Origin of the sequence: Treponema sp. Marseille-Q4132 (genome assembly GCF_014334835.1) — a bacterium.
In the GTDB taxonomy this organism is placed as follows: Bacteria; Spirochaetota; Spirochaetia; order Treponematales; family Treponemataceae; genus Treponema_D; species Treponema_D paredis.
Map to the genome: position 1 here is coordinate 807,398 of NZ_CP060591.1, position 57,242 is coordinate 864,639.

Here is a 57,242-nt window from a genome sequence, read left to right on the forward strand (position 1 = left end):
TCGAAAGGATACTCCGGGAATCTATCTGATGGTCTAAAAGTCGGATTTCCTATAGGATAAGCAGCTGTTTTCATCTTATATAATGCAACGTTACTGTCAGCGATCATATCTACAGTCCTAATTATATTTCAGAAATTGTATATAAATATTTTCCGGATTTTAGAGGCTGTATTATATCTTCTAGCATAACAAGTATTTTACATCCTTTGCCCATAGTCAACCGAATCTTTTCTTCTATATCTGCAATATCTTCCTTGTTTGGCTCAATATATCCGTTTGTAAGTTCAATATGAAGCTCTATGATTTCATAAGATTTCTGTATAACCTGAAATCTTTTCACCCATTTTTTACCATAAAACAAATGCGTAAAGTATTCCCCGTCAATTTTTTTTCCATCTTTTGTCTTAAAAATATGAACCGTTCTTCCTTTTACACTACGTAACAATGGGGTATTTCTGCCACATTTACATACAGTACTAGATTCCAATACTCCAACATCACCAATTTCATAGCGAATGAGTGGCATAGCATAGTTTAGTAAATTCGTTACCAAAATATTGCCGTCCTTACCTGCTGGAAACCTTTCGCCTTTTTCATTTGCTATTTCAACATAGTTTGTAAACATATTACAATGCAAGTGGTTATCAAAAGTGCAACCTATCGCTATGCCGTCAACCTCCCTAGATCCATATTGATTAATAACAGGACAATTAAATATTTTTTCTATATATAACTTCCACTCCGGATAAAGGGTCCCCGCACTTGTTATAATACACTTTGGAGAATATACCTCAACCTTATTATTATCAATGTACTGAGCTAACTCATACACAGATTGTACATATGCCCTGATTACTTTAGGCTTCCATCTATTAATCAGAGCAACACAATCCTCCATTCCCTTATCCGACAACAAAAAGCTATTTACAAATTTTGAACGTCGCACGAATTTATTTATAATCTTGGCTCGTATTCCGATAGTCCCTTTAATTATATCACGCTCAGAGCCCCATAAAACTAAAAACTTATCCCCTAATTCATATCCACCATAAGTCATAAAATATGTGTTTGCATCGTACAGCTTTAATCGTCTATCCCGATGAATTTCAACAGGTTCTCCTGTTGAACCTCCGGATGTATCAACATCAAAAGGGATGGGTTCATCAGTATACAAATTTGAGCCTTCTGTTCTTATTATTTTTTTTGTTAAAATAGGAAATTGAAGAATACCAGTTTCTATCGTTTCAGGCATAAGCATAATATGAAGTTGATCTTTTAACCTTTTATAATATGGGACATGTTCCATAGCATAAGTACAAAGCTTATATAATAAAAGATTTCTTTCCGAAATATTCGTAGAATAACTTCTAAAAGGTTTTGCGACACTTTCATTATAGATTCGCGACCATTCTTTTCTTCCACTAAATAATAAAGCCAAAGGAAATATAATCCGCTTTATAAGCATTTTCGGAATATCTATCATAATTTCCAAGTACCAGTTCTACAGATTTTTTTTATACCACTCTATCGCAGCTGCAATACCGCGTTCAAAACTCCAATCCGGGTTATACCCAAGCAGTCTCTTTGCCTTACTGATATCTGCATTGCTGTGTTTGATATCACCCGCACGGTCAGGACCAAATTTCGGTTCAACATTCACACCAAGCGACTTTGTAAGTCCATAGTAAATATCAATAAGGTATTCGCGACCGCCATAAGCAATATTAAACGCATTACCAGCGGCTTCATGTGGGGCAAGACACGCTTTTAAGTTTGCTTCTATAACATTTTCAATGTAAGTAAAATCGCGGCTCTGCTTTCCATCTCCATTAATTATCGGAGTTTCTCCGGCAAGCAACTGCTTTATAAACTTTGGTATTACTGCGGCATAAACTCCGTTCGGATCCTGGCGGCGACCAAAGACATTGAAGTAACGCAAACCATAGGTATCAAGACCGTAATGACGAGTGTACTGTTTCGCCCATTCCTCGTCAGCGCGTTTCGTAAGTGCATAAGGCGAAAGTAAATTTCCTTCACGTCCTTCTGTTTTGGGAAGATTAGGTTCATCACCATATACACTAGAACTTGAGGCATAAACAAACTTTTTTATACCATTTTGACCCGCCGCTTCCAGCATATTAAGAGTACCGGTGATATTATTTGCACAGTAAAAAAGCGGCATCTCTATTGAGCGAGGAACACTTCCCCATGCAGCCTGATTAAGTACAAAATCAACACCTTTACAGGCATTCATACAGGTATCAAAGTCTTTGATGTCCCCTTTTACAAACATGTAGTTCGGATTATCTTTGAACAGGTCTACATTTGCCTGTTTGCCAGTCGATAAATCATCAAGACAGCGAACTTTGTAACCAAGTTTTAAAATTACTTCACAAAGGTTAGAACCAATAAAACCGGCACCGCCTGTAACAAGGAACAATGTATTTTCTGGAAATCTTACCTCTGCATAGCCCATTCTCTAATTCTCCTACAATCTCCAATATACATAACCTGCATCTTCATATTCAAAACGATTAAGTAATCCTTTCAAATCAAGAAGAACTTTCTTTCCTTTTCCGAACAAAGAATCAATATCAGACATCTTTAATGTCTTAAATTCTTCATGGGCAACAGCAAGAATTACTGCATCCATATCTTGAATTGTATTCATGTTCACGAATTCAATTCCGTACAATCGTTTTGCTTCATCACTATCTGCCTGCGGATCAGCAATAACAGGAGTAATGCCGTATTCTTTTAGCTCATTTACAATGTCGATGATTTTTGTATTGCGGGTATCAGGACAATTTTCTTTGAATGTAAATCCAAGAATTGCAACCTTTGCATCACGAACATACTTATCAGAAGCAATCAGTTTCTTAACACAGCTCTCTACAACATATTTTCCCATATCATCATTTATACGACGACCCGAAAGAATAATCTGACTATGATATCCAAGCATCTCTGCCTTGTATGTAAGATAGTAAGGATCGACACCGATGCAATGACCACCAACAAGACCTGGCCGAAACGGCAAAAAGTTCCATTTTGTCTCAGCCGCTTCAAGTACGGACTTCGTATCAATTCCCATTTTATTGAAAATAATAGAAAGTTCGTTCATAAATGCTATGTTTATGTCACGCTGAGAATTCTCGATAACCTTTGCAGCCTCTGCAACCTTTATACTCTGAGCACGATACACCCCTGCATCTACAACAAGTTCGTATACCTTAGCAACAACATCAAGAGTTTCCTTGTCCATACCGGATACAATTTTTCTTATAGTTTCAAGACGATGCACCTTGTCACCGGGATTGATACGCTCGGGTGAATAAGCTATCTTAAAATCCGTTCCGCATTTCAAGCCGCTCTCACGTTCAAGAATTGGCACACAGATATCCTCAGTCACTCCCGGATAAACAGTAGACTCAAATACGACAACAGAACCTTTTGTAAGATTACGTCCAAGAATTGTACTTGCCCCTTCAACAGGAGAAAGATCTGGGGTATGGTCATCATTTACAGGAGTTGGAACAGCAACAATGTGAAATTTTGCCTCACGCAGTCTTGTTTCATCTACTGTAAACTGAACCTTTGTGTTTTTAATAACTTCATTGCCAACTTCTTTTGTGGGGTCAATACCTTTTTTATAAAGCTCGATTTTCTTTGCATTCAAATCGAAGCCTATTACATCAATTTTCTTTGCAAAGGCAATCGCTATCGGCATTCCTACATAACCAAGACCAACAAGAGCAAGTTTTTCCTGTCGATTGATAATTTTTTCATACAAATCTGTATACATTTATTTTTCTCCTGTTAATAAATAACTTATATGGTCGAATTTCGAGATAAATCTATGAAGAGATGTAAATCTTTCGAATTTTGTAAATAGAACTTGCCTTGTGATTTTATCTTGAACAGAACGTTTTTTCATTATAACTCTTCCTAAAACTTATTTCCATTTCAAATACCAAATACAAAAACTGCAATACCTACACCTTCCCCCTTTCCGGCGAATTTGCTTTTCCATACCAGCACAGTTTTCTCGCCATAGTTCCCAGAGTGTGTAGACATTGCGCTTATTTATGGGACAAGCTCCCTTCGTAAATAGTTTGCAATCAAATTGTCAGTATAATATAGCACAGTTAATTCTTATCGTCAATTTATTCAAAAGCTGATTTTGAAGCTGATTAAAAAACTATCCTAATTCTTCATATTTCAAATCAAATGTTAGTCCGTTATCCGTAAGAGAAGAACGCACTGTAATTCGTTTTTGCTTTTTATTTACTCTGAGAATGCTGCCTTCATATCCTACAAGCGGCCCTGCTATTGCTTTTATTTTTTGACCAGGAAGAAATTGAAGTTTTGAAACGCCTAAGACTTCGCCGTCATTTATCAGAAACCTCAATTCTTCTAATGCTGCTCCAATTATCTTGGTAGGATTCTGATTATCCCGCAAAATCCTGCAAAATCCTTTTATCGCACGAAGTTCAGTAAAAAAAGCTGCCGTCAATTCTTCAATTTCAAAAAATAAATATCCCGTGAAAAGAGTTCCCAGAAACCAACCCCGTCTTTCGGTATACATCTTTCTTTGAAAAAAATAAAAATGTACAGAAGGATATTTCTCTTTTAATATTTCAGTTGCTTTTTCCTTAAACTTTTTTTCTTCTCCTGTAAAAATCATTATACAGTAATATTCCATAATAAATTTCCAATACAGTGCGATATTTGGGAGCTTCTAAAAGCCTCATTTTTTAGAAGCGTTCCTTAGATGTATTTGCAATCAAATGTACGTCAATGGTCACAGACTCCATATACCTTCGAGTAATTAACTATCATTTTTTTCCGGTTATTATATCTCCATATTATTCTTTTTGTAAATATAGCGAAAGAAAACTATCAAAGCCATGTGACATTTTCTCGTGGGCAACGACTGAACATGCCAAAACATTCTTAGCAGAAACGACCTTTTCAAAAACTCACATGCAATTCACGAACGGCTCACCGCTTAATAAAAGCCGTATCTTTGTGATATACCTTTCCTATGCACGTGTTTTGGAAAAATGTCTGCAGCATAATTGATTATCGGGAAATCAGTTTAAAGATGCTTGCAACCCTTTCGGATGTGCCGTATTCGACGATTATAAACGGAAAGAAGAAAAAGCTGCAGCCGTCAATCAAAACGGCATCTAAAATCGCTTCGGCGTTGAACAAGTCGATCGAGTCTCTTATGTGCGATACGACACGGCTTCAAAGCGAATGCAGCGTTTTTAAATTAAAAAAATCATTCCGCAAAAACGATATCGCTCTCTATCGCAAATACGAAAGCATCATCGCTTATCTCGAAAAGCTTCCCGTCGGCACACGCGAATCGATTATCAATTTAATTTTAACCGTCGCCGGAAGAAATACCGACCCGGAAAGTGAATCTAAAAAATTGGCAACAAAAGAACATACTGCACACTATGTTACGGAAAACGATGATTAAAGGGAGAGAAAACGATCTCAAAAGACGCTTAGTTTTTCGACAGCCTGTCCAAAAATTGAATTTTTAAGAAAGTCCACTCCCTCTCAAATACCGGTGGAAAAATCACGGTTCGAAAATGCGGATTTCCCCCGTTCTCAACACACGCTATATGCAATAGTGCGAGTTGCCGCACCGCGCCTCTTGTTGTCCCGTTGCACACACTCACGGCAGCCGCCCTCATGCGGACAGTGGCACATTTACGCCGCCGCCCGCAATGGAACCGCCCCGCGCACCCGCTTCCGTCACTCAAACGAAAGTCCGTCCGCCCCCGGTTTCGCCGTCACTTTGATCGCAGTTCCGTCGGAAAATTTTCCCTCAAGCAGCTCTTTTGCAAGCGGATTTTCGACATACGTTTGAATCGCTCGCTTTACCGGCCGCGCGCCGAACGCGGGATCGTAGCCCTTATCGGCGAGGAAGGCTACGGCTTTGTCGTCGAACATGATTTTAATTCGTCTGTCGTCGAGCCTGTGCGATACGCGTTCGAGCTGATTTTTGACGATGCCGGAAATGCAGCTTTGGTCGAGACGTCCGAACATGACGATTTCATCGATGCGGTTTAAGAATTCGGGGCGGAACGTCGATTTAAGCAGTTCGCTCACTTTTATTCGCGCGTCGTGCATTTTTTCCGGCGTATCGGCGTCGAGGATCACGTCGCTTCCGAGGTTACTCGTCATGATGATGATCGTATTTTTAAAGTCGACGAGGCGTCCCTGTCCGTCGGTCAAGCGTCCGTCGTCGAGTACTTGAAGCAACACGTTGAATACGTCGGGATGCGCTTTTTCGATTTCGTCGAAAAGCACGACGCTGTACGGACGGCGGCGCACCGCTTCGGTAAGCTGTCCGCCTTCATCGTAACCGACATATCCCGGAGGAGCGCCGATCAGACGCGAAACGGAAAACTTTTCCATATATTCGCTCATGTCGATTCGCGTAAGCGATTTTTCATCGTTGAACAAAAAGTCCGCGAGTGTTTTCGCAAGTTCGGTTTTACCGACGCCGGTCGGACCGATAAACAAAAAGCTTCCGAGCGGACGATTCGGGTCGCTCAAGCCGGAGCGGTTTCTGCGGATCGCGTCCGAAACGACTTGCACCGCATCGTTCTGTCCGATAACGCGCTTATGCAGCACGGATTCGAGCTGCAAATATTTTTGCTTTTCGCTCGACAGCATCTTCGTAACGGGGATTCCCGTCCACTCACTGACGACGCGCGCGATGTCTTCTTCGGTCACTTCCTGCCGCAAGAGCGATTCGCGTCCGCCCTCTTTTTTGCTTCCGGCTTCCGCCGCAGCGGAAAGTTCCTTTTGCAATTCGGGAATAATGCTGTACTTCAATTCGGCGGCTTTCGCGAGGTTTCCTTCGCGCGTATATTTTTCTTCGTTGAAGCGCGCCTGTTCGAGTTTTTCTTTGACGTCGCGGCTCTTGTTGATATCGGCTTTTTCGTTTTGCCACTGCAGCTTCATCGCATCGCGTTTTACCGAAAGGTCGGCAAGCTCTTTTTCGAGTTTTGCAAGCCGCTCTTTCGACGCTTCGTCGTCTTCTTTTGCGAGCGACTGTTTTTCGATGGACAGCTGCATGATCTTCCGTTCGATTTGATCGAGCTCGGTCGGCTGGCTTTCGATTTCCATTTTGAGCCGGCTCATCGCTTCATCGACGAGGTCGATTGCTTTGTCGGGCATAAAACGGTTCGTGATATAGCGGTTGCTGAGGACAGCCGCCGCGACGAGCGCTTCGTCGTCGATCCGCACGCCGTGGTGAATTTCGTATTTTTCGCGCAGACCGCGAAGGATCGCGATCGTATCTTCGACCGACGGCTCCGAGCAATAGACAGGCTGAAAGCGCCTCTCGAGCGCCGCATCTTTTTCGATGTATTTCCGATATTCGTCGAGCGTCGTCGCTCCGATCGCGCGAAGCTCTCCGCGGGCGAGCACCGGTTTTAATAAATTCGAAGCGTCCATAGAACCTTCGGACGCGCCCGCACCGACGATCGTATGCAGCTCGTCGATAAAGAGTACGATCTGTCCTTGGCTTTTTTGCACTTCCGTGATGACGGCTTTGAGCCGCTCTTCGAATTCTCCGCGGAATTTCGCGCCTGCGACAAGAGAACCCAAATCGAGGGCGAGAAGTCGCTTGTTTTTCAAACTTTCGGGAACGTCGCCCGATGCGATACGGCGGGCAAGTCCTTCGACGATGGCGGTTTTTCCGACGCCGGGTTCGCCGATGAGTACGGGATTGTTTTTCGTGCGGCGGCAAAGCACTTGCATGACGCGCCTTATCTCTTCGTCGCGACCGATGACCGGATCGATTTTATCCTGACGCGCAAGAGAGGTCAAATCGCGGCAGAATTTTTCGAGCGAGCGCATCGAAGATTCGGGATCGTTGCCGGTTATCTGCTGATTGCCGCGAAGGGCTTTCAGCGCTTCCAAAATCGCTTTACGGTCGATACCGTGCTTTCTCAGCATATTGCCCGTACGACCGTCCGATTCGCTCATCGCAAGGAAAATATGTTCGGTCGAAAGGTATTCGTCGTGCATATCTGCCATAGCTTTTTCGGCCTTTGCAAGCGTTTTTTGCGCTTCGGATGAAAGCGACATCTGCACGTTGCCCCTCACCGTCGGGTAAGAAGCGAGCATTGCGTCGTTTTCCCGAAGCAGCGTTTCGACAGGCACGCCGATACGCTCGACAAGGGGCGGAACGATACCGTCCTTTTGCTTTAAAAGCGCGTCGAGTATATGTTCGAGTCCTATTTCACTGTGATCTTTTTGCTGAGCAAGAGCGCTCGCCTGCTGCAGCGCGTCCTGCGTTTTAAGTGTAAAATGTTCGTAATCCATGCTTTAAACATACTCACGAATTGCGAATAAAGCAAGAATTTATTTATCTACGGCAATGGCAACGAAAACTATATTTGCTAAAAAACAATGCTTACGTAAAAAATCGGCTGCACTCCCTGCAGCAGCCCTGCCGTTTGCACAGGGAACTTCGCGCTCATTGCAAGTGCCGCGGCAGACGTAATCGAAATCGCACTGCAAGTTGACTGCGATCTAGGCATCGAACTTCGTGTTAGTCATTATACAGCGAGTTTAAGTTCAGTAATGACTTTCGACATATTTACGTAATCTTCATCATCATGCAAAAGAGCAATGTTATTCTCAATCGCAGTTTCTGCAATAAGCAAATCTATTGTACTGCGGATTGTAATGCCTTTTCTTCGGCATCTAAAATTCAATTGGGCGGCATTTTCAAATGATTGTACGCCAAGTTTAAGCGAATACAAGGGGATATATTTCAAATAAGATTTTAAGGTTGAAAATTCTTTTTCATCTTTTGAACCTTGTAAAATTTCCTAATAAATAAACTCATTAATACAGAAAGGCTCTTCACTTTGTATCAAATTATCGAAAATTTTTATTCCTTTAGTTTCTCTTCCCTTGAAATAATTTATAAAAACCGAAGTGTTCACAAGAATCATTATACACTCCGCATAGCTTTGTAGTCATAATTATCTGAAAATTGAATTTTACCTTTTAAGTCTACCAAAGATTTCTTTTTTGTTTTTTCCGGATAATCAAACGATTCCATATATGAAATGACCATTTGAGCCTTTTCATCATCAAGAAGCGTAAAATAATCCATCGCTTTTTCTTTCAATGCAGTCGAGACCATAAAGACCTCCATTTTCAATAAATCATATTTATTATAGCATGATTTATTGAAAAAAACAGTTGTTTTATTGCAATGCTGATATACTTATCAGCCCCATCAGCTTTGTAATAGAAGACGGCAAGGTTCAGATTTCGCCTTCTTCGGCTTGCCCGAATTCACAAAGCGCAAAAGCGACGTGTGCGTCTTCGATGATTTCGAGGCTTTTGCCGATACGGCGGTACAATTTGATTTCTCCCGTTCCGCTTCCGCCCGAAAGCAATTTCATCACTTTTCGGTTTCCTTCGGGAAGTTCGATATTGCGTACAAAGAGCTTCGACGTGTGACACACGATATCGATATCGATAACCCATTTTTTCGTATCGGCGCTCACCGACCAATGCAGCCGCTCGCCTTCTTCGTCGGCGGGCATTTCGGTGCAGTCCCACAAAATTTTTTCCGACGCACCTCTTTTTTTCGCTTCAAGCGCAATGTCCGTATCTTCGAGTTCGAGCGCGAGGGAGAGACTGCTTTCAAAAATTCCCTGCACGGTAAAGCTTGAATTGAACAATGCCTTTCCGCTGATTCGGCTCGTCAAATTCGACGACGAAATATGAAAATAAGGAGCCGGAAACGTACGGAGAAAATGAGCGTCGATATAGCCGTAGGATTTTTTCGGAAGCACGCTGTATTCGCGGCCGTCGAGCGTAATGCTTCCCGAAAATGCAGCACGCACTCCTGCGGGAATCCATTGCTCCGTGCTTCTTTTATAACCTGCTGAAAATTGTTTTTGAATTTCACAGCGCAGCTCCCATGAAACCTCTCCCGCATCGCAAAAGTATTCGGGGTGAGATGCACGCTCTTTTGCCGTACATGAAAGAGAGCCGGAAAGTCTCCCGTCGTCGAAAGAACAGTTTCCGACGGTGATCGGAGAAGGCCGAAATCCGCCCGCAGTATCTTTCAGCGAGTAATAGCCGCAAATCTGTTTCGGTTTTGTACCGAAAGTTCCCGCGCGAACGGCGACGTACGACGGAGTTACGATCGATTCGGCGCGCAGATTGAGAGCGGCTTCCGTTCCCGCAAGCGCATACTGCAGATCATCTTCGGAGATGGAAGTGCGCGATTTAAAACCGAGTACGCTTTCGTCCGGAGAAAGAGAGGCATTGAGCATTTCCAATTCGATAAAAAAAAGCTGCTCCGTACCGGAAATCGCATCGATACCGGTAAAGACATAACGAGCCCACACAATGCCGTTTTTTTTGAGCGCCGAATGCGGTTTAAATCTGCTGAAATTAATAATTTTTTTCGGAGCTGTCATGGCAAATCTCCGGCCTTACATTATCCGAGAATTTTTTCGATACTCTTGGTAATCGCTTTTTTATCGCGCGGAAAATTGGCGTCGAGGAATTCAAAGCATTCGACGGCTGCGCGCTGTGCGTGTTCGTACCATATAGTATACAATTCCGATTTTATATCTTCACCGGGATACGGCGCACCCTGCACGTCGGAGACGAGATTGCGCAGCATCCGTATACATTCTTTTGTTTTTTTGTCCATCATACACGACACCTCGTTTTGAGTATTATAGCGACAAATCGATAATAAAGCCAGTGCCTTTTACCGATTTATCGCAGATTACCGCAGTATTTCCTTCGGCGATCGAGCGGGCGTTTTCAGCCGCCGTATGTAAAGAAGCGGCATCGACCGAAAGGATCGCTTCTATATACTCGCTCCATTCTTCATGAGTCATCGCGTAAAGCTTCCGCAAAAATCCGCGCGAACCGCGCGACTGAGGAGACTGGGGTTTCGTCACGTCTCCGTATGTTCCCGTCACTGCACGGGAAACATCGGTATCGCTGAAACGCATAGCGCACACGTCGTCAAGGCAGCTTTTAAATGTTTTTATAGATTCGAGCGGAGACGGATCGCGGTAGGTAGTCATCGAAAAGATTTCGGTTGAAATATCAAAACCCGCCGATGCGCCGTATGCGCCGCCTGTCGTCCGTATGCGCTCCCAAAGGATATTACCGCGCATCCAGTGGCAGAGCACCGTAAGAGCCGCTTTTTCCCGCATCGTCAATCCGCCGAGATACACCGATTGCGCCGCATAGCCGACTTGCGACGAAAGTGCGCACATTTCAAAGCGTTCGCCGTCTTCTTCTCCATGGGCTTTTGTAAGCGCATAGTATTCGCCGTTTTCAGGCCGGACAAGAGGCGAGAGCGCGTGCAAGCCCGCCTTCCGTGCGAATTCGGGAATGCGCGGAAGCACGGTTTTAAGCGATGCTTCGTCGGCCGTAATGTGAATAAGACCTCCCGCATTCCGAATCGATTGGGCCATATCGGAAAAACGATTCCCGACCGAAGCGGGATTTTCTTTGCAGATCTTTTCGATCGCCAAAACCTGCGCGACGCCTCCCCACGCTTCTTCGACGGCGGAAGACCTTCCGAGATTCCGTGACGCTCTGAGTTTTGCGTAGCGCGAACCGGAAGGAATGACAGACGAACGGATATCATTTTTCATTTCGTCCAAAATCGTTTTGACTCGCTTTTCATCCGAAAATTCCGGAAACGCGATAGCTTCTCCGAAAAGCGCGAGCGCTTCATTCGTTTTTTCGACGGGCAGCTTGACGCTGAACGAAAGCCAATCGCGCCCGATATAGTGTTTGTCGCGAACCGAAAAAGCCGCCTTTTGCGCATACGCGCTTTTATACGAGTCGCCCGTCAGCGTGCGCACCCCCATATCGCCCGAGCAGAGGGATGCGGCGGCGGCACACTCGTCCCATTTTTTCCCGTTCCAGCCGGTATTCGTCGCACAGGCGGCAAAAGCCGGAATATAGGGATATGCGCCTATAGGAAGCGCATCGGCAGGATAACACACATCGATATAGACGATACCGCCTGTCGCTTCGCGGTTTACAAAAAGCTCTACTTCGCTTCCGTCTGCGCCTAAGCATGACGACACGTCGGTTACGATCGGCTCGACTTTCTTTTTCAAATCCGACGGAAGAATATGCGGTATGCACGCAGTCTCTTTTTCCGTCTCTTTCCGCTTTTGATAGGCGTGAAGCGCTTCGGTGTTCCGCCGCACTTCACCGGCATCGGCGCTTTTTGCAAGAGATGCGATAAGCTCCCTCTCTTTTTTCGCACGTTGTTTTAAAAACGAAGAAGCGGGCGTTACGACGACGAAAGAGCGGGCGGTGTTGTCCAAAAAAACGCGCCGTATGAGAGAAGCGATATAGTTTGTATCGGCGGCGATTTTTCGCTTGACCCTATCGAAAGCCGAGCGGTAGCCGAGCGTCGATGCGGGAGATGCGCCGTAGTTCCAGCCGTTCAGTGCACGATCGGCGAGTTCGAGAGAAAAGGGATCGCCCCGCACGCGCACGACTTCGCGGTTTGCAAAATCGACGGCAAGGACTGCCGCATCGATATCGTTTTTCGGAATGCCGTTTTCACACAAATCGACAAGTGTGGAAATTATTAATTTTTTTACCGCATCGGCATTTTTTTTATCGACGCCGCTCAATCCGAAATAGAGCATTTGACAAAACGCTTCGGCGCCTCCGCCTGCGACGAGCCGTTCGCCCAAACGCGAATCGGTCAAGGCTTTTGCGACCGGAGAGCTGTCGTTTCCTGCGAGAAGCTGCAGCAAAAAGATCACTTCCATCGTATCGTCGATATTCGAAGAAAGGCCGTATCGCCAGTTGAGCGTTACGTTCGATTTTTTCGCATCCGACGCGGGGCCGGCCGCGTAGACGACCGCTTCTTCTCTCATCGCTTTCGGCTCTTCAAGTTTTCGAAAGTTTTCGCCGAACGCGGGAAAACTTTTCGGCACATCGGGAACCGGATAGATTTTTTCAAGGCGATCGAAAAAGCTTTGCTGCATAAAATCGAGCTGCGTTTCCGTCTTTATATTTCCGTATAAAAACAAAAGACAATTTGCAGGATTGTAATACGAACGATGAAAATCTTTAAAGCGCTCATAGGTAAATGACGGAATGACGAGAGGGTCGCCGCCGGAATCGTTTGCATAGCAGGTGCCTGAAAACAGGCTTTTGAATTGTTCGTCGAAAGCGACGGAATTGAACGACGAATAATTTCCTTTCATTTCGTTGTACACGACGCCCTGAATCGAATAGCCGCCCTTCCCGTCATCTTCAAGGCGGTGTCCTTCCTGATAAAATGTTTCTTTTTTTAACAAGGGAAAAAACACCGCGTCGGCATATACGTCCATCAAATGAAAATAATCTTTTTCGTTTGCCGAACTTGCGGGGTACACCGTTTTATCGGGATAGGTCATCGCATTTAAAAACGTATACACGCTTTGATTCATCAAATTGACAAAAGGCTCTTTGACGGGAAATTTTTCCGAACCGCAAAAAACCGAGTGTTCGAGTATGTGCGGAGCTCCCGTCGAATCGGCGACGGGAGTACGGAACGCAAAGGCAAAGAGATTTTCTTCATCGTTATTTACTAAGTGAAAAATTTCGAGTCCCGTCTTTTTATGGCGAAGATACAATCCCTTCGATTCGCAGTCGGGGATATCGGAAACCGATATGAGGTCGAAGCCTTTATAAAATTGTTTCAACTGTTACTCCACGTATTCGCCGTCGTCCCGGCCGTCGATTTTAAATTTGCCTTGTTCATATGCGCTTCGCATCGCACCCAAAAATTTTCCGGTCACGTCGTCGCAGTCGCGCTTGAGCATGGGCTTGGCAAGCTGCTCTTCTTCGAGAACGGTATCGCCTCTGCCCTTCGAAACATTGTATAAAATTTTTTTTCGAAACGGTTCGGGTTTTCCCGCGATGAGATAGGCGATTTCCTTTTCGCTCATCGCCCTCAAAAGCTCCTGGAGAAAACGGTCGTCCGATTTTTCGACGTCTTCAAGCGTAAAAAGCCGCTTCCGTATGTCGTTTGCCAAATCGGCATCTTCTCCGGAAATCGTTTCGATGATTTCGTCTTCCGACGCGAGCGGCATACGCCTGAGGATTTCGGCAAGCGCGCTTTTCCCGTCGATCGATTCCGCTTTTTCCGCAGCAAGCGAAAGCGATTTTTCGTATATCGCTTTGTCGGTGCGGGCCAGCACATCGGGAGAAACCGGCTGCATTTTCGCAAGGCGCGAAATCACATCGCGCTTTACATCGACGTCCATTTTCCCGATAACGGCGGCAGCTTTTTCAGGCTTTATACGGGAGAGCACGAGCGCCTGTACCGCAGGCGATTCGTCTTTTAATAAAAAATACACGCGCTCGCCGTCCGCCGTGTTGAGATATTCGAAAGGTTTTCCGCCCGCAGACGAAACCGCTTTTTGCAGCATCGCTTCTGCCTTTTCGGTACCGTACGCTTTTTCGAGCATTTCCCGCGCGATGTCCGCGCCTCCGCTCTGCCGCGCCTGTTTTAACAAGCCTTCGAATTCGGAAATTATTTCGGACGCTTCTTTCGGATCGACGCTCCTGATCGATGCGATTTCGGGAATGATTTTTTCAGTCTGCGCTTCGCTCAAGTGCCGCATGACTTTTGCAGCTTCATCGACGCCGATTATTAAAAGGAATTTTGCGACGCGGCGATAAACACTGTCGCCCGACGGGCTTTCGGGAATTTTTAATAAGCCGCCTTTTTTCAGCGTGTCCGCCGCGCGGGAAAGTCCTTCGTTTCCGCTTGGGTTTCCGGTACGCGCATTCTGTAAAGCCGCCTGTTTCGAAAGCGTTTTACTTTCGGAAAAAATATTTGCAATTTTTCGATTGACGCCCTCAAAGGGTTTGTTCGATCCGCTGCCGGTCAGCGATTGTGAAAGCCGTACCCGTATGCCGTCTTCCTCATTCGGCACCTGCATTCCCGCCGATCGAAGCGCGCTCTCATCCGAGGAAAGCTCTCCCTTCCGCGCGCCGTTTTTATATGCGTTCGCCCGAATATCGTTCAGATTCATAGAGTCTATAATATAGCGAAATAAAATATCGGGCAAGGCTATGGATTAACGGAAACGAGGATTCCGCCAAAATACGGGCAGGGGTACCCCGGATATATTTTCGTTTATAAAAACATATCCGGTTGGGGGCGGTGCTTACAATACAGCAGTCTTAAATTTTTACTTTATATCTTTTATCTTTTCCGCTAAAAACAAGTAATTTTCATACGCTTCTTTTATATGCGGCATATCCAGTTTTAAAGCATCAACGGGGAACTCGGTCAGAGATTGCGAACGCAAAACCTCTCTTCGCAATGTATTCACAAACGTTCTGAAGCTTTTATTTGTAATACGATTATATTCCACCGATTCGAGTTTACTTTGACGATAAAATTCCTTCAACGTAGTATTTTTTACGGCTTCTTTATCATCGGCAAAAATTTCATCGTATCGTAAATCGACTATTTGACCTTTTTCATATATGACTTCGAGTCTTGTGCTTATGCCGCAATCATAGGGTTGAGTGATTCCTACATACCTTTTATCGGTAGCTTTTTCTTTAACTTCTTTCGCCATCTCTTTGAGCAAGGGGACAAAACCGTTTCTCGCACTGTTGGATGAACCGAATAAGGTTTTGTATTCGAAGTCCAATTTTTGATTCTTTAAAACCTGCCATTCCAAATAGCTCATTCCGTTTATAAGCGTAGCCAGCGTATAGTCGGTTCTCGGACTTTTCGCCTGAAAAAAGCCGTAACCCGAACGGCGTTTTGTTTCTCCCGCCCATTCGGAAGCATAGTACGTAACGGGCGGTCTTTCATTCAGCTCTATGTGTACTATCTCGTTATTATTAACCACGACCTCGGCATACGCTTCATAGCCGCCGTCAAAGACTTTTTTGCCGGAATAATAATCGCCTGTGATGATCCCCTTGGGAGGTTGAACCGACCAGTACATGGCATTAATTTTTTCCTGACCTCTTTTGGTTTTTTTCTTCGCTATTTCCATAGCTTCCAAAACTTTAGGATCGGTTTCCAATTCTTTGGAAACTCCCTTTTTGCCGTCATACTTCAATGTCTGGGAATGATTTATCATGTCCGCAACTGTTCTCGATGCGCCCGACGATGCATCATAATCATACACTCTGCCGTTGATAACGATTTCGTTTGAGTTTTGATCGATATATTTATAATAATTCGGAGTGTAATTTATCTCTTCCCTTTTTTTATTTTTAAATACATAGTCATCCAGATTAATAAGCGTTTTCCATTTATCAATCTGACTCAGGGTAGGAGCCGACACGGCATCAACTTTCTTTGATGCTCCCGCTTTGGCATCCGTCTTGGAAGGAGTTTTGGCATTAGCTTGTAATGCAAAGACTCCCGACAACAAAAGAATCTTTAAAAGATTGTTTCCTTTTTTCATAATGTATCATCCCCTATCAGTAATGAATTTGAGTAATCCTAACAAATTTTATTAACTTTGCATAGGATACAGGTGCAGATTTGAAAAAACAACTGCCCCGAAACGACTTCAACGATAACCGAAGATACCCGCATACGGAGCTATGTTGAATTAGGCAGTCAAAAGAAAAACGCTGCAGCTCAAAGACCTTGCAGGCGAAAAAATTCTCATACACAACAAAATCGGCTTTTGGTATTCGGTATGCAAACGGAAAATACCGGGCGCGGTATTTTTGGAACAGAGCGAACTTTCCGCCCTGCGCGAAATTGTAAGTGCAAGCGATTTGCCGTCATTCAGAACAAACGTTACGAACAGTCTTGATTCCATTCCTTCCGATAAAATTGCGATTCGCCTGTCGGATCCGGAAGTGAACGTGCGGTTTCGGTGCATATGCCTGACCGAAAAAGAAGCCGAATATGCGGCGTTGTTTGACGCAATGGAAAAAAGATAAAAAATATGAGAAAATAAAAACGCTCAAAAAGCGAGAGTAAAAACACGGCTAAAAACTTGTTGTGTATACTCTTATTGCCGGAAATCCGTTCGCTCTTTTATGCGGAAACGGCGCAGGATTATTACGATAAAGCGGCAGCAAAAAATTCAACTACGAAACAGCAAGTACGGGAGAAATTATGAAACGATTCGATGTTACGGCAATCGGTAAAATACTCATAGACTTTACGCCTGCAGGCAAGTCGAAAAACGGCAGAACGCTGTTCGAAGCAAATCCCGGAGGTGCTCCGGCAAATGTCGCAGCCGCCGCGGCAAAGCTCGGCGCACGAACCGCTTTTATCGGAAAGATCGGAAACGATGCCTTCGGGTGCGATGCAAAAGCGGCACTCGAAAATTGCGGTGTCTGTACGGGATCGATGAAGACGGATCCCGATCGGCACACAACGCTCGCTTTCGTGTCGCTTTCTTCTTCCGGCGAGCGATCTTTTTCGTTTGCGCGTTCGGGAGGTGCGGACATCAATCTTTTGCCCGACGATGTCGATAAAACATTGATACAGGGCAGTACGTTTTTGCATATCGGCTCTCTTTCATGTACCGACGAACCCTCTCTTTCAGCGACGCACAAAGCGATCGACACAGCAAAAAACGGAGGGACATTCATATCATACGATCCGAACTGGAGAGAACCGCTGTGGAGGGGCAAAAAAGAGGGCATCGAAACGATGCGCTCCCTTTTCAAATATGCCGATTTTGTTAAAATCGCCGATAACGAACTTGCGCTCATGTACGGAGAAAACACGCCGAGAGCCGCACGGGAGATTCTCGACGAAGGCGCAAAGCTCGTCTGCGTAACGCTCGGCAAAGACGGCGTCTTCTATAAAACGCGGGAATACGAAGGTATCGTATCGATCCCGCAATACAATATCGAAGTGCGCGATACGACGGGCGCAGGAGACGCTTTTACCGGCGCGCTTGTCTATCGGCTGACTCGGCGTGAAAATCCGTTTTCATTTACCGAAGACGAACTCAAGCGCGATCTGCACTTCGCAAACGCCGCCGCAACGCTCTGCGTGTCGCGATACGGCGCGATCCCCGCATTGGCTTCTCTTTCCGAAACGGAAAAGCTCCTCGCTTCTTTTCCCGACATCAGCGGCAAAGGCCAGTGATCCATGCAAAGAGTTCGTCGAGATCGTAATCGCCCGAATGTGTCTTATCCCACGGATAGGCGAAGTCTACGGAAAATCCGGCCGCTTCAAGCTTTGACGAAAGGATAAACGGAACGGCAAGCGCCGTGTCGCTGTCTTTCGTGCCGTGCCTGATACGCCAATATTTTGCCGAAACGGCGGCAGTCGAATTGCTATAATTGAGCGGATTCATCATTTTTATAACGAAAGTTTCCGCCGTTTCGATACCCGCTTTTCCGTGCTCCGTGCCGTACTTCGTAAAGTGACGGAACTCGAGCATCTTATTACCGAAGAGATTGTTTTCTCCGGAACTTCCGTCGAGCGCATCGAATGCCGGAGGCAGTTTTTGCCGCCCGCGGTACGCAATATACGCGTCGAAATCGACGGCGGTCACTTTGCCGTTTTCGATCGTCAAAAAATCGTATTGCGACATATCGACACCCGAAGCGAGCGCTTTGTTTGCGGAATCGATGACGAGGAGCGCTATCGCGTCTTTAAATGTACCGTTTCCGTCGGCATTGAGCAAAAGCGGCGTTCCGTTCGATACAAGTTTTAAATTATTAATATATAACGGAAAAAGACTTTTCAAATCGGATGAAACGCTTTGCTCGTCTTCGGTGAGCGTTCCTGTAACATAGGTGCGCTGCACTTTATAGTCGAGCATCGTAATATCCATTTTACGGTAATCGTTGCAGCCGTTGAACTCCCACTCGTATGCAGCATCCGCGTGTTCAAGATCGGTGATCGGACAATATGCGGAAACGGCAAAGATGTCGTCACGGGTGCGTGCGGCGCCAATCGCACGCAGATACGGCTCGTAATCGCTGCTGTTGCCGCTTGCGCCGAGCAAAGCCGAAAGCGCACCTCCGGCACTCGTACCGTTCGAAACGATTTTTTCGGCATCGCCCGGCATGATACGGTCGTTATACCGGAGATAGCGCACCGCAGCTTTTAAATCGACGATGCATGAAGGAGCTCTTCCCACATCCGACGTGCGTCCGCGCGCACCGGGAGAGGCGACGACAAATCCGTGCAACAGCGCATACGCCGAAGCGCTTACGTTTTTACCGTCACTGTCTGCAAGCGTTATCGGTTTTCCCGGCATATAGCCGCCGACCGCATTCGGAAAAAAAATCGGAGCCGTTCGTGCATTATAGCCTGCAACCTGCCCTCCCGAAAAATACGCTGAAGGAATATAGATATTCATGATTTGATAATCCGTATCGACGGGATTTTTTACGTACACGATATTTTCGTACGCTCGGTATCGTACCGACTTTTCTCCCGCCGAAAACGTACGCTCTTCATATGCATTCGGATCGAATACGATACCGTTCCGAGCTTTACCGCCGGATACACAGGCGCAAAACAACAGGACGATTGAAAAAATCAATATTAATAATTTTTGCATATAAACCTCGCACAGCATTATAGTACCGATATTGCAATCGGATTGGAAGCGGTTTAGCGGAACGCTTCGCTGCGAGGTAAACTGTTTCGGCGCTTTTTAAATAAGCCCTTTCGAAACGGCTGTACGCAAAAACGAGTTTAATTTCGTTTGCCAGCCTTTACCGTTTTTTTTCAAATTTTCCAGCACATCGACGTCAATCCTGATGCTCATGACTTTTTTTTGCGGCTTCCATAAATCACGGTCTAAAAGATGGCAGGGCTTCATTTGCTTGAGCTGCGCATTCGTCAGTTTGGGGCAATCTGAAAAATCCTTATTCTTAAATTTTTTAATTTCTTCCGAGCGTTTTTTGGATATTGCCATAATATTTTATCTCCTCTTTCGATACGGCCGGCCGTGCAGACACAATCCGTATTTTTTCTCGCTTATCGACATAAACGACAACACAAATAATAGCGCTCCCGATATCACCCAAAACGATATATCTGTCCTTGCCTATCATCGAATTCTTATCGTCATAAAATTCAATCGAATTCGGATCCTTAAAAATTTCAGACGCTTCTTCAAAAGTCAATCCGTGTTTTTCTTTAGTTATTCGATCTTTTTCACTATCCCATTCAAATCGACCCTTGGTTACCGTCATGCTCTCCTCTGTTATATAATATATAATTGTATTACATTTCTGTCAATACTTTAAACGTTTGCCATATTTTTAAGCACCATTGTCCTGTACACGAATCTCCGGTACTATCCGCATGTATGAAAATACGTTATACCGTATATGTGATGATTCGACAAACGCATTTTATCGGCGTGCTCATTCCCGAAAACCTCCGTGTTCCGCTTGAAGCGTGCCGCGCTTGGATGAGAGCACGCTTCGGCTGCAAAAGCGGACAGGGCACACCCCTGCATATAACGCTTGTGCCGCCGTTTTACCTCGACGAAAACTTTTCCGAACGCACCTTGTTCGAAGCGCTCGCCGAGGCGGCATCCGCGTGGAATACAAAAAGCAAAACGCTTTGCTGCGCGGTAAACGGTTTCGGCGCTTTTTCTTCGCGGACGATCTTTGCGCACGTCGAACCGTCAAGCGAATGGACGGCTCTCCGCACTCTCGTCTACGATTCCCTTTTAACAAAATGCCCGGAAACGGCAAAGCGCGATACGCGAACTTTTGTACCGCATATCACCGTCGCAAACCGCGACATACCGCCCTGCGCGATCGAAGATGCGCTTTCGTATTTCGATTCGCTCGATCTGCATGAAAGTTTCGACGTACGCTCGATAACGCTCTTTGCCATGAGAGAGCGAACATGGACGGAACGCGAAACCTTTGAATGGTAAAAATCAATAAAAAATCGATAGTGAAATCGTACCGTACATAACGGGGCTGTCTCAAAAGTCGGTTACTTTTTCGACAGCCCCGTGTTGACTGCACAAATCTTACCGAAGCAAGCGAGTTGAAAACCGTTTTCCGCCGTGCTAAAATGGGGCTATGCAGGAATTCAACGACGACACCATCTATATCCTCGATTCGTACGGGCTCATCTACCGCTGTTATTTTGCGTTTATTTCGCGGCCGCTGACAAACAGCCGCGGGGAAAACATTTCCGCACTTTTCGGTTTTTTCAGAAATCTGCACGCGGTGTTTACGCACTATAAACCGCGTTACATCGCCGCGGCTTTCGATTCGCGCACGCCGACGTTCCGCCACGAAATGTACGGCGAATACAAAGCCAACCGCGCAAAAACGCCCGACGATCTGCACGCGCAGATTCCGTGGATCGAAGACATCCTCGCATCTCTCGGCGTTCCGATCCTGCAGTGCGACGGCTACGAAGCCGACGATATCATCGCGACGGTTGCGGCAAAGGCGGCGGCAAGCGGGCGTACATGCCGCATCCTTTCGGGCGACAAAGATTTGATGCAGCTCGTAAACGGCACGACGCAGATTTTAAAACCCGACACCGCCCTCGTTTGGAAAGCGATCGATTCGAACGGCGTTAAAGCCGAATGGGGCGTCCTTCCCGAACAAATGCTCGATCTGCTTTCGCTCATCGGAGACGCATCGGACAACGTGCCGGGCATAAAAGGAGTCGGGCCGAAAACAGCGTGCAAATACATCGACGCGTACGGAAACCTCGACAACATTTTCGCACATGCCGATGAAATAAAGGGAGCCGCGGGTGAAAAGCTGAGGGCGGGAAAAGACGACGCGTATTTTTCACAAAAATTAATAAAATTGTGTTACGACGTGCCGTGCGTAAAAAACCTCGAAGATGCACTTCCTCCCGTTTCGTTCGACTTCAATGCCGCAGCCGAAAAGCTTTCATTTTACGAAGCGCCTACCGTCGCAAAAACCTATGCCGCTCTCTCTGCGGAAAACGAAAGCACAGGCGCCGAAACGGACGAAGTGCGGAAAGCCTCTGCGGCGGAAAAAGGCGCTCATCCGGCGCGAAAAAATGTCGTAAACGCTGAAGAAAACGGAAAGGCAAAATACGAATCTTCCGAACAGGGACCCGATACGGAAGACCTTCCGATTCTCAAGCCGCTTACGAAAAACAAAGGCGAATACCGCGCCGTAACCGATATCGAAGAACTCAAAAAAATCGTCGACGGCATTATCTCATCGAAAGAAAAATGTGTCGCCTTCGACTGCGAAACCGACAGTCTCGACACGATGAGCGCTTCTCTCGTCGGCTTTTCGCTGTGTACGGAACCCGGCAAAGCAGTCTACGTTCCGCTTGTACTCACCGATGCGCTTTTTTCAGGTCCGCTCATTTCAAAGCAGGATGCGCTCGCGCAGATCGCACGGCTCTTTACCGACAAAGACATCACCGTCGTCATGCACAACGGCAAATTCGATTACGAAGTGCTTCGCACGAACGGCATCGCGCTTAAAGGCGGAGACTACCCCGTCCCTTCGTGCAAAATCGCCGACACGATGGTCGCCGCATGGCTGCTCGATCCGGATAAAACGGGAGGTGCTTCGTACGCACTCGAATATCTTGCGGAAAAAAATCTCTCGCTTTCGGGGATCGAATACGACGATATCGTACCCAAGGGAGGAAGCTTTGCCGATGTGCCGCTCGATAAAGCCGCCGACTACGGTGCCGAAGACGCCGATTTTACACTGCAGCTTTGGCATCTTTTCCGTGAACGGCTTGAAAAAAATAAATTATTAAATTTATTTACCGATGTCGAAATGAAGCTGCTTCCGATCCTTGCGGAAATGGAACTGCGCGGCATCCACGTAAATACAAAAGCGCTCGACAAATACGACGCCGAACTCACCGGTGAAATCGAAACGGTGCAAAAAGAAATATATGAAATTGTCGGACACGAATTCAATATCGCTTCTCCGAAACAACTGCAGGAAATTCTATTCGAAGAATTGAAATTGCCGCACGGTAAAAAGACGAAAACGGGGTATTCGACGGACACGACGGTACTCGAAGAGCTGTCGGCTTATCATCCGGTACCGCAAAAAATTCTCATATATCGCGAAAAGACAAAGCTGCAGTCGACCTACGTCGAAGCGCTGCCGAAACTCTGCGATAAAAACAAACGCTTGCACACGAACTATATGCAGACGGGAACGGCCACCGGACGGCTTTCATCGCGCGATCCGAACTTGCAAAACATTCCGGTGCGGAACGAAGACGGCAGGAGGATCCGCTCAGCCTTTACCGCTTTGCCGAATACGCATCTCATTTCGGCAGACTATTCGCAGATCGAACTTGTCGTCCTCGCTCACCTCTCTGGTGACAAAAACATGTGCAAAGCGTTCAGCGAGGGCGTCGACATCCACCGCGCAACAGCCTCCCTTTTATTTTCGACACCTCAGGAAAAAGTTACGGCGGATGAAAGACGCATCGCAAAGACGATCAATTTCGGCATCATCTACGGTATGAGCGCATTCCGCCTCGCGCGCGATTTGGGCATTTCACGAACGCAGGCGGCTTCGTTTATCGAAAATTATTTTACGCAGTATTCGTCGATCAGACGTTTTATCGATTCGACGATTTCGTTTGCCGAAACGCACGGATACGTCGAAACGATTTTCGGACGCCGCAGAAAAATTATTAATATTAATTCCCGAAACCGCGTGGAAAAAGCGGCTGCCGAGCGCGTCGCGGTAAATACGCCGGTACAGGGAAGCGCGGCGGACATCGTAAAACAGGCTATGCTCGACGTGGACTCATCTCTTCGAAAAGAAAAAAACGGCGCACGCCTTTTACTCCAAGTGCACGACGAACTCATTTTCGAATGCCCTTCGGAAAAATCCGTCCTCGATGCGACGATCGCTCTCATACGCGAAAAAATGGAAGGCGCGGTAAAGCTTTCGGTTCCGCTCCGCGTTTCGATCGAAGCGGGTAAAAACTGGGGAGCCTTTCATTGATCATCTGTGTTACGGGTCCCATGGCGGCGGGAAAAAATGCGGCGGCGAAGCTGCTTGAAAAGCGCGGCTGGTTCTGCATCGACGCGGACACTCTCGTCCACGAGGCGATAGAGAGCGAAGCCGATAAAATCATCCGAACCTTTTCGCAGGATGCGAAAAAATGCGGTATCGATATCGTGAGGCAGGATGGAAGCATCGACAGGCGCTCGCTCGGAAAAATCGTTTTTTCCGATGCATCGCTGCTTGCAAAACAGGAAGCTATCGTCTATCCCGCAATCGAAAAATGCGCGATGCAAAAAATCGATTCGCATGAGGCGAAAAACATCGCGCTCAATGCGGCCGTACTCTACAAAACGCCGACGCTCATGCGCTTGTGCCGCGCGATACTCTACGTCGAAGCGCCTTTTTGGATGCGTCTTTTACGTGCAAAAAAACGCGACGGAGAAACGATACGCGCTATCTGTAAACGCTTTCGCGCACAGCGCGGCTTATATCGAAATTATAAACAAACCGGCATACCGATCGTCAAAGTGCGCAATGTTTCATCGCTTTCCGCTCTCGAATGGAATACGGAAAAAGCGCTTCGGCGTATCGAAGGTTTAAATTGAACGTCTGAAATAGCACCGTTCAATTTAACTTCGAGTTTTCTTGCAGAAAACTCGCGGATGTACTGTGCGCCGCTCGAAACTTCGCGCTTACACGCTCGTTGCGGGGCGCGCGCACGGCTGTGGCATTTTCGAAAATCGACATTTTCCGCAATGCCGCATTTTAAGGAACGGCTTTCGGTATAAGATTTTTTTAATGCTCAATCGATCCTCGTTTTCGACCTATAAACAAATCACTTAATTATATTTTCCGCGTGCCGATATTTACAGTAGAGCAGTATACGGCATCTCGAAAAATTCGCCTTGAACGATTTTTTCGAGATTTTGACGAGTTGTAAATCGCTGCGGTATCGCGAGTTACAACATCGCATTTTCAAAGTTACCTCTAAAAATTGCTGTTTTTAGAGGTTCCCGATACTCACAGGGGAAAATCATGGAACAAAAAGGTACTTTATGGATCATCGCAGCAGTCGGCATATTTTTGCTTGCCGTCCTTTTACCGGCGATCATCCTTTTTAAACCCGATACGCACAAAGTACAGACAACGGCACCGATCGCAAAACCCTCATCGGGCGGCTGGATAGCGACAGGGACATCTTCTCCTTCCGGCAGCGTTTCCGAAAATGAAACGGCTAAAGGCGATGTACCTGCAGATAAAATCGATTCCGAAAATCCGGTAAAGCCGGAAATCGGCGGAACGCAAAGTACGGAACGGAGCACGACGCAAGTGGGAGATATGACCGTATTTGCGCAAAATGCGACCGTGTACGGTTTTGAAACACAGAGAAATACGCAGAACGCCCCCGACGGTTCCACGCTGATCGATTTGAATACGCTCCGATCGGACGGCACTTCTCCGAGCGATACCGTTACGGCGAAAAACGAAACGAGCGCCAAATCGATGGAGACGGCGCGACAAACGGCCCGCGCCCCGCAGACCGAACAAGCGCAATATTCCGCAGCGGAATCCCGAAGCACGGCGGTAAAAAATCCTGCGAAAAAACCGTCATCCGAACAAGCGAAAACGGCGCAAAAAAATACCGCGGCAAAAACTCCCGCATCTAAAAATACCGTTTCGCCGAAAACGGCACAGAAAAATACCGCGACAAAACCCAAAGCGAAAACGAGTACGGGAAAAACGCAATATTGGGTACAGGCCGCTTCTTTTGCAAATAAAAACGGCGCCGATGCGGCACGGAGCGTTCTCGACGAAAACAAAATTCCCGCCGATGTGTTTACGTACAAAGACAGTAAAGGAAAAGTGTTTTACCGCGTGAGGATAGGTCCCTACGTGACAAAAAGCGAAGCCGAATACTGGCGGACGCGGGTTGCGCAGATAAACGATTTCAAATCGGGAGAAAGCTATATCACGCAAACTTCTTCAGCGACGGATTGAAAACCGCCGACGAAAAACTGTAATTTTCAGAAGCAGACAGAAGTGTTCCCCTGCTGTCGAACCGGATGCAAAGCGCGTCCGGTTTTTTTATCTTCGCACATAAGGCTGACCCCCGACTCAAAGCGTGCGTCAGTCAAAACGCTCCCGCGCAGCACTTCTTTTGAAATCGCCTTGTAAAAACTCTGAAATACGGTTTTTACTTCAGGAAATGAGTGAAATTTGCTCATTTCCTGAAGTACTCACATATATTCCTATTTGTAGGACTAACATCGAAATGCCTGTACTTCTTTTCAGGAATGTTATGGGCATTTTAAATTAATATGCAGAACTATTTACTAATCCCGAAGGAAGTAATTTGTACTCAATAATATTACAATTTCAGGAATAAATATAAATAAAAAAATAAACAAAATTAAAGCATCGGCTTTATCTTGAAAATTTTTTATTAACTTATCCGATACATCTTTTAGAAAGGAAAATTTCTAAAATAGAAAAATAAAAAACATAGGATAGCCCAAGCAACCGGCCTCACCCAAGCGGAAATCGAAAAGCTGTAGCCTTGCTCCCTCTCCGCACTCCCGCATAATTCCGCCTGCGCGTGTCCGCTACCTCACGTCGCTTTCGTCAAGCCCGTACTGTTCGTTTTCATCGTTCAGTCCTGCGGGTTCCACGTGTACCATGATGTCGTACACGTCGGGGATGGCGCATCGGACGGCGCTTTCCACTTGACAGGCGATTTCGTGAGCTGCCGACACGCTCATCTTTCCGTCCACTTCGATATCCAAATCGATATCCCAGCGCGAAGCGATTTTTCTGATCCGTGCTCGGTGCGGATGCGACACTCCTTTTACGGAAGATGCGGCGTCGAAAAGGCGCTTGTATATTTCGCGGTCGGTGTTTCCGTCCATGAGTTCGGTATTCATATCCGAAAAGATCGCTATCGCATTTTTAATAACCCATGCGCTTACGAGGAGAGCGGTAACGGGATCGAGTGAAGGGCAGCGGAAAAGACGTGCCGCGCCTATACCTAAAAGCACACCCGAAGACATGACGATATCGCTTTTCATATTCTGTGCGTTCGCTTTGATTATGGCGCTGCCGCTTTTTTTTCCGAGCGTATACTGTGTTACGGCGAGTATCGCTTTTCCCGTAATCGATATTGCGGCTGCAGCGAGTGCTGCAGGACTCACTTCGCTTTTGTACGAGTGTCTGATAAGAGAGCCTATGGACGAAAGGGCGAGCTGAGCGCCGGCAAAAAAGATGACGAAGGACAGCGCCATCGTCGCCGTAGTTTCCGCCCTGCCGTGTCCCCACGGATGCTCTTTGTCACCCGGCCGCGAAACGACAGTGCTTACGATGAGCGTCATAAGCGCGATCGCGACGTCGGTGAGCGAATCGATGCCGTCGCCCATAACGGCAAGGCTTCCCGAAACTTTCGAAAGAAAAATCTTTACGCATGCGAGCGCAAGATTTCCGAAAAGCGCGATATATCCCGCCCGCCGCATGAGAACGATATGTCTTTCATTTCTGTCCGCCGTGTTTAATTCCATAGCGGGTAATTTTAACAAATTGTATGCGGCTCTACAAGCGCGACGACAACGTGCGTCGACCGTGTGCGGAATGAAATCGATGAACGAAAGTGAGGGGCGCGGCGAGCGGTATCGTCATGAAAACGTAACCGTACCGTATTGACGGAAAAGGGGAAGCGTCTTATTATTCCCCTATAATGATAAAGATTGCAGTGATAACGGGCGCTTCGAGCGGTCTCGGAAGCATCTATGCGAAACTCATAGACGGACGGAAAGATATCGATGAGATTTGGCTCATCGCACGGCGCGAAGACAAATTGCTTGAGCTCTCTTCGTCCCTCGAACATCGGACGAATATTCTTCCGCTCGATTTGACAAAGCCTGCGAGTATCGACAGACTGGAAAACGCTCTCAAAGCGAAAGCGGAGCGAGTGCCCTCGTACGATCTCTCATCCGCAGATGAAAAAAAAGGCGGGGACGGCATGACGATCGCTTTTCTCGTAAACTGCGCGGGTGTAGGCAAAATCGGCAATTACTGCGATATAGAACGCGAAGATAACGAGCGCATGATTGCGCTCAACTGCACGGCATTCGTCAATGCGGCGAATACCGTTTTACCGTATATGAAGAGGGGCGCAAGAATTATCAATATTTCGAGTACGTCCGCGTTTCAGCCGTTTCAGCACCTCGCCGTATATGCGGCGACGAAAGCGTTCGTGTTGAGCTGGTCGCGCGCGCTTCACTGGGAGCTCTTTACGCGCGGCATCCGAGTCACGGCGGTGTGTCCTTATTGGATGAAAAAAACGGAATTTATTAAAAACGCGGAGTCGAGCGGTATTCCTTCTTCTCATTCGATTCGTAATTTTCGTTTCGGCGACGATCCCGTATTTGCCGCGCGCCTTTCTCTTTGGGCAAGCGCTTTAAACTTGCCTGTCGTAACGACCGGCGTTGTAAGTACGCTGCACCGCCTTATTGCAAAGATTATACCGCGAGGGATCATGCAGGCATTGTGGGAACTTTGGCGCCTCTTGTAAAAGCGGGCGCCTCGACATTCGTGCCGTTAAAAGTCGAAATTATCGGGATCCTGTTTTGCGATGCCCGTATCCAAATCGCTTATCTTTTCCATTTCATCTTCGGTGAGACTGAAATCGAAGATGTCCGCGTTTTCTTTGATGCGTTTCGGATCGACGGATTTCGGGATCGTAATGATGCCGTTTTGATAATCCCAGCGGAGCGTCACCTGCGCCGCGCTTTTTTTGTGCGCTTTGGCAATTTCGGCGATCGTTCTGCTTTCAAGCACGATGCCGCGGCCGAGCGGACTCCACGCTTCGGGTACAATCGAATGAAGGGCGCAGTATTCACGGAGACTTTCTCGAGTCAAAAACGGATGGCATTCGAATTGATCGACTGCCGGAACGACCTTGGAAACGGCGGCGAGTTCTTCGAGGTGGTGCTCCAAAAAATTGCTTACGCCGATTGCCCGCACTTTTCCCGACGCAAGGAAGTCTTCCATGTATTTCCACGTGTCGATGAATTTACCCGGCACCGGCCAGTGAATCAAATACAGATCGATATAATCGAGTTTGAGCTTGTTGAGACTTTCGTGAAACGCATCTTCCTGGCGATTGTCTCTCTGATCCTGATTCCACATCTTTGTCGTCACAAAAACTTCTTCGCGCGGCACGCCGCTTTCGCGGATCGCTTTGCCGACTTGCGTTTCGTTATTGTAAAAGGCCGCCGTGTCGATGAGACGATAACCGCATTCGAGAGCCGTCTTTACCGCTCGAATCGTCGCGTCTCCCGCTTTGTAAACGCCGAGTCCGAACTTCGACATGAGGATGCCGTTATTGAGCGTAATTCTTTCGTCAAGTCCCATACGAAACCTCCGTTATTAAAAACTGCAACAGCACATTCAGTATAATAAAATAACGGGAAAAAATACATCGCTTGAAAGACGGTAAACGGGGAAATAATAATTGCAATACCGTTTCGATTTTATATGCTGCGCGTTTGCCGACGGAAAAAATCGCCCTTTGCGTATGGACGGAAAAAACGTTATACTCGTGCCATGCAATTTTCAAATCTTTTTGTCATCCTCTATTGTGTCGGAACTTTTCTTTCGTTTTTATTACATAATTTTATTGAGAGAGTCCAATACCTGTTTCGGAAAAAATACGGACGCGATATACCTCCGGAACTCACGCCGTATATCACATCGCGTGATGCGGAAAAAACCTGTGCGTATAAAGATGCGCGCTATCGCCTTTGGGTTTTCGAATACGGCGCATCGACGGCGCTCGGTGCGGCTTTGCTGCTTTCGGGCTTTTATCCGCACGTCTTCCGTGCGCTTAAGTCCGTATCCGACAATCCGTATGCGCTGACATTCATCTTCGCGCTTACGGTATCGATTCCGTCCGCCGTCTTATCGCTCCCGTTCGAATGGTATGAAGAGTTCGTCATCGAAAAGAGATTCGGTTTTTCTTCGATGACGCTGCGGCTTTGGATCGCAGATAAGTTCAAATCGTTTGCCGTCGCTCTCGTCGTGTCGGTGCTTTTACTTTCTGCGATGACGGCGATCTTCGAACACGTGAGTGCATGGCCATTCGTGCTCGCAAGCGTTTACGTTGCGTTTTCGCTTCTCATGTCGTTTATCTATCCGCGCCTCATAGCCCCTCTTTTCAATAAATTTACGCCGCTCGGAGAGGGTGCGCTCAAGTCGCGTATCTCCGATTTTATGGAGCGTACGGGATTCAAATCGAGCGGAGTTTTTATCATGGATGCGTCGAAGCGCAGCAAACACTCGAACGCGTATTTTACGGGCTTCGGAAAAACCAAGCGCGTCGTACTTTACGATACGCTCGTCGAACAGCTTTCGGTCGATGAAGTCGGCGCCGTCCTCGCGCACGAACTCGGCCACTATAAAAAACATCACATCGTAAAGCGTTTTGCCGTGACGATCCCTCTCGTATACATCGTCCTCTTTGCCGCCGCCCGCCTTACTTCATGCGAAGCGCTTTACAGCGGATTCGGTTTTTCCTATGATGCGGCGCTTCCGTACATGAAATTCATCGCGCTCTTTTTGTTGTCGGAAGTTTTCGGCGGCTACGGCATCTTCGTTCGGCTTGTTTCCAATTTCTTTTCGCGAAAAGACGAATACGAAGCCGACGCATACGCAAAGGAATTGTGCGGCTCCGGAAAGCCGCTTTCGTCCGCGCTCATTGCATTGAATCGGGAAAACAACGGCGAAGTGCGGACGGCGAAAATCTACAGCGCGTTTACGTATTCGCACCCGACGCTGCTCGAACGCCTTCGCGCGCTGGAGTAGGGGCGCGGTTTTCGCTGTGCTTGCAGGCTTATAAGCGGGCGAAGTATCGCCGTAAGCGCAGCTTTATCAGCCGATACTTTCCAAGCTCGCCATTTACCCTTTTAATAAAACATCGAAAAATAATAACTTGTAATGTCGTCTTCTCCTTTGCCCGAAAGCTCGTACGATGTCGTGTGAAACAAAAGGACGCATTTCGTATCTTCGTCGATGAGGTGTGCGAGCGCATAGATGCCGGGGCGATTGTCGCACACCGCGTATATCCACGTCTTCTTCGACGGCGCATCGAAAAAAACGCGCGAAGATGCATCCTTGCGAGCGGTTTCTTTTATATCGCTTAAATGAGAAAAGTCGGTCGAGATCAATAAAAAATTGTATTTTCTGTTTCGGCGTGTAAAGTAAGGCGCGAGTGCACTTGTCAATTTTTCGGCATCGCTTTGGTTTACGGGCGGTTCTCCGCCAACGGCGACGGCTGCGACGCGGGCGTTCGGAAAATACCGTGCGATATAGGGGATGAGCGTCGTGATGCCGTGTTCGAGCGGAAACACTTGCGCATCGTATGAAACGCCGAGCGCCTTTGCGAGGGCGGCTTCCTTTTTTCGTTCGGTCATCGTTATGCGTCCGCTTCCTGCGTTCCATGAAACGTCGTCAAGCGACCACGGTTTTGTCGAAAGATTCCAATGCGAGGGGCTTACGATAAAAAACGTCCGCACCTTCCGCCTTGCGGCGATTTCGCGAAAGAGAGCGTCGATTTGCCCGTGCGCGAGCAAGTGATGGCTTACGGTTGCCGCCCACGGAAACGAATCGGAGGGCGGAAGCGCTTCGAAGGGAAGCTCGATCGAATACGGTTCGCTATCCTGCTCTGAGGCCCACGTCGGTATGAAATGCACCGCATCCGCCTGTTTCCTCTTCAGGCGGAAAGCGCACATACATACTGTTAATAATGAGGCGGCAAAGAGTGCGCTTAATAATATGAAAAAACGCCGTCGTCGGGTATGATCCATCCTCTTTCCCAAAACGGATAATACGCTTCGATATTTCCGTCTTTTCGATATACGATTTTTTTCCACTCTTCATCGGTCATACGTTTGTTGATCGGTACGACGAATTCCGCGTAGCTGAAACAATAGCCGACTGCGATACGCTTGCCGCCTTGTCCGTCGTTGAGCGCGACATAGATGCGCAAAGGAGATGCGATACCCGTTTCGAGAACCGTTCCCGACTCCGCATCCGTAAATACATCGGCGACGCATGCCATTTTAAAAGCATCTTCGTCGTTCGTGTATGCGGCGTCGAAACCGTTGTGAACCAAAACGTATTTTTCGAGTTCGGCGGCGATTACGGGTATCCATCGATTTTCTTCGTCGCTTATCAGTTTGTCCGCCGCTTCTTTTTTGCATATCGCGAGTATCTTTTGATACATTTTCAAAAGACCGTTGAGCACGATTTCCGCATCGGGGTTGAGCAGATCGTAAGTCGTGTACACCGAACGCAGCTTTTGTACCGAATTGAGCGATGCGATCCAAAACGGAATATTCGGTTCGATATAATGCGTCGGGCGCGGAATCGGCTCGGTTCTGAACGTCGGCTCGAAATCGCCGTCGCCGCCTTTTTCCGCATAGGACTGTTTGGTATATAAAATCGTATCGTGCCGAAGTTCCGCCCACGCGCCGTGAGCCGTTATAAGAGATTTTAAATTCCACAGCGGTGTTTCGGTAAAATAAAATCCCGCACCGCTTTCAAATTGTGCAAGCGTTTTGATTTGACGCAGCACTTGCGTATAATAGGTTTTATTCCAATAGGCGTCGCCGTACGAATCGATTTCGCGTTCGATCGCATCAAGCGTTTCGCGGAAGCCGATCGCTTCATGCGCTTTATATTCGTTTTCCAAAAGCAGATCCGCCGAGCGGGAACCGAACGCTTTTATGATATCAAGAGCGCTTACCATAGTGCGGCCGTAGATCGTATCGCCGACGATTTTCAGAAGACGGGGAGAAGAAACTCTGTAATGAATTGCCGAGTCGAGCGTAAAGCGCTGACCGAAAAGTCTCCAACCCGCAGGCGGCTCTGCCCCATCATTCGATCTGCCGTAAAGCGCGCTTTCGGAAGCGATCGCAGGGGGACGGAGTTTTTCCCGGCACAGCTTCATAAAATTAATAATATTTTTCCTGTCGGACGACCACGATGCGAAATCGGATGTGCGCGCCTCTTTCCACAGCGGAAGCACGTCGTAAAAACTCAAATCGTCCGAAAGACCGATGAGATCGGTGATCGGATTGAAAAGCGAAGCCCATTGATCATAGAGCGCCGCATTTTTCCGTACCGTATCGATTATAAAAAGCGCGGCTTTTTCCGCTTCGAGAGTCTCGCCCGAATCGACCTTTTCACGGGCGATCAAAAAGTGAATGCGCCCGTACCACATCTGCGCGCGAAAATACGCTTCGAGCGCTCCGTTTTTCGTGTAGTGGCCGCGCGCTTTGTACTGCGAAAAGTCTTCCCGTACGCTCGGAAATACGGAAAGCGGCAGTGCCGAACCGAAGCCCGTTTCCGTTTGCGCTTTTTTTATGCGCTTGTAATCTTCGACGACTTCTTTCGGGTACTCGGAAAGAATTTTATTTTCATCGCGCTCTTCGTATGTTACGGTTTTTTCGTAGCGTATATTTTTTTCGATTCTTTCGGGCGCCGTACGGAGAAGTGCTTCGGCGACTTGGAAATACATGATCGCTTTGTTTTTCGTTTCGGTATCGGCGTCCGTATTCGCTTGAAGAGAAGCGATACAGTTTTGAGTGAGCGAAAGCAGCTTCGGCATAAATGAGAACTCTTCCGTGTATTGCAGCATTCTGTCGAATATGAGATGCTGCGAATGCGCAATCAAATCCGTCGATATAAAATGCGGGATAAACGAATCCTGCCTGTCGATTTCGCGGTAAAATGAAATCATATCATCCGGGCGGTAATATTTCCGAAGCGGTGTTTTTTGAAAGGCGATTCTGTTCGCTTCGAGCACCGATGCGACTTCTTCGCCGAGGGGTGTATACCCAACGACGGGATAAAACGCATCGTAGTCTGAATGCGTTCGATAAAGCTCTGCGGAAATTCTGTTTTTTTCGGGCGGATCGTCGAGACCGAAGAGGTCGGCGCCGAATACATAGCCCGTTTTGCCCTGCCATTCTACGGGATAAAACCAATTATAATTGTCTTGAAACGGAAATGTGCGGTGCGTGTAATCCGGCTGCGTCGTATCGGCATTGATGATTTTTTCTCCGAATATCCTGACGATAGAAGCAAAGGGAATAGGAGTGCCGTGCATATCGTTTTCGTTTTTGATCGAAGCTTCTCCGTTCGATATATTGATATCGAAATCCGATTCGGGGTAGAGCATGCATACGCGGCTTCCGACTACAGCCGTGCGAGCATAGTTCATCCCCTGATCGGGAAAAGGCACGAACGTAAGAGCGTCATTTACATACCCTGCGTGAGCGTCGGTATGAAAGGCACTGTCGGCGGCACTGAGCCGTTCGAATGATACGGCGCTTGTATTGTTATAGCGGGGGAGCGGTAGGATTTCTTCGGCCGTTTCCGCTTCGGCCGTCGACCTCATTTTCGTCTCCTGACGCGCAGGATCGACTTTCGCTTTTGTGCAGCCTAGAAGTAGTACCGATAGAAAAAGAAATATGTATGCGCGCATGAGTGTAAGTATAACGCCGTGCCGCCCTTTTAACAATATATGCCCGCGCGTGCAAAAAAAATCCTGCCCGATGAAGGCAGGATTTTACCGGATTAACGGATTTTATTTCTTTTTAAGATCTTCCGCTTTGATAAAATTCAATTCGCCGCGCATGAGCGTTACGTCTTTACCGACTGCGCGGTTGATCCATTTTTTTGCTTTATCGAATTCGTCATAGTGGCGGAAGCCTTTGATACGCAGCGCATAGTCGAGATCGTATTCGAAGTTTCCGATATAGACGAACTGCGCGCCTTCGGGGATGGCGATTTTTACAAGAAGCGGCACATCGAAAAAGTCCTGATAGACGCTGAAGAGTCTGCACCGTGCATAGTCGAGCGTTACCGTTCCGTCGGCGCCGATTTTCGCAGTATAATAAAACGGTTCTTCGAATTCCCATTTGGGAGAAAAACTTTCACCCATCGAATAGGTGCTCGGCTTCGGATCTTTCGATATGGACAGTCCCTCTTTACGTCCTTCGATATCGATCGGCGTTTTAAAAGAAATCCTTCCGACGACAACAACTTTATTGCCTCCGGGGATTTTCACCGATTTTTCTTTTACGTCAGCAGCAAACATAGCCGCGGCGGCAAGCGAAACGCATAACGCGGAAATCAGTAATTTATTTTTTCTTTGATTCATTTGACAGTTCCTCCATGCGTTTGGTGATAACCGGTTCCCAATCGGTTCCTTTGAAGTAGGGCAGCATCGCTTTGAGCGACGCATATTCATTTTTATGTTCGGGATCGTTTTTTTCGTAATACATCAAACCGGGTTTTGTCAGTACGAAGTCCACTCCCTGTATACCGCAGTATGTTATTGTGTCGTTGTATGCTCCGGCATTTCTGTATCCGTATATTTTGATTTCGCTGCCGCGCGGCAAAGGCTGTATAAAAAACAGCGATTTCGTTTTTGCAACGGCGACGAAAAATGCCGATGTTCCCGTCTTTGTCGCGTTTACCTGCGCCTGGTAGTATCGGTAGCCGAACGCGGGATTTTGCTGATAGACGCCGAAATCGACGTATTCGCTTCCGAACAGGACAGTCGAATCTTTCGGACTGCCCCAGTTACCGCTGGTTACGGCCTTTTGGACTTTGCTTTTGCTTTCACCCATCCTATAGCCGGATATTGAAAAACAACCTGTCAGCGCCATCACCGCAGCGGCGAGTGCGATAACTCCGATCTTTTTTTTCATCGAATACCTCCTCTGAAAAACCTTATGTCTAATCGTCGCTTTTGAAATATAGAAGCGGCGTCTATTCCCGTTCAGCCAATTTTATACCGATAAAGACCGTCATATTGTTTACGTTTTCGGTACCGTTTCCTAAAAAGGCCGCGTACAGCGAGTGCATATACTGAATGCCTGCCATAGGAGCGAGCCAATCGGTTATGCGGTACGACGCATAGACGCCGCCGCCGATACCGAAGTAAAAACGATATGTGGATTCGTCGCTTAAGATTGTTGCTATATTCGTAAGGCCTATCCTCGTTTCCGCAAAGGGAGCGACGATGAATTTGTTGAATGCGAGCGGAACTTGGAAGCGCAGCGCCGCACCCACCGTCGTCATGGTTTCGGGTCTTATGATATAGCTGCTTCTCCCTCCTATTCTGACGTTGTTCACTTTTTCGGTTTGGATAAAGGGACCGCCTCCGAAATAGGTGTTCATAAACAAAACCGAAAGATTGAAGCCCGGCGTCTGCGATTCGAACGCAAAGAGCGGCCCGACTGTAGCATTGATAAGATAGGGATCATCGATTTCAAGGCCGGTTACGCTGCTTGCGCCGGATCTTTTTTTCGCTTTCTTTTTCGACGATTTTTGAGCTTTCGCTTCACCGAATTCGGAAAGTCTCCAAACGCCCTGTTCTTCCGTCCACAGAGACGGGATCGCGTCCTTACCCTGAGGCGTAAAGGAAACTTTCATGCCGTTCGTCGATTCTTCCGCAGCGCTTGCTTCGGTCGTAAGCGCGCCGTCATCTCCTTGAAAGGCTTTCCACACTTTGTATGCGAGCGCATAGCGCAAGCCTTCGATCGGATCGTAGGCGAATATTTCGACGATTATGGAACGGACGCTCGAAGGAGCTGTTGCAAGTACATCGAGAAAATCGTCGCCGCCGGCTTTTGAAACCATTTCGTTTGAAATGTATTTTCCGAGCGAAAAGAAAAGTTCGTTTTTATCTGCGGTCGATTTTACGAACTGTTTTACACGCTCGTCGATATTTTGTTTTTTCTCTCCGGCGATATTCCGTTGTACGAAAGATTTGATGATCGACGCGGGAATTGAAAAGTTCGTCGATTCACGGTAAGTGGCTTTCCACGTATTGATTCCGATAACCGAATATCCCGCTTCGGATTTTGAATCGGCCGTCAAAAGCGGACCGCCCGAGTTTCCCGCATCGACTTGCGCCGAATGCTGGATGAGCGTCGAAATGTCGGGGGAAAGGAGTTCTTTGATTTTCGCCCGCGCATTCGTTACCGTACCCTTGCCGAGCTGCCACATCGGATCGCTTCCCAATCCGGGGAAACCCGCCGACCACACTTCATCTCCGTCACGGACGGAGATATTGCTCAGCGTTAAACCTTTTCGCGTATACGAATCGGGCAGGGCGACGAGCGCGATATCGATGTCTTCATCCACCGCGATGATTTTAAGTTCTTTGTAACTCGAATTGGAACCGTCTTCGTTTTCAAATTCCACGTTGACCGTTTCCGCTTCTTTGACTACGTGCCGATTCGTGATGACATAAGGTTTGCCGTTCGATGCGTAAAATACGAAGCCTGAACCGAACGAGCCTTTTAAATACGCGTCGATATTTTTTGCATACGAAGCGTATCCGCGGTTTTCAAGTCTGTCGCGGTAATCTTTTAAAAAGGTGACCGTATCTTTCGGTAAATTGCTGCGAACGACGCAGACATAATTCCGAAGCGGTGCCGCAAAAACTGCTGTGACTGAAAAGCACAGGACCAAAACGCCGTAAAGGCATTTTTTAATAAAATTGCTGATCTCCATGATCGTAAATTATACTCAAATGAAAGCGGATGCGCAATATATTTTCCGTTCGTATTTCCGTCGCGGCGATTATCGAAACGGGCTCTTAAAATTCTTTGTGCAGACGCGGCAGTTCCCGGATCCACACATCCGCCATGTATGCGTAACCCGAAACGTTCGGATGAATACCGTCTTCGCACATAAGTGAACGATAATCTTCCGCTTCGAGGAGCGCCATGCGCATATCGATATACTGGACGCCGTGACTGAGGGCGTATTTTTCGATCGAAAGCGAATAGAGTTCGTGCGTTCTGTACAATCTGAATATATCGCCGTCGAGAAATCTGTCGATATTTTGTTTGTTTTGACCCGATGTGATCGTCTTATACCAGTTGTCGATAACGAGAGGCGGCATCGTCATCAAAAGCGGGGTGATCTTATGTGCGCGGAGCGTTTCCACCGCTTCGTCGAGCATGCGCAAAAAGTCCGGGAGCGGGTTCCGCATCTTGTGCGGAGCATCCGGGTTTTCGCTTATCGGCGTCCAATCGTAATCGCAGTCGTTGCCGCCGCTTTCGACGATGCCGAGGTCACAGCTTAAACCTTTTTCCATATCGCGCTTGAGCGTACGAAGCGCTTTATTGATGACGTTACCGAATACGCTTTTATTGATAAGCGTAAACCTAAGTTTTTTTTGAGCGAGGGCGAGACTGTTTTCATCTTCGAGTACGTCAAAACGGCTGTCACTGTAACCGGTGACCGCTCCTTTTAATATCGAATCGCCCCAGACAGTTATCGTATGTATTCCGTTTTCCATAAATATGCCTCTTGTTTTGTTACGCTACACGCATGCACTTTGCGCGCGCAACATATATCCGCTATATGCCGAGCATCGCTTTGGTAATGCCGAAGTAAATCAAAAGCCCCGTGATATCGACTATCGTCGTGAGTGCGGGACTTGCGATGAGCGCGGGGTCGACTTTGAACGCGGCGGAAATAAGCGGAAGGGCCGCACCGATAATGGTCGCGGAGATAACCTGTGCCGCAAGCGCGAGCGCGATGGCGATCCCTATCTGTACGAGGGTGAGAGTGGCGGGGATGGTCGTCCCTCCGCTCATAAGATTGACGCGCAAAAATGCGATCAAACCGAGTACGAAACCGAGCATGAGCGAAATGCGCAGCTCTTTCCATACGACGCGCAGTATATCGTGCTTGTCGATTTCTTTCAGCGCGAGCGCCCGAACAATAACCGTCGCGGCTTGGCTTCCGGTATTGCCTCCCATATCGGTGAGCATAGGCATGTAAAACGTGAGCAGCATGAGATGCGCGATCGTATCCTGATAGGTCTGCAGTACGGCGCCCGAAAAAAAATCGAATATCGCGAGTACGACGAGCCAGATGACGCGCCGTGAAAAATGCGTCCACGCGGACGTGTTCAAGTACGACGTTTCCTGATGTTTTCCGGTGATCGCCATAAAGCGTTCCATATCTTCCGTACGCTCTTCTTCGACGACGTCCATCGCATCGTCGTGCGTGATGATGCCGATGAGGAGCCCTGAGCTGTCGACGACGGGGAGGACGAGGAGACCGTATTTCGTTATCGTAAACGACGCTTCTTCCTGATCGGCGTCCGCAGTGATTTCCGCAGCCGGCTCTTTTTTTATGGAAGCGAGGGTCGCTGTAGGTTTTGCGAGGATCAAATCGGTGAGCGTTACGTAGCCGCAGAGTTTTCTTTCTTCGGTGAGGACGAATATGACCGATACCGCTTCTTTTTGTGCGCCTTCGAGCCGTATGCGGTTGATCGCTTCCTGTACCGTAAACGATTCGGGGAACGCGACGTAATCGGTCGTCATAACCGAGCCGGCCGTTCCTTCGGGGTAAGACGAAAGCTGTTTGATTTCGTCGCGCTCTTTTTGCGCGAGGAGCGGAAGCACTTCGTCGAGCCGGTCTTCCGAAATCGATTTTGCAAGGTCTGCGCGTTCATCCGGCGGCAATATTTTGAGCAGCCGCGTGAGTTCTCCGTCGCTTAAAAGCTCGGCGGTTTCGGATTGGAGCGTATCGGGAAGTTCGCGGAAAATATCGATCGCCGTACGCGGATCGAGATGTTTGAACAGATGATATACTTCTTCCGCTTCCAATCCTTCGATGAGTTCGGCGACTTCCGTCGGGTGAAGGGTGCTCAAAAAGCGTGCGACATCGGCATACCGTTCTTCTTTGACGAGGGTTTCGATGTCGGGCGAAAGCAATTCTGTTTGCATGTGCGGCCTCCGAAGCTATGAGATTGAACCTATGATAAACGGTTTGCGCGTCGTATTATAGCATAAAACGTATAAAAAGAAAAATATTGTACGATAGGAAAAGCAGGGTTTTATCCGTAAAATAGATTTTAAAGGGGGACAGCCCCTTGATTTTATGTGCGACGTTTAAAATTAAGTCATTATAATATAAAGACTTAATTTTAAACTCGACAGGCTGTCGAAAAAGTAACCGACTTTTGAGACAGCCCCTGCCTCTTCCTGCGGGGACACCCCGCAACGCCCCGTCCTTCGTACAGTTTGCCGCGCAGGAACCTTTTTCGAAAAAACCGTCATCCGAACAAGCGAAATATTTTTACGTACAAAGACGGCAAAGGAAAAGTGTTTTACCGCGTGAGGATAGGTCCCTACGTGACGAAAAGCGAAGCCGAATACTGGCGGACGCGGGTCGCACAGATAAACGATTTCAAATCGGGAGAAAGCTATATCACGCAAACTTCTTCAGCGACGGATTGAAAACCGCCGACGAAAAACTGTAATTTTTATGCCTACGCAGCGAATAATCCGGTACGCTATATAGACCCGGATGGGAATCAAATTGCCCCAGCAATACCGCTCCCAGAAGTTGTAATGGAACTTAAACAAATAGGGCAAGAATTGAGAAATTCTATGCCGCAGTTGGCAATCGCAGGTTGTATTGTTCTTGGTATTGCATTAATTGCAGAAGGGGTTAATTATGCTCAAAACCAGAGTTTAGCAAAGGCTCTGGAAAAAATTAATTCGGCAGCAGCATCTGTTGTTGCAGGAGCTCCTTCTCCATTACCGCCTGATGATCCTGACAGTAAAGGAACACAGACTAGCTCAAAAATATTATATAATAAAAATGGCACACATATAGATGTTGAAAATCCAGGGCATAGACCTGGGTAAATACATGTACAACAGGAAAATTCTAAATATCTGTATGATATGGGGAAAAAAGCATTTGTTGATAAAGTAGGAGATTTAGCGCCTAAAGCAATTCAGAAATTGCCGGAAGACCCTAAAATTGTAAAAGCTATAGCTAAAGGACTAGAAATTCTAGGGTATTAATATGAGTAATCTTGACTTTCTTATTAACTTTCACTTTGTAATATTTCCAGAATTTTATACAGTTAAAGATTCTGAAAATAATGAATATGTATTTTTGCGAACAGAAGATGATAAAATAAATTCTATAAAGTCGGTAGCTGATAAGACTCAACTTGAAGCCTATGAAAATCATATACATCTTTTTGGAAAAGTGGGAAAAAAACATCAAAGTGATGCGGTAAAGGTCGCTTATCTAATCACATACAATCTTATAAAAGAATTAAAGGTGCAGTTTCCTAATAAAAAATTTCATGTTTATCTTGATTGTGATTTTACAGATCACACGATAATAAGATTCCATCAACATTGGATAAATGAACCACCTTATTATAACGTAAAAGAGTTTTGTACAATAAAAGAATATACTATTGGTATGTAATATTTTTTTAGAATTATGTATATCTAAGTACGTAGTACTACACTTTGCGTTCTTCCCCTGTTCGAAAACATTAGCTTTTAGTCCTACAAATAGGGATATGTATGAGTGCTTTGGAAAATGCTCGAATTTCGCTCATTTTCCGGAGTAACAAACGGATTTCGGAGCGGAAATGAGCTGTTGCATTACGAAAAATTATTATTCTCCGCAAAAAAAACGGATTTTGCTGTTGAATACAGCTGAAATTCGGCGTAAAACGCACCTTCGGCAACCATATTGCAATTTGTATGCCTATGGGGCCAATAACCCGGTACACTATATAGACCCGGATGGGGAGAAAAATAAAGTAGCAATAGTTGGAAATGCCGATAAGTGGGGAGAGAGGAAATCCTTTTATGAAGCAGCAGTAAATACTGGCTATACCGTTGTATCAACTAATTGGATTATTTGGTTAAAGGGCATAGGGAATTATGGCGCGACTACTTCTGGTCTAAATGCAATAAAAGCACTTCGAAATAACGCTTCAAAAGATAATCCAATAACAGATTTATATTTTTCTACACATGGCGTGCCTTACGCTATTGGTTTTGGTAATACCGGTAATAATCTTTATGAGAATAATGTTTCTGATTTTATTTCTGGTTTTAAACCAGGAAAAGAAGCAGCTTTTATCACTGATTTGAAAAAATTAGTTGATGAAGGATTAATGGCAGAAGATGTTACGATCGTATTGGGTGGATGTAATAGTGGTGCCGATCCTAATAATCATAAAAATTCAACTAATGTAAATACAAAAGCATGGGCAAATTCTAAAGACCCTATAAATATAGCGCAAGCAATTTCAAAAGCATTACCAAAAGCAACTGTTATAGCTAATAGAACAGGTGTAGACTCCGATGTCGGTCTTGACAATATAGTAATTTACAAAAATGGAGTTGAACAATGAAAAAAAATAATATCATATATTATTATATATGTATATTTATGCTACTGAGTTGTTCCGGCCCTCAACAGAGAAAAATAAATCGCGAAGAATTGAAAAAGATTGACCAGAAAAACCCTATATTGTTACATAAAATCAATGCGGTTCAAGGAGAGTTTTTGATTTCTTATGTAAACCCGTTTGTATATCAAGTAATTCCGGTTCACGAAACCGATTATCTTTATAAAATATATTATAATCGGTTTGTAAAATATAACAAAGTTCAAAAACTTAAAAAAGGAACTGCTTATAAAGATGTAATTCGGAAATTAGGAATCCCGATAATTATAAAAGATAAAGAGGAAAAGGAAATAGTATATTTTCAAAGAGGGTTTTCGTTTACAAAAGGATTTTATCTTTATTCGTATATAATAATATTGGGTTTTAAAAATGATTTATTGGAGTTTTGCAAAGAGGAATACTTTTTTAGGCCATAAAAAAATGAAATCCGAAAAGACCGGTATGATAATGCTGCTCGTATGGGAACTATAGTAAGTGATGAGCTGGCTATTAAGCTTGCAGAATTTTATCTAATCGATTTATACGGTGAGCGTATAAAGAAAAGATTTCCATTGGAAGCAACCTTAAAAGATGAAATAATGATAAAAACACAGGATATCTGACTTTTGTTAATTTTAATTACGAGTCCGGCAAAAATGATCATTGGGTCGGGGTAATTGGATTTGTTGAAAAAAATAGAAAAAATTATCTTATGATTTCCCAAACATCTATTAATGATAGTGCGGTGGGAAAAGAAAATTTGAGAGGTAAGCAAAGATGGTTGAAAGATGACAATGGTAATATTTTAGTTCCTGTATCAGAAACAAAAGGGTATGTAAATTTCAAAGCTCCGGTTGTATACGAGTAAGAGAGGTGAAACTATGAAAAAGATTTTTATTATTACATTTATAATTACAATTGTGTTTCCGATATATTCACAAACAATCAAAAAATTAGCCCCATTGTCAAAATCGGAAACTTTAGATTATTCCTATAATCTTGATAAAGATATTTTGACTATTTATAAAATTAATGAATCAAAAAAGCAGATTTATTTTGAGAATACAGAGGCTTTATGGGGCGGTTATCAGATTTCAAAAGATAAAAAAACAATGATTTTTTGGAAGAATACTTTTGAAAGGAGTATGCCTTTATATTATTTAGATGGAAATACCGGAGATGTTAAATTTCTTGGAAAAGTACCTTTCGGTGCTCGTATGGATGCGACAGGGATTTATTTAATGAATGAGGATGTTTATAATTCCGGCGTTTTTACAATTTTCAATTTAAATACGGGGAAAATCGTAAGTGAAATAACTTGGAATGTAAAAAATAAAGAAAAATGGACATCAACAGGAGCGGTATTCGATATTTTAAGAGCTGCTGAAAATGGAGAATATGATTTTATGATTCTTTTTTCGATAGAAAGGCTCTGTATTTCAAAGGCATTTGTAAAAATAACATCGTCGAAGGTTTTTACGGAATTTGATGACAGCAATTTGTCTGAAATACAATTAAGACAATCTGCAAATTACGGAAATAACTTTACCGGTTGGTATTAATAATTTTCCTAAAATCCGGTAATTTTCTCTTAAGGTATCAGATATTATGAAAGAAATTGGTTTTAAACATGTACTTACCCCAGGTGGGCTCGAAAGACAACTGCAAAACTCAGATAAAGTTACAGAAATAAAGATGTATAAAAATGAAACAGACAAAACTATTATTAATAATGAAGATAAATCATTATTTGCTAAAGATTCAGATATGTTAAATGGTCGGAAAAATTCTATGAATACTATTTTTGGAAAAGGAAAATGGGATTACTGGACAAAAGATAAACAAGGCAAAGAAGGCTTATTATCAAAATTGAAAGAATATAATTCATCTAAATCCGGTTATATGATTCTTGGTATTTTTGATCTTAGCGAGGCAGCAGAGAATGTCGATAACCATATGGTTGGAATAACAAGATTACCAAATGAAAGTGGTATTTTTGAAGGTACTATAACAGAAACCGGTAACGGAGATAGAAATAGACTTTCCGCTCCTAAAAAAAAGAAAGTTTATTCAATGAATAATTTAAAAGAAATTCGAATAATTAAGGTGGATGAATGATGAGAAAAATTATTTTATTTTTTATTTTTTCTATAACGATTCTTCTTTATTCTGCTGAAAAGGATATTCCGTGTGTTTATATTATTCAGGATAATCCTTCGAAGTATTGTTTAAGTGTGTATAAAAAGCAAGGTTCGATGTTGAAATTAATTAGGAATATATCTTATGATGATTTTCAAGAACGTTACAGCTATATTCAGACAGATAATTATTTGTATTATGTTAATTATGATGAACACTTAATACGCTTATCTTTCCTTACTGCCGAAATTGAAGACACAAAAATAAAGACAGGACTTGGTTTTTCAATATCAAAGGATGATGAGTTCGTATGTGTTTCTGAAAAATCTCCGATTTTAAATAATTCATCTGAAACATTAATTCCTGCTATTTATAATTTAAAGAATAACAAAAGAGTTTTTATAAAGAATTTTTCTCCCGATTTTCTTTTAGATGATATAGGTATATCTCTTGATACTCAATACAATGAAAAAGAAAATGGTTTTGATATCGAATATAATTGGGATACTCCTGTTCCAAAATTTAAAGGATTCATTGCGTTGAATAGTTTTAGCTATATACAAAGAAAATAAGCTGTTGAAGACTTTAAATGATTTAGGTTTTCAAGATTTATCGAAGAACCTGAAAAATATATTTATTCCAATGAGAGACAGTGCAGTTTCGGAAATAGAAATAACAAATGAAGTATTATTTGATTTTTTTGTGCTCATTAATGTTTTTTACTGCTTGTGATACATCGAAGTTTTATTGCGAAGATGAAAAACTAAAAATTGAAGTTGAAATTAAGAAAATTAAAGAAATTGAGCGAAATACATATAAATTAAGATGTTGTGTAAGGGTTCAGAATTTAACAGATGAAGTTTGTTTGTTTGATTTGAAAAAAATTCAATTGCAAATTGAAAATAAAGCTGAATATGGGGTTTATATTGATTCAATTGCAAGTAGATTAATTGAAGTTCAAAAGATAAAACCGCGTATGATGTATAGCGAAAATGTATATTGGATAGTTCATTCAAATAATAAGGTAGTACTTCATAGAATAAATTATTCAGAGGTATGATACAAAGGTTCTTGATTCGGAATGCTGAAAGATATATCATATTTTTCTCGGATAAAAACAATCGGTTTTAATATAGAATGGCTTGACGGCCAGGATATATGCCCGGATGATTTGTATGTTAATAGTGTTGCGATCAATTAAAAATATTATTCTTCAAATACTGATGTTCTAATGCAATCTGATATGCCATTCGACCCGAAAGATCCTAACAGATTAAATAAAATGATGCGCATGCTGATAGTTACAAAGATTATCCTTATAATGAATAACTCAATAGAAGGAAGATATTAATGGTTGATAAAAAGATATTGTTTGTTTTTATTATTTTTATTGTAAATGCATTATACGTAAATGCGGAAAACAAAATGGAATATGATAAATACCTTGAATCACAAATGTTTGTTGAAACAGAAAATGGTTTTGTTTCAACAAAAGAGATGGCTATTAAACTTGCAGAAATTTATCTAATCGATTTATACGGTGAGTGCATAAAGAAAAGATTTCCATTGGAAGCAACCTTAAAGGATGAAATATGGTATGTAAGCGGAACTTTGCCGGCTGGATACGAAGGAGGAATTCCGATTATAAAAATTTCGAAAAAAACGGGAGCCGTATTGGGATTTATTAATTCAAAGTAGAACAGATAGAAAATGCGATTAAAACACGTGATAATGTTGTTGATAAAGGCTTACATATTTCTGTTGGGAAAAAACGGATTATATTATTCATAATGATTATGAAAAAGACACCCCTTTTTTATCTTAAAATACTTAACTATGTCGGTTTTTTCCTTTTGGCGGTTGGAGGAATATTATCCATATTAAGGTATTTAGTTCCGGGAATGGCTAGTATTATTTCGGGTATAATTTTTATTATACCTGATTATTGGGCATTTTATTTCAATAAAAAGGACAAAGGGAATGGTTGGGATAAATATTGGCTTAGCAAATTTGTAGGGCTGATAGCTATGTTGATACTATTTGTCCTTGGATTTATTATCATTTTGATTGAGCGGTTTAATTAGTACTGGACAATAATCCGTATCTTCAATGGTTAAAGATAGGTAGAATTTTATATGAATAAAGTCTTTTTTAGAATTCTGATCACATCTATATTTCTGTATTTGTATATTTTTCTTTTTCTTTATCTTTCAATAAAAGTTGAAAGCTTTCGAATTTTTTTCTTGAAGTTTATTTCAATAATTAAAAATCGAGCGATAGGAGAAGCATTTTTTATTATAATATTTCTTCTGATTCCTATTTCATTGATTATTTATATCTCAAGGAAGACAAAGAGATAAAAGAAAATTAAAATGGATTTTCGACTTTATATTTTAAATGGATATGGGAAAATAGAAGAAAAAATACTATTTTGTAGGCGGCTGGACTTATCATTAGGTACTCCACATCCGGTGTTTTCCATTCCAGCGAAAATCCCGGATGTTAGTCCTACAAATAGGGATATGTATGACTGCTTCGGAAAATGCACGAATTTCGCTCATTTTCCAGAGTAAAAAGCGGATTTCGGAGCGGAAATGAGCTATTGCGTTACGAAAAATTATTATTCTCCGCAAAAAAAAACGGATTTTGCTGTTGAATACAGCTGAAATTCGGCGTAAAACGCACCTTCGGCAACCATATTGCAATTTGTATGCCTATGGAGCCAATAATCCGGTACACTATATAGACCCGATGGAAGGTTTAATAAAAACCAATTTATATTTGCAGCTTTACAAACTCTCGGTGGTACAGTAGAAGTGATTTTAGGGGTTGTCGGGGAAGGACCATCCGTAGAGGCGTCTACCTATGCGGTTATAAACGGTACATGGAATGTTATCGAAGGTATTGCGGGTATGCTTGCTGCAGCAAAAGATACCAAATATGAAGGAGCTATTTCAGTAATTACAATGAAATTTTCTGGGAAATTGGGTGCAAACCAACAGCAACAGAAATTAGCAGGAAGTATTGCTACACTTGTAGATATGGTAATAGATGCAACTGTGACAAAAGGTATATCGTTGATTGCTGATGGAGCTCAAGCAGTATCTAATTCAGCGAAAATAATAAAAGGGGTTGCAGAGATTACTTCTTCCGCTTCGGAAGGAAAGATAATTTTAGATGTTGCAAGAGAGACAGAAGCGACATTGACTGAAATTCGCGAGAGAGAGAATGGGGATAAAAAATGAATAAGATTGAAATACTACAGTATTTTGGTACAGCGCTGCCATTTGTTGTGTGTGGAATTCTCGGTTTGACGAAAGTGATACGTGATATTAATGGATCTCAAAATATTTCTCCGCAACAAAAGATTAAAAAATGTCTGATTATAAGAATATGTGCAGTTTTATTATTTATATCTGCGGTAGGGATTATTACCTTATATTTTATAAATTATCATAATACATATAAAGATTTGAATTGGCGACGAACAGAAAGCAGTAATTATATTTCAGAGATTAATAATGATCAAAATTGTACTGTTATCTCAATATCAGAGAAAATGTTCCAAAATGCTGATAGCATCTTTGAACAAGAAAAAGAACGATATGAGAATAAAGGATTTGATGTTTACTATAATAAATTTTCAAGAAGAAATGAACGACAGCTAAAAAAAAATAATGCAGAGCTTTACTCAAAAAGTACCTATTAATTATGATGTGAAAGATTTTTTCTCTGTTATTATCACAAATACACAGCCTAAGTATGCCGGTATAGAGTTGTATATTTTTGCATATACGGCTACAGCTGATATTAAGGTGTCAATTATTCCTGCAGAAAATAAATAGGTATGGTGCCGTATACAAAAATCGCAGTGATTTTATCCTTTGCAGGAGAACTAATATGAAAGTAATATATGCACCTAAAAAATATTTTAAATTAGCAAAAATGGACTATCTTGTTCCCTATTATCAGCAACTGCAAGAAGCACTACAAGATGATTTAGCAAACGAAAAGCAGAGGGAAAAATGTTTACTACAAGATATGATGTTATAATGATTTTGGTAAGTATAGTTATACTGCTTTACTCTGTATTTTATATTTCGCGAACGGGAAAGAAAGATTCTAAAATATGGAGTAAACGGATGAATATAATTTCCATTGCCGTGCTTATCGGATTTACAATTGACTTTATAATGAATTTTTTCAAACTGTGGTAGAATTATTTATAACTCGATCGTAAAAACAACTGTACATTTTTTTGTATAGCTGTCCGGAAAACTTGCGCGGTATAAATCTTGTGGAATAGAAAAATGACTTTGTTCTTGAAAAATTATTTGAAAATGCTTAACGACACCGGTGTAAATAATAAAGACAATATGATTATAAACATCGGTCTTTTGCTTGAGAAAAATATTTCAAAAGATAATCCTACAGATTATTCTCTCTTACTGCCTCCTGAATTAGTAAATTTATCGGTTTCACATGAAGATATTGATGAAATAATTAACTCTTTATTAATACTTTTGAAAAACAAACCAAGTTGTTCAAGTCGTATTGTATGGGCTGTAGGAAAAACATTCGATGAAAAAAAAATTGAAGCATTACTCTTTACCCTTTTTCAAATAAAGTATTGCGATGACGAAACATTCAAACAAATAATTTTTCTGACTGATGTTGTAAAAAACAAACAAATAAATCGATTGGTTCATGAAATAGAATTATTCAGACTATCCTAAGTATGTTAGGAAGTCTTCAAAAATATGCAGCGGAAATGCGCAAGGAGTTTTCAAAAACAGCTGTATTTTCCCGCCGTTTTCAAGCCGGATGTTAAACGCACCCATTGTTTCGCATCCGGTCACGAGCAAAGCACGCTCCAATCAAAGCGCTCCCGCGCGTGTAAAACTCTCCAAAACGAAAGCGTACCTCGGTTAAAACGTCCGCGTACAACACTTCTCATAAATTTTCCGATAAAAACTCCGAAAGCGAAAAATTACGGCGAATATTAGTGTATGAATCATCGCTGTATATTGATCGCCGCAGTCTTCTCGGTATTTTCGCCCGCACATCGATTATCCGCTGCCGAAAAACCGGAAGCTGAACAAAAAACACACTTGAACGCGGAAGCGAAAGCGGAGCGAAAATCGGAAGCGCTCTTTAAACGAATCGATATAAGTTCCTCTTCTTCATTTCGATTCAATGCCGCGGATTTCGATCAAGCGGCGGCCGGTACGGCTTGCGCTATGCGCGCACTTTTCCGCGACGCCGATCTGCGGTTTTATGAAGCGGTATCGGATATCGCCTTACCGAATTTCAGAAGAGCTTCCGTTCGTCTGCCGCAATACGGGGCGGCTTTATCGCTTACACGGGTGCTGCCCTTTCCGCTGACGGTAAAAGCCGGCACGCTTTCTCCGGGCGGAAGTTTTTCGCGTCTTGCCTCGCCCTCACTTTCTTTTTCGGCATCTCCGTTTGCAAAATCGTTTTCGACAAAAACGGGCGTCGTATCATCGCTTCCGTCATCCGGAGGCGATGAAAAAGAATTTGCGCTTGCGGCCGACATTCGTTTTCCCGAAAAAATGCGGCGCTTTGCGGGATCCGGTGCTTCTTTTTTTTATCGAAAGGACGGAATCTTTGCCGCATCGGCGGATATGCGCATCAATTTGCCGCACATGATGAGCGCGGCCGTTTCATTTACCGGAGGATGTTTTTTTTTCGAAAACAACTCGTCATCGTGGTTTTCCGAAATCGCATTTTTCAAACCGGCAAAGTATTCTGCTTTCGCATTGCAGGCGCTCTTTTCGGCGCCGAATCTTACATCGATTTTTACGGCAAATTTATACGATCAGCCGTCAGGAAAACCAAGGCTTATATATAGAAGCGAAAATACGGTTTTTTTCGGCGGATTTACGCTGCTCGCATCCGCATTCGTTTCGGACAGGCGCGGCATCATCGTCCCGAACGGTACGGCATTGAATACGCTTTACCAATTCCGCATCGCTCCGCAGTATACACACCGCTTTTCCTCTCCCCGCTTTCCCGCACTCACCGTCGGAGCGTCAGGTGTCATTCGGCAAAAATACGTCCCTTCGGATAATACCGAACAAACGAGCGTCAAATGCGGCTGCGGTTTGCAATATTCGGATAAAAAAATATCATCACGCCTTATATTTGAAACGGACAGTATCGAATTTCCGAAAACGAAAAAAAACGATTCCGTACGCTGTACGTTTTCCGGAAAATTTTCACAAAAGACGGAAAAAATCGGCTTAGGAATACAGCTATCGTGTTCATTTTCAAAAAAAGAGACGGAAGAATCGTGCAAAATTTCGATCGCACATTCGAAAAAAAACCTTACGGTTTCAGGCAATGCCGGATTTTCATTTAAACAAAAAAACGGCGAATACGGCGGAGGCGCCGCATCGCTCGGATTTTCCGCTTCTCATACGAGGAAATTTATTAAATATACGTTCCGGTTATCGGCCGCCGGAAAATATTGATAATTTTTGCGCTATTCTGCGGTATTGAATAAAGCTCCGTAATCGGTTATATTTATTTCTTACTGTAAGGTGGAATTTTTTTTTATAAAGAGGTAATCAATATGGACTTTGATATTTCCAAAATACGAAATATCGGTATCAGCGCCCACATCGACTCAGGAAAAACGACTTTGTCGGAACGCATTCTGTTTTACTGCAACAGAATTCATCAGATTCACGAAGTCCACGGTAAAGACGGCGTCGGCGCAACAATGGACAGTATGGAATTGGAACGCGAGCGCGGCATTACGATTCAATCTGCGGCAACGCAGGTTCAATGGAAAGATTACACAATCAACTTGATCGATACGCCCGGACACGTCGACTTTACGATCGAAGTCGAACGGAGTCTGCGCGTTCTCGACGGCGCCATCCTCGTTTTGTGCGCGGTCGCGGGCGTTCAGTCGCAGTCGATCACCGTCGACCGCCAGTTGAAGCGCTACCACGTTCCCCGCATCGCATTCGTCAACAAATGCGACCGTCAAGGCGCGAATCCTATCCGCGTGTGCAAACAGCTGCGCGACAAACTCGGACTCAATGCCCACATGATGGCGCTCCCGATCGGGCTTGAAGACAAACTCGAAGGCGTCGTTGACCTCGTCACGATGAAAGCGCTCTATTTCGAAGGACCCGACGGACAGGAAGTTCGAGTCGCCGAAATTCCCGCTCACATGGTCGATGAAGCGAAAAAATACCGCGCGGATTTGGTCGATGCGGTATCGATGTTCGACGATCAGCTCATGGAAGACGCGCTCGAAGGTAAAGAAACCGAAGAAGAGATCATCGCGGCCGTCCGCAAAGCGACGCTGGCGGAGCAGTTCGTCGGCGTATTCTGCGGTTCGGCACACATGAACAAGGGCGTGCAGCTCGTGCTTGACGGCGTTACGCGCTATCTTCCCGATCCGACCGAGGTGCATAACTATGCGTTCGATCTCGACAATAACGAATCTCAAGTCGAACTCTTCAATGTCGCGGACAAGCCGACCGTCGCGATCGCGTTCAAACTCGACGACGGTCAATACGGTCAGCTCACCTACGTCCGCGTGTATCAGGGCACTATCCCGAAAGGCTGCGAACTGTACAATACGCGCGCGCGTAAAAAGTTCAAAGTCGGACGCCTCGTGCGCATGAATGCGGACAAGATGGAAGACATCAACGAAGCGACGCCGGGCGACATCATTGCCCTTTTCGGCATCGACTGCGCATCCGGCGATACGTTCTGCGGCGGCGGACTCAATTACTCCATGGCGTCGATGTACGTTCCGAATCCCGTCATCTCCGAATCGATTACGCCGAAAGAAAAAAAAGACGCCGCTCAAATGGCGAAAGCGCTCAACCGCTTTACCAAAGAAGATCCGACTTTCCAAACATACGTCGATCCCGAATCGAACGAAACGATCATCAAAGGTATGGGTGAACTGCACCTCGCCGTCTACGTCGAACGCATGAAGCGCGAATATAAGTGCGAAGTCGTCGTCGGTCAGCCGCAAGTCGCTTACCGCGAATCGATTACGCAGAGCGCTCCGTTCAACTATACGCACAAAAAGCAAACCGGCGGTTCCGGTCAATACGGACGCGTTGCCGGTATTATGGAGCCGCTCGCGGACAAAGATTACGAATTCGTCGATGCGATCAAGGGTGGAGCCATCCCGAACGAATACATTCCGTCCTGCGATAAGGGTTTCCGCAAAGCGATGGAAAAAGGCACGCTCATCGGCTTCCCCATCGTCGGCGTAAAGATGACGATCAACGACGGTCAATACCACCCCGTCGACTCGTCCGACATAGCCTTCCAGCAGGCTGCGATCGGAGCTTTCCGCGAAGGTTACGAAAAAGCGAAGCCTGTTATCCTCGAACCGATTATGAAAGTGTCCATTTCGGGACCGACCGAATTCCAGGGCAATATGTTCGGTCTCATCAACCAGAGACGCGGCGTCATCATCGATACGACCGATGAAAACAATACGTCGACCGTAAATGCGGAAGTGCCGCTTTCGGAGATGTTCGGCTTTTCGACGATCCTCCGCTCTTCGACACAGGGCAAAGCGGAGTTTACGATGGAATTCCTCAAATACGGACGCGTACCGAACGCCGTAGGCGAAGAACTGATGAAAAAATATCAAGAAGAGCGCAAAGCAGCGCAAAAATAACGAGATGCGATAAAAGCGGTGCCGGCGTTACGGCATCGCTTTTTCACAAGCTCAATACTTTCTGCAAAAGTTTTATAGGAGGCAGCTATGGATAAAAAAGATCTTATCAACTACAGCCCGGTGCGCAGCTTTGACAATATTGCCGACGGAGGACTGAAAGCGGGAGAGATCGGACTCGTCACCGCCAAAAAGGGCGTCGGCAAAACGGCGATTCTCGTGCAGTTCGGTCTCGACGCGCTGCTCAAAGACGAACAGCTCGTTCACGTTTCGTTCGACCAGCACTCTTCGAACGTCATTTCGTGGTACGACAGCATCTTTACGGAAATAGCGAAGAAAAAAAATATCGCCGACAATCCCGAATTGAAAGACAGCATTATGCGCGACCGCATGATTTTGAATTTCAGTCAGGAAACCTTTTCACTCACAAAAGTGATAAATACGCTGAAAGCGCTGAAAGCAGGCGGCATCGCCGTTTCCGCGATCGTCATCGACGGTATGAACATGGATAAAGTGAGCAAAGAAGACATCGAAGCCGTTTCCGAGTTCGTTAAAGAAGAAAAGATGACCGCGTGGTTCAGCGATACGAAGGCGAATACGGATTTGGCGGGTTCCTGCCGTCCGGAACTGCTTCCCTTTTTCGATGCGGTGTGCCATCTCGCAGCTTCGCAAAACGGCGTTGCGCTCAGCGTTTTGAAGCTCCGCGATAAAACCGCCGTTACGGGCACGGTAAACCTCGATCCGAAAACGCTGCTCATGTCGGCAAAGTAAGATTTACTTTTTACTTTCGATTATCCGATCGGAAAACCGCGGCGGAATTTGCTTTCGCCGCCGAAAGCCGATCGGATATTTTTTTATATGCGTATGTGCAAAACCTGCGCACTGCGATGTATACGAACGGTATACGCAATGCGCAACAGCACTCACCGTATTGACAAATATCCGTCAAATACGTATATTGGATAAGCAATATATTCCCCGATTGTGTAATGGTAGCACCGCAGATTCTGGTTCTGCTTGTGGGGGTTCGAATCCTCCTTGGGGAACGCAAAACGCCGAACACACACCGTGTTCGGTTTTTTTTCCGTATCGGGTCCCTTCGTCTATCGGTTAGGACGAAAGATTCTCAATCTTTAAAGACGAGTTCGACTCTCGTAGGGACCGAAAATACGATTTTTTTAATTCTTTATAATATAATAAATTACAGAGTTAAAAAAAATAAACTCCCTACAAAAGTAGCCAAAAAAGCAGCCGCTTCAAAAATAATAACAGTCATACTATGATTCATACGGGACATTCCATAGATTTTGTGATAGAATTGCGCCATGAATATTTTACGGACTCTTGCAATCGGAATTATAATCGGTATGGCAAACGTGATCCCCGGCGTTTCGGGAAGCACGATTGCAGTGGTTTTCGGAATTTACGATAAATTTATCAACGCGATAACCCTGAATATAAAAAAAATTTGGCTTAACAAAAAATTCGTACTGCCGATCATTGCGGGGATGGCGTCGGGCGTGCTCATTTTCAGCAAAGTCATAACCGTACTTTATGAAAGATTTCCGGTACAGACGAATTTTTTCTTTACGGGTTTGATTATCGGAAGCATTCCGATGCTTGCCGCACTCGCGACAAAAACAAAAAAAGGTGCAAGAATCGAAAGAGCGAAAATCGTTTCCATTATAGTCTGCACGCTTATCGGGGTAGCCGTTATGATTTTGTTTTCCATACTTGAATCATCGTTCGGCACTTCTCAAGACATGGCGGGACCGCTTCCCGCTTTTTCGGTAAAACTCGCCTTAAAAATTTTTATCGCCGGACTTTTAGGTGCGGTGGCGATGATCGTGCCGGGAATTTCCGGCTCGCTTTTAATGCTCATTATGGGCGTTTATCCGATCGTGATAAAAAGCATACCCTCGCTTTTTTTGCCTGAAAGTTTTTTTACCGCGTTGATCCTTCTTCTTCCGAACGGATTCGGCGTGCTTGCGGGACTTTTAATCGGAGCGAAACTCGTAAAAAATCTTTTGGAAAAAGCGCCGAATCACGCATATGCCGTAATACTCGGACTTTTGTGCGGCTCGGCTTTGAATATCTGCCCGCTTACAAAAAATCTTTTTCAGGGCGATTTTCTAAAATCCCTTTCCGCTTTTAACGGTATTTCGCTCATTTTATCTTCGGCGGCGGCTTTGATCCTCGGCGGAGCCATGTCGTTTTTAAGCTCGAAGTTTTCACCTTCGGAAGAGTCTTCCGTGCGGCTTATTTAAAATCCCGCTCAAACCTTGTTTTTTGATATACGTATTCATAAAGAATATCGTCGAAATTTTCGTAGCCGAATTTTTTATGGATTTTTGTGATTTTCCACTGCTTTATATTTTCGATGTGGGGATACGGAAGCCAAAAAAGGCGCCTTGAAAAATGCCGGATCACGGTATTTTTATAAAGGAATTTTTGGTCGTTGAAACGCTGCGGCAGTATTTTTTTTCTGACGGTGCTGCGGATAATCGCGCTTTCATCGGCAAATGTCAGTTTTTTCGTCTTTATAAGTTTTCGGCTTTTTTCAAAGAGTCCGGTTTCGCGGCATTTTTTCATATTGAACAGCAGCACGCCCGCATTTATAAAATTCGGATTTATAAGAAACTTTCCGTAGTGATCCCTTGAAGCCGCATATTCGTAACCTTCAATATCCGTGTTCCAAAGGAGGTCTATGTCTCTGTTGAAAAGCAAGTCGATATCAAGGTAAAGGATTTTTTCAGGGATCTGCGGCTCCATGTCCGCAAAAAGCCTTATGAGCGTATAAGGAGAACAATAGCATCCTTCATTCGGGCATAAGGCGAACTCTTTTTCGTATGTTTCGGTAACGTCGATTTTTACGACGGAATGCTCGGGATTATACGACTTTGCAAGTTCGTCAAGAAACCTGATTTGCCTGTCGCTGATCGCCGTATAGTCGGCTTTGAGCCTTGTAAGATCCATCGTGAATATGTAAAACCTTATCCCCTCATCCGAAATGCTCCTTTTAAATATTGAAAGCATTGTCGTAATCATGCCGTCAAAAACTTTATCGTTTCCGCAAAAAAGGATGCTTTTCATTTTATGCTCCTACACGAAACCGTCCGAAAACTTCAGTTTCCGGACAGCTTCTTTGATTTTATATACTCTCTTTTTTGATGTACGTAACGATTTCAACATCGTTTAGGGCACTTCTCCGGCACATTGCATTGTACACTTCATCTCTCAACTTGCGCCGCCTTTCCTTCGGAGAAATTTTTTCGTCGGCAAAAAAAGGCCCGTCAACATAGGTGAGCATTTTCGGATTTTTGGAAAAGCGGCGTTTTTTATAAACGTTTGTAAAGCAAAATACGGGACAGCCGTAGTCGATCGGATATTTAAATGAAACGTCCGGAAAAGGTCTGATCTTTGTATAGAACGGCCAGATATGGGCTTCCGGATATATGTAAATGCTTTTATTGTGATCGACGTGGTATTTTACGGTTCCGATGAAATTCTTCATCGCCGAAAAATTATCGGGCAAAGGGAGCGCTCCGAGATAGGGCATTATTTTCCCCCATATCGGCATTGAAACGTTGTTCGGGTGAACTATGACAAAAGCCTGCTGCGGAAAACTCACAAAGGTCGGAACGAGAGGGTCGGCAAAAACATTCGTGTGGTTTCCGTATACGAACATCGGCCCTTTTTTGTATTTTTTCAGGACGGAGCGGTTCATTATCCTGTGGCGGAATACGAGTTTAAGATAGAGAACGGCAATGGGCTGGGCAAAAATTCTGTGAAGGAAAAAGCGTTTTACCTTCCACGAAAAAGTCTTTCCGCCGTAGTCGTAGTTTTCGTCAATCGGACGGGGGGTTATGACAGCGGTTGAAAATTCATCTCGGAGTTCGTCGGAATAATAGACGATCTTTTTTATCTCTGACATGGTGTAAAAATGCCGGAATCATTCCGAATAGGAAAGCGGTTTTCCGTATACGGATTCATACACTTCCTTCCAAACTTCATAATTCCTGTCCTTCATATACTCGGCGTTCTTTTTTACGGAAAGATCCGCTTTCGGATAAATCGGTTCGAGGATGTGGATCGTATATTCCTGTACCGGAAAACCGAATCCGTCCGAATGGTCGGAATCTTCCATGG

The 57,242-nt window shown here is 44.8% G+C and carries 59 protein-coding genes and 2 tRNA genes (2 of these 61 running past the window's edge); 33 read left to right on the plus strand and 28 right to left on the minus strand.

Annotation, left to right across the window (positions count from 1 at the left end):
- The 5 genes from H9I35_RS03735 to H9I35_RS03755 all read right to left on the minus strand — a co-directional run.
- On the minus strand, positions 1–107 hold the 5' end (the start) of the coding sequence (locus H9I35_RS03735; RefSeq protein WP_187420275.1) for a DUF362 domain-containing protein. 1,369 nt of this gene lie to the left of the window's left edge; the window shows 107 of its 1,476 coding nt (coding positions 1–107); the start codon lies at positions 105–107; its stop codon lies off the left edge, out of view.
- A gap of 14 nt (positions 108–121) precedes the next feature.
- Positions 122–1,483 carry a phenylacetate--CoA ligase family protein gene (locus H9I35_RS03740; RefSeq protein WP_187420276.1) on the minus strand — a complete coding sequence of 454 codons (1,362 nt, stop codon included), beginning with the start codon at positions 1,481–1,483 and terminating at the stop codon, positions 122–124.
- Between the two features lie 18 nt (positions 1,484–1,501).
- A complete protein-coding gene (locus tag H9I35_RS03745; RefSeq protein WP_187420277.1) occupies positions 1,502–2,476 on the minus strand; it encodes an SDR family oxidoreductase in 975 nt (324 codons plus the stop codon).
- Positions 2,477–2,488: 12 nt separating this feature from the next.
- Entirely contained in the window at positions 2,489–3,805 is a 1,317-nt protein-coding gene (locus H9I35_RS03750; RefSeq protein WP_187420278.1) for a nucleotide sugar dehydrogenase, read from the minus strand.
- Positions 3,806–4,201: 396 nt separating this feature from the next.
- The gene (locus H9I35_RS03755; RefSeq protein WP_187420279.1) at positions 4,202–4,705 is read right to left on the minus strand and encodes a transcription termination/antitermination NusG family protein; all 504 of its coding nucleotides are present in this window, start codon (positions 4,703–4,705) and stop codon (positions 4,202–4,204) included.
- A 342-nt stretch (positions 4,706–5,047) separates the two neighbouring features.
- Here H9I35_RS03755 and H9I35_RS03760 point away from each other — a divergent pair, with 342 nt between their 5' ends.
- Positions 5,048–5,491 carry a helix-turn-helix domain-containing protein gene (locus tag H9I35_RS03760; RefSeq protein ID WP_187420280.1) on the plus strand — a complete coding sequence of 148 codons (444 nt, stop codon included), beginning with the start codon at positions 5,048–5,050 and terminating at the stop codon, positions 5,489–5,491.
- Positions 5,492–5,772: 281 nt separating this feature from the next.
- Here the strand turns inward: H9I35_RS03760 and clpB are convergent, their stop codons facing one another.
- From clpB to H9I35_RS03800, 8 genes are all read right to left on the minus strand, one after another.
- Positions 5,773–8,358 (minus strand): ATP-dependent chaperone ClpB, encoded by a 2,586-nt coding sequence (clpB, locus tag H9I35_RS03765; protein WP_187420281.1) that lies wholly within the window; start codon positions 8,356–8,358, stop codon positions 5,773–5,775.
- Positions 8,359–8,594: 236 nt separating this feature from the next.
- Entirely contained in the window at positions 8,595–8,816 is a 222-nt protein-coding gene (locus tag H9I35_RS12445; RefSeq protein ID WP_252722712.1) for a PIN domain-containing protein, read from the minus strand.
- Positions 8,817–8,995: 179 nt separating this feature from the next.
- Positions 8,996–9,190 carry a hypothetical protein gene (locus tag H9I35_RS03775; RefSeq protein WP_187420282.1) on the minus strand — a complete coding sequence of 65 codons (195 nt, stop codon included), beginning with the start codon at positions 9,188–9,190 and terminating at the stop codon, positions 8,996–8,998.
- Between the two features lie 124 nt (positions 9,191–9,314).
- Positions 9,315–10,484: a hypothetical protein gene (locus tag H9I35_RS03780; RefSeq protein WP_187420283.1), complete on the minus strand. Its 1,170-nt coding sequence runs from the start codon at positions 10,482–10,484 to the stop codon at positions 9,315–9,317.
- A 20-nt stretch (positions 10,485–10,504) separates the two neighbouring features.
- A complete protein-coding gene (locus H9I35_RS03785; protein ID WP_016521619.1) occupies positions 10,505–10,726 on the minus strand; it encodes a hypothetical protein in 222 nt (73 codons plus the stop codon).
- Positions 10,727–10,748: 22 nt separating this feature from the next.
- Positions 10,749–13,751 carry an insulinase family protein gene (locus tag H9I35_RS03790; RefSeq protein ID WP_187420284.1) on the minus strand — a complete coding sequence of 1,001 codons (3,003 nt, stop codon included), beginning with the start codon at positions 13,749–13,751 and terminating at the stop codon, positions 10,749–10,751.
- Positions 13,752–13,754: 3 nt separating this feature from the next.
- The gene (locus tag H9I35_RS03795; RefSeq protein ID WP_187420285.1) at positions 13,755–15,089 is read right to left on the minus strand and encodes a flagellar motor switch protein FliG; all 1,335 of its coding nucleotides are present in this window, start codon (positions 15,087–15,089) and stop codon (positions 13,755–13,757) included.
- A 159-nt stretch (positions 15,090–15,248) separates the two neighbouring features.
- A complete protein-coding gene (locus H9I35_RS03800) occupies positions 15,249–16,490 on the minus strand; it encodes a hypothetical protein (RefSeq protein WP_187420286.1) in 1,242 nt (413 codons plus the stop codon).
- 271 nt (positions 16,491–16,761) lie between these two features.
- On the opposite strand from H9I35_RS03800, the gene H9I35_RS03805 reads away from it, so the two are divergent.
- Both H9I35_RS03805 and H9I35_RS03810 read left to right on the plus strand, forming a co-directional pair.
- Positions 16,762–16,980 (plus strand): hypothetical protein, encoded by a 219-nt coding sequence (locus H9I35_RS03805; RefSeq protein ID WP_252722713.1) that lies wholly within the window; start codon positions 16,762–16,764, stop codon positions 16,978–16,980.
- 178 nt (positions 16,981–17,158) lie between these two features.
- A complete protein-coding gene (locus tag H9I35_RS03810; RefSeq protein WP_187420287.1) occupies positions 17,159–18,145 on the plus strand; it encodes a carbohydrate kinase family protein in 987 nt (328 codons plus the stop codon).
- Here H9I35_RS03810 and H9I35_RS03815 read toward each other — a convergent pair.
- From H9I35_RS03815 to H9I35_RS03825, 3 genes are all read right to left on the minus strand, one after another.
- On the minus strand, positions 18,126–19,574 hold the full coding sequence (locus H9I35_RS03815; protein WP_187420288.1) for a subtype B tannase: 1,449 nt from the start codon (positions 19,572–19,574) through the stop codon (positions 18,126–18,128). The genes H9I35_RS03810 and H9I35_RS03815 overlap by 20 nt on opposite strands.
- A gap of 96 nt (positions 19,575–19,670) precedes the next feature.
- Positions 19,671–19,934, minus strand: coding sequence for a BrnA antitoxin family protein (locus H9I35_RS03820; RefSeq protein ID WP_021330727.1), 264 nt, complete (start codon positions 19,932–19,934; stop codon positions 19,671–19,673).
- Positions 19,900–20,214, minus strand: a complete 315-nt coding sequence (locus H9I35_RS03825) for a BrnT family toxin (RefSeq protein WP_187420289.1) — start codon at positions 20,212–20,214, stop codon at positions 19,900–19,902. Before H9I35_RS03825 ends, H9I35_RS03820 begins: the two co-directional genes overlap by 35 nt.
- Positions 20,215–20,330: 116 nt before the next feature.
- Between H9I35_RS03825 and H9I35_RS03830 the strand changes: the two genes are divergently transcribed.
- The 4 genes from H9I35_RS03830 (at position 20,331) to H9I35_RS03845 (ending at position 25,971) form a co-directional block, all read left to right on the plus strand.
- The gene (locus H9I35_RS03830; protein WP_187420290.1) at positions 20,331–20,912 is read left to right on the plus strand and encodes a 2'-5' RNA ligase family protein; all 582 of its coding nucleotides are present in this window, start codon (positions 20,331–20,333) and stop codon (positions 20,910–20,912) included.
- Positions 20,913–21,063: 151 nt separating this feature from the next.
- A complete protein-coding gene (polA, locus tag H9I35_RS03835; protein WP_187420291.1) occupies positions 21,064–23,970 on the plus strand; it encodes a DNA polymerase I in 2,907 nt (968 codons plus the stop codon).
- Positions 23,967–24,578, plus strand: a complete 612-nt coding sequence (coaE, locus tag H9I35_RS03840) for a dephospho-CoA kinase (RefSeq protein ID WP_187420292.1) — start codon at positions 23,967–23,969, stop codon at positions 24,576–24,578. Before polA ends, coaE begins: the two co-directional genes overlap by 4 nt.
- A gap of 430 nt (positions 24,579–25,008) precedes the next feature.
- Positions 25,009–25,971 (plus strand): SPOR domain-containing protein, encoded by a 963-nt coding sequence (locus tag H9I35_RS03845; RefSeq protein ID WP_187420293.1) that lies wholly within the window; start codon positions 25,009–25,011, stop codon positions 25,969–25,971.
- Between the two features lie 605 nt (positions 25,972–26,576).
- Here H9I35_RS03845 and H9I35_RS03850 read toward each other — a convergent pair.
- A complete protein-coding gene (locus tag H9I35_RS03850) occupies positions 26,577–27,521 on the minus strand; it encodes a cation diffusion facilitator family transporter (RefSeq protein WP_187420294.1) in 945 nt (314 codons plus the stop codon).
- Between the two features lie 176 nt (positions 27,522–27,697).
- Here H9I35_RS03850 and H9I35_RS03855 point away from each other — a divergent pair, with 176 nt between their 5' ends.
- On the plus strand, positions 27,698–28,534 hold the full coding sequence (locus tag H9I35_RS03855) for an SDR family NAD(P)-dependent oxidoreductase (protein WP_215905297.1): 837 nt from the start codon (positions 27,698–27,700) through the stop codon (positions 28,532–28,534).
- A gap of 26 nt (positions 28,535–28,560) precedes the next feature.
- On the opposite strand, the gene H9I35_RS03860 is transcribed toward H9I35_RS03855, so the two are convergent.
- Entirely contained in the window at positions 28,561–29,376 is an 816-nt protein-coding gene (locus H9I35_RS03860) for an aldo/keto reductase (RefSeq protein WP_187420295.1), read from the minus strand.
- Between the two features lie 192 nt (positions 29,377–29,568).
- Between H9I35_RS03860 and H9I35_RS03865 the strand changes: the two genes are divergently transcribed.
- A complete protein-coding gene (locus H9I35_RS03865) occupies positions 29,569–30,825 on the plus strand; it encodes a M48 family metallopeptidase (RefSeq protein WP_252722714.1) in 1,257 nt (418 codons plus the stop codon).
- 101 nt (positions 30,826–30,926) lie between these two features.
- On the opposite strand, the gene amrB is transcribed toward H9I35_RS03865, so the two are convergent.
- The 7 genes from amrB to mgtE form a co-directional block, all read right to left on the minus strand.
- Positions 30,927–31,712 carry an AmmeMemoRadiSam system protein B gene (gene amrB, locus H9I35_RS03870; RefSeq protein ID WP_187420297.1) on the minus strand — a complete coding sequence of 262 codons (786 nt, stop codon included), beginning with the start codon at positions 31,710–31,712 and terminating at the stop codon, positions 30,927–30,929.
- Between the two features lie 74 nt (positions 31,713–31,786).
- On the minus strand, positions 31,787–34,423 hold the full coding sequence (locus tag H9I35_RS03875; RefSeq protein ID WP_187420298.1) for a DUF3160 domain-containing protein: 2,637 nt from the start codon (positions 34,421–34,423) through the stop codon (positions 31,787–31,789).
- 189 nt (positions 34,424–34,612) lie between these two features.
- A complete protein-coding gene (locus tag H9I35_RS03880; RefSeq protein ID WP_187420299.1) occupies positions 34,613–35,188 on the minus strand; it encodes a hypothetical protein in 576 nt (191 codons plus the stop codon).
- Positions 35,169–35,741 (minus strand): hypothetical protein, encoded by a 573-nt coding sequence (locus H9I35_RS03885; RefSeq protein WP_187420300.1) that lies wholly within the window; start codon positions 35,739–35,741, stop codon positions 35,169–35,171. Before H9I35_RS03885 ends, H9I35_RS03880 begins: the two co-directional genes overlap by 20 nt.
- Positions 35,742–35,802: 61 nt before the next feature.
- Positions 35,803–37,554, minus strand: a complete 1,752-nt coding sequence (locus H9I35_RS03890) for a S1 family peptidase (protein ID WP_187420301.1) — start codon at positions 37,552–37,554, stop codon at positions 35,803–35,805.
- 85 nt (positions 37,555–37,639) lie between these two features.
- Positions 37,640–38,347: an SGNH/GDSL hydrolase family protein gene (locus tag H9I35_RS03895; RefSeq protein WP_187420302.1), complete on the minus strand. Its 708-nt coding sequence runs from the start codon at positions 38,345–38,347 to the stop codon at positions 37,640–37,642.
- Between the two features lie 61 nt (positions 38,348–38,408).
- Positions 38,409–39,788, minus strand: coding sequence for a magnesium transporter (gene mgtE, locus H9I35_RS03900; protein WP_187420303.1), 1,380 nt, complete (start codon positions 39,786–39,788; stop codon positions 38,409–38,411).
- Positions 39,789–40,085: 297 nt separating this feature from the next.
- Between mgtE and H9I35_RS03905 the strand changes: the two genes are divergently transcribed.
- From H9I35_RS03905 to H9I35_RS04015, 24 genes are all read left to right on the plus strand, one after another.
- Positions 40,086–40,301, plus strand: coding sequence for an SPOR domain-containing protein (locus H9I35_RS03905; RefSeq protein ID WP_187420304.1), 216 nt, complete (start codon positions 40,086–40,088; stop codon positions 40,299–40,301).
- Positions 40,302–40,415: 114 nt separating this feature from the next.
- Entirely contained in the window at positions 40,416–40,715 is a 300-nt protein-coding gene (locus tag H9I35_RS03910) for a hypothetical protein (protein WP_187420305.1), read from the plus strand.
- A gap of 39 nt (positions 40,716–40,754) precedes the next feature.
- Positions 40,755–40,877 carry a hypothetical protein gene (locus tag H9I35_RS12505; protein WP_256397983.1) on the plus strand — a complete coding sequence of 41 codons (123 nt, stop codon included), beginning with the start codon at positions 40,755–40,757 and terminating at the stop codon, positions 40,875–40,877.
- Between the two features lies 1 nt (position 40,878).
- Positions 40,879–41,295, plus strand: a complete 417-nt coding sequence (locus H9I35_RS03915; protein WP_187420306.1) for a hypothetical protein — start codon at positions 40,879–40,881, stop codon at positions 41,293–41,295.
- A 169-nt stretch (positions 41,296–41,464) separates the two neighbouring features.
- A complete protein-coding gene (locus tag H9I35_RS03920) occupies positions 41,465–42,238 on the plus strand; it encodes a hypothetical protein (protein ID WP_187420307.1) in 774 nt (257 codons plus the stop codon).
- Positions 42,235–42,711, plus strand: a complete 477-nt coding sequence (locus tag H9I35_RS03925) for a hypothetical protein (RefSeq protein WP_187420308.1) — start codon at positions 42,235–42,237, stop codon at positions 42,709–42,711. Before H9I35_RS03920 ends, H9I35_RS03925 begins: the two co-directional genes overlap by 4 nt.
- Positions 42,712–42,753: 42 nt before the next feature.
- Complete coding sequence (locus H9I35_RS03930; RefSeq protein ID WP_187420309.1) at positions 42,754–42,897, plus strand: hypothetical protein; 144 nt, start codon at positions 42,754–42,756, stop codon at positions 42,895–42,897.
- A gap of 89 nt (positions 42,898–42,986) precedes the next feature.
- Complete coding sequence (locus H9I35_RS03935; RefSeq protein WP_187420310.1) at positions 42,987–43,142, plus strand: hypothetical protein; 156 nt, start codon at positions 42,987–42,989, stop codon at positions 43,140–43,142.
- Between the two features lie 13 nt (positions 43,143–43,155).
- A complete protein-coding gene (locus tag H9I35_RS03940) occupies positions 43,156–43,836 on the plus strand; it encodes a hypothetical protein (protein WP_187420311.1) in 681 nt (226 codons plus the stop codon).
- 46 nt (positions 43,837–43,882) lie between these two features.
- Positions 43,883–44,392: a hypothetical protein gene (locus H9I35_RS03945; RefSeq protein ID WP_187420312.1), complete on the plus strand. Its 510-nt coding sequence runs from the start codon at positions 43,883–43,885 to the stop codon at positions 44,390–44,392.
- A complete protein-coding gene (locus tag H9I35_RS03950; RefSeq protein WP_187420313.1) occupies positions 44,389–44,985 on the plus strand; it encodes a hypothetical protein in 597 nt (198 codons plus the stop codon). The genes H9I35_RS03945 and H9I35_RS03950 overlap by 4 nt, the downstream gene beginning before the upstream one ends.
- Before the next feature lie 107 nt (positions 44,986–45,092).
- Complete coding sequence (locus H9I35_RS03955) at positions 45,093–45,473, plus strand: hypothetical protein (protein ID WP_187420314.1); 381 nt, start codon at positions 45,093–45,095, stop codon at positions 45,471–45,473.
- 290 nt (positions 45,474–45,763) lie between these two features.
- The gene (locus tag H9I35_RS03960; RefSeq protein WP_187420315.1) at positions 45,764–46,111 is read left to right on the plus strand and encodes an NTF2 fold immunity protein; all 348 of its coding nucleotides are present in this window, start codon (positions 45,764–45,766) and stop codon (positions 46,109–46,111) included.
- A 98-nt stretch (positions 46,112–46,209) separates the two neighbouring features.
- Positions 46,210–46,497 carry a hypothetical protein gene (locus H9I35_RS03965; protein ID WP_187420316.1) on the plus strand — a complete coding sequence of 96 codons (288 nt, stop codon included), beginning with the start codon at positions 46,210–46,212 and terminating at the stop codon, positions 46,495–46,497.
- A gap of 732 nt (positions 46,498–47,229) precedes the next feature.
- Positions 47,230–47,658, plus strand: coding sequence for a hypothetical protein (locus H9I35_RS03970; protein WP_187420317.1), 429 nt, complete (start codon positions 47,230–47,232; stop codon positions 47,656–47,658).
- Entirely contained in the window at positions 47,655–48,122 is a 468-nt protein-coding gene (locus H9I35_RS03975; protein WP_187420318.1) for a hypothetical protein, read from the plus strand. Before H9I35_RS03970 ends, H9I35_RS03975 begins: the two co-directional genes overlap by 4 nt.
- A gap of 191 nt (positions 48,123–48,313) precedes the next feature.
- Positions 48,314–48,466, plus strand: a complete 153-nt coding sequence (locus tag H9I35_RS03980) for a hypothetical protein (RefSeq protein WP_187420319.1) — start codon at positions 48,314–48,316, stop codon at positions 48,464–48,466.
- Positions 48,467–48,723: 257 nt separating this feature from the next.
- Positions 48,724–49,149 (plus strand): hypothetical protein, encoded by a 426-nt coding sequence (locus tag H9I35_RS03985; protein WP_187420320.1) that lies wholly within the window; start codon positions 48,724–48,726, stop codon positions 49,147–49,149.
- A gap of 273 nt (positions 49,150–49,422) precedes the next feature.
- Complete coding sequence (locus tag H9I35_RS03990) at positions 49,423–50,907, plus strand: hypothetical protein (protein WP_187420321.1); 1,485 nt, start codon at positions 49,423–49,425, stop codon at positions 50,905–50,907.
- Positions 50,908–51,008: 101 nt separating this feature from the next.
- Positions 51,009–53,096 (plus strand): elongation factor G, encoded by a 2,088-nt coding sequence (gene fusA, locus H9I35_RS03995; RefSeq protein ID WP_187420322.1) that lies wholly within the window; start codon positions 51,009–51,011, stop codon positions 53,094–53,096.
- Between the two features lie 87 nt (positions 53,097–53,183).
- The gene (locus H9I35_RS04000) at positions 53,184–53,864 is read left to right on the plus strand and encodes an ATPase domain-containing protein (RefSeq protein ID WP_187420323.1); all 681 of its coding nucleotides are present in this window, start codon (positions 53,184–53,186) and stop codon (positions 53,862–53,864) included.
- Positions 53,865–54,068: 204 nt separating this feature from the next.
- Positions 54,069–54,139, plus strand: a tRNA-Gln gene (locus H9I35_RS04005).
- 46 nt (positions 54,140–54,185) lie between these two features.
- A tRNA-Glu gene (locus H9I35_RS04010) sits at positions 54,186–54,257 on the plus strand.
- Positions 54,258–54,460: 203 nt separating this feature from the next.
- Positions 54,461–55,360: a DUF368 domain-containing protein gene (locus H9I35_RS04015; RefSeq protein WP_252722715.1), complete on the plus strand. Its 900-nt coding sequence runs from the start codon at positions 54,461–54,463 to the stop codon at positions 55,358–55,360.
- Here H9I35_RS04015 and H9I35_RS04020 read toward each other — a convergent pair.
- The 3 genes in view from H9I35_RS04020 to H9I35_RS04030 are tightly spaced (at most 58 nt apart) and all read right to left on the minus strand, a layout consistent with a single transcriptional unit that may run on beyond the window.
- Positions 55,353–56,186, minus strand: coding sequence for a glycosyltransferase (locus H9I35_RS04020; RefSeq protein WP_187420325.1), 834 nt, complete (start codon positions 56,184–56,186; stop codon positions 55,353–55,355). The genes H9I35_RS04015 and H9I35_RS04020 overlap by 8 nt on opposite strands.
- A gap of 58 nt (positions 56,187–56,244) precedes the next feature.
- Positions 56,245–57,027 (minus strand): 1-acyl-sn-glycerol-3-phosphate acyltransferase, encoded by a 783-nt coding sequence (locus H9I35_RS04025; protein ID WP_187420326.1) that lies wholly within the window; start codon positions 57,025–57,027, stop codon positions 56,245–56,247.
- A gap of 18 nt (positions 57,028–57,045) precedes the next feature.
- A protein-coding gene (locus H9I35_RS04030; RefSeq protein ID WP_187420327.1) for a lysophospholipid acyltransferase family protein crosses the window boundary here: on the minus strand, positions 57,046–57,242 show its 3' portion. 685 nt of this gene lie beyond the right edge of the window; the window shows 197 of its 882 coding nt (coding positions 686–882); its start codon lies off the right edge, out of view — the gene reads right to left on this strand; the stop codon is at positions 57,046–57,048.

What these genes read in the sequence shown, in the direction of transcription:
- H9I35_RS03740 (WP_187420276.1), bottom strand. Translation starts at nt 1,483, where the DNA reads ATGATAGATATTCCGAAAATGCTTATAAAGCGGATTATATTTCCTTTG.
- H9I35_RS03745 (WP_187420277.1), bottom strand. Translation starts at nt 2,476, where the DNA reads ATGGGCTATGCAGAGGTAAGATTTCCAGAAAATACATTGTTCCTTGTT.
- H9I35_RS03750 (WP_187420278.1), bottom strand. Translation starts at nt 3,805, where the DNA reads ATGTATACAGATTTGTATGAAAAAATTATCAATCGACAGGAAAAACTT.
- H9I35_RS03755 (WP_187420279.1), bottom strand. Translation starts at nt 4,705, where the DNA reads ATGGAATATTACTGTATAATGATTTTTACAGGAGAAGAAAAAAAGTTT.
- H9I35_RS03760 (WP_187420280.1), top strand. Translation starts at nt 5,048, where the DNA reads ATGCACGTGTTTTGGAAAAATGTCTGCAGCATAATTGATTATCGGGAA.
- clpB (WP_187420281.1), bottom strand. Translation starts at nt 8,358, where the DNA reads ATGGATTACGAACATTTTACACTTAAAACGCAGGACGCGCTGCAGCAG.
- H9I35_RS03775 (WP_187420282.1), bottom strand. Translation starts at nt 9,190, where the DNA reads ATGGTCTCGACTGCATTGAAAGAAAAAGCGATGGATTATTTTACGCTT.
- H9I35_RS03780 (WP_187420283.1), bottom strand. Translation starts at nt 10,484, where the DNA reads ATGACAGCTCCGAAAAAAATTATTAATTTCAGCAGATTTAAACCGCAT.
- H9I35_RS03785 (WP_016521619.1), bottom strand. Translation starts at nt 10,726, where the DNA reads ATGATGGACAAAAAAACAAAAGAATGTATACGGATGCTGCGCAATCTC.
- H9I35_RS03795 (WP_187420285.1), bottom strand. Translation starts at nt 15,089, where the DNA reads ATGAATCTGAACGATATTCGGGCGAACGCATATAAAAACGGCGCGCGG.
- H9I35_RS03800 (WP_187420286.1), bottom strand. Translation starts at nt 16,490, where the DNA reads ATGAAAAAAGGAAACAATCTTTTAAAGATTCTTTTGTTGTCGGGAGTC.
- H9I35_RS03810 (WP_187420287.1), top strand. Translation starts at nt 17,159, where the DNA reads ATGAAACGATTCGATGTTACGGCAATCGGTAAAATACTCATAGACTTT.
- H9I35_RS03815 (WP_187420288.1), bottom strand. Translation starts at nt 19,574, where the DNA reads ATGCAAAAATTATTAATATTGATTTTTTCAATCGTCCTGTTGTTTTGC.
- H9I35_RS03820 (WP_021330727.1), bottom strand. Translation starts at nt 19,934, where the DNA reads ATGGCAATATCCAAAAAACGCTCGGAAGAAATTAAAAAATTTAAGAAT.
- H9I35_RS03825 (WP_187420289.1), bottom strand. Translation starts at nt 20,214, where the DNA reads ATGACGGTAACCAAGGGTCGATTTGAATGGGATAGTGAAAAAGATCGA.
- H9I35_RS03830 (WP_187420290.1), top strand. Translation starts at nt 20,331, where the DNA reads ATGAAAATACGTTATACCGTATATGTGATGATTCGACAAACGCATTTT.
- polA (WP_187420291.1), top strand. Translation starts at nt 21,064, where the DNA reads ATGCAGGAATTCAACGACGACACCATCTATATCCTCGATTCGTACGGG.
- H9I35_RS03845 (WP_187420293.1), top strand. Translation starts at nt 25,009, where the DNA reads ATGGAACAAAAAGGTACTTTATGGATCATCGCAGCAGTCGGCATATTT.
- H9I35_RS03850 (WP_187420294.1), bottom strand. Translation starts at nt 27,521, where the DNA reads ATGGAATTAAACACGGCGGACAGAAATGAAAGACATATCGTTCTCATG.
- H9I35_RS03855 (WP_215905297.1), top strand. Translation starts at nt 27,698, where the DNA reads ATGATAAAGATTGCAGTGATAACGGGCGCTTCGAGCGGTCTCGGAAGC.
- H9I35_RS03860 (WP_187420295.1), bottom strand. Translation starts at nt 29,376, where the DNA reads ATGGGACTTGACGAAAGAATTACGCTCAATAACGGCATCCTCATGTCG.
- H9I35_RS03865 (WP_252722714.1), top strand. Translation starts at nt 29,569, where the DNA reads ATGCAATTTTCAAATCTTTTTGTCATCCTCTATTGTGTCGGAACTTTT.
- H9I35_RS03875 (WP_187420298.1), bottom strand. Translation starts at nt 34,423, where the DNA reads ATGAGGTCGACGGCCGAAGCGGAAACGGCCGAAGAAATCCTACCGCTC.
- H9I35_RS03880 (WP_187420299.1), bottom strand. Translation starts at nt 35,188, where the DNA reads ATGAATCAAAGAAAAAATAAATTACTGATTTCCGCGTTATGCGTTTCG.
- H9I35_RS03885 (WP_187420300.1), bottom strand. Translation starts at nt 35,741, where the DNA reads ATGAAAAAAAAGATCGGAGTTATCGCACTCGCCGCTGCGGTGATGGCG.
- H9I35_RS03890 (WP_187420301.1), bottom strand. Translation starts at nt 37,554, where the DNA reads ATGGAGATCAGCAATTTTATTAAAAAATGCCTTTACGGCGTTTTGGTC.
- H9I35_RS03895 (WP_187420302.1), bottom strand. Translation starts at nt 38,347, where the DNA reads ATGGAAAACGGAATACATACGATAACTGTCTGGGGCGATTCGATATTA.
- mgtE (WP_187420303.1), bottom strand. Translation starts at nt 39,788, where the DNA reads ATGCAAACAGAATTGCTTTCGCCCGACATCGAAACCCTCGTCAAAGAA.
- H9I35_RS03910 (WP_187420305.1), top strand. Translation starts at nt 40,416, where the DNA reads ATGGAACTTAAACAAATAGGGCAAGAATTGAGAAATTCTATGCCGCAG.
- H9I35_RS12505 (WP_256397983.1), top strand. Translation starts at nt 40,755, where the DNA reads ATGGGGAAAAAAGCATTTGTTGATAAAGTAGGAGATTTAGCGCCTAAA.
- H9I35_RS03915 (WP_187420306.1), top strand. Translation starts at nt 40,879, where the DNA reads ATGAGTAATCTTGACTTTCTTATTAACTTTCACTTTGTAATATTTCCA.
- H9I35_RS03920 (WP_187420307.1), top strand. Translation starts at nt 41,465, where the DNA reads ATGAGCTGTTGCATTACGAAAAATTATTATTCTCCGCAAAAAAAACGG.
- H9I35_RS03925 (WP_187420308.1), top strand. Translation starts at nt 42,235, where the DNA reads ATGAAAAAAAATAATATCATATATTATTATATATGTATATTTATGCTA.
- H9I35_RS03930 (WP_187420309.1), top strand. Translation starts at nt 42,754, where the DNA reads ATGGGAACTATAGTAAGTGATGAGCTGGCTATTAAGCTTGCAGAATTT.
- H9I35_RS03935 (WP_187420310.1), top strand. Translation starts at nt 42,987, where the DNA reads ATGATTTCCCAAACATCTATTAATGATAGTGCGGTGGGAAAAGAAAAT.
- H9I35_RS03940 (WP_187420311.1), top strand. Translation starts at nt 43,156, where the DNA reads ATGAAAAAGATTTTTATTATTACATTTATAATTACAATTGTGTTTCCG.
- H9I35_RS03945 (WP_187420312.1), top strand. Translation starts at nt 43,883, where the DNA reads ATGAAAGAAATTGGTTTTAAACATGTACTTACCCCAGGTGGGCTCGAA.
- H9I35_RS03950 (WP_187420313.1), top strand. Translation starts at nt 44,389, where the DNA reads ATGATGAGAAAAATTATTTTATTTTTTATTTTTTCTATAACGATTCTT.
- H9I35_RS03955 (WP_187420314.1), top strand. Translation starts at nt 45,093, where the DNA reads ATGAAGTATTATTTGATTTTTTTGTGCTCATTAATGTTTTTTACTGCT.
- H9I35_RS03960 (WP_187420315.1), top strand. Translation starts at nt 45,764, where the DNA reads ATGGTTGATAAAAAGATATTGTTTGTTTTTATTATTTTTATTGTAAAT.
- H9I35_RS03965 (WP_187420316.1), top strand. Translation starts at nt 46,210, where the DNA reads ATGAAAAAGACACCCCTTTTTTATCTTAAAATACTTAACTATGTCGGT.
- H9I35_RS03975 (WP_187420318.1), top strand. Translation starts at nt 47,655, where the DNA reads ATGAATAAGATTGAAATACTACAGTATTTTGGTACAGCGCTGCCATTT.
- H9I35_RS03980 (WP_187420319.1), top strand. Translation starts at nt 48,314, where the DNA reads ATGAAAGTAATATATGCACCTAAAAAATATTTTAAATTAGCAAAAATG.
- H9I35_RS03985 (WP_187420320.1), top strand. Translation starts at nt 48,724, where the DNA reads ATGACTTTGTTCTTGAAAAATTATTTGAAAATGCTTAACGACACCGGT.
- H9I35_RS03990 (WP_187420321.1), top strand. Translation starts at nt 49,423, where the DNA reads ATGAATCATCGCTGTATATTGATCGCCGCAGTCTTCTCGGTATTTTCG.
- fusA (WP_187420322.1), top strand. Translation starts at nt 51,009, where the DNA reads ATGGACTTTGATATTTCCAAAATACGAAATATCGGTATCAGCGCCCAC.
- H9I35_RS04000 (WP_187420323.1), top strand. Translation starts at nt 53,184, where the DNA reads ATGGATAAAAAAGATCTTATCAACTACAGCCCGGTGCGCAGCTTTGAC.
- H9I35_RS04015 (WP_252722715.1), top strand. Translation starts at nt 54,461, where the DNA reads ATGGCAAACGTGATCCCCGGCGTTTCGGGAAGCACGATTGCAGTGGTT.
- H9I35_RS04020 (WP_187420325.1), bottom strand. Translation starts at nt 56,186, where the DNA reads ATGAAAAGCATCCTTTTTTGCGGAAACGATAAAGTTTTTGACGGCATG.
- H9I35_RS04025 (WP_187420326.1), bottom strand. Translation starts at nt 57,027, where the DNA reads ATGTCAGAGATAAAAAAGATCGTCTATTATTCCGACGAACTCCGAGAT.